General features: G+C 63.8%; 48 protein-coding genes, 1 tRNA gene and 2 pseudogenes (1 of these 51 running past the window's edge). 22 read left to right on the forward strand and 29 right to left on the reverse strand.

Features of this window, described 5'->3' with window-relative positions; translation table 11 throughout:
• Positions 1–144 carry the 3' portion of a 4-hydroxy-tetrahydrodipicolinate reductase gene (dapB, locus tag USDA257_RS29225; RefSeq protein WP_014766595.1) on the forward strand. Its footprint begins 675 nt before the window's first position, so the window shows 144 of its 819 coding nt (coding positions 676–819); its start codon lies beyond the left edge, outside the window; the stop codon is at positions 142–144.
• A gap of 27 nt (positions 145–171) precedes the next feature.
• Positions 172–807 (forward strand): 2,3-bisphosphoglycerate-dependent phosphoglycerate mutase, encoded by a 636-nt coding sequence (locus tag USDA257_RS29230; protein ID WP_014766596.1) that lies wholly within the window; start codon positions 172–174, stop codon positions 805–807.
• Between the two features lie 54 nt (positions 808–861).
• Here USDA257_RS29230 and USDA257_RS29235 read toward each other — a convergent pair whose 3' ends face one another.
• On the reverse strand, positions 862–1734 hold the full coding sequence (locus USDA257_RS29235; protein ID WP_014766597.1) for a methylated-DNA--[protein]-cysteine S-methyltransferase: 873 nt from the start codon (positions 1732–1734) through the stop codon (positions 862–864).
• 64 nt (positions 1735–1798) lie between these two features.
• Positions 1799–2296, reverse strand: a complete 498-nt coding sequence (locus tag USDA257_RS29240) for a DUF2244 domain-containing protein (protein WP_014766598.1) — start codon at positions 2294–2296, stop codon at positions 1799–1801.
• A gap of 22 nt (positions 2297–2318) precedes the next feature.
• Here USDA257_RS29240 and nth point away from each other — a divergent pair, with 22 nt between their 5' ends.
• Positions 2319–3095 (forward strand): endonuclease III, encoded by a 777-nt coding sequence (gene nth / locus USDA257_RS29245; protein WP_041414821.1) that lies wholly within the window; start codon positions 2319–2321, stop codon positions 3093–3095.
• A gap of 21 nt (positions 3096–3116) precedes the next feature.
• Here the strand turns inward: nth and USDA257_RS29250 are convergent, their stop codons facing one another.
• Positions 3117–3710: a TetR/AcrR family transcriptional regulator gene (locus tag USDA257_RS29250; protein ID WP_014766600.1), complete on the reverse strand. Its 594-nt coding sequence runs from the start codon at positions 3708–3710 to the stop codon at positions 3117–3119.
• 67 nt (positions 3711–3777) lie between these two features.
• Here USDA257_RS29250 and USDA257_RS29255 point away from each other — a divergent pair, with 67 nt between their 5' ends.
• The 3 genes from USDA257_RS29255 (at position 3778) to USDA257_RS29265 (ending at position 5846) form a co-directional block, all read left to right on the forward strand.
• Positions 3778–4203 (forward strand): VOC family protein, encoded by a 426-nt coding sequence (locus tag USDA257_RS29255; protein WP_014766601.1) that lies wholly within the window; start codon positions 3778–3780, stop codon positions 4201–4203.
• Positions 4204–4284: 81 nt separating this feature from the next.
• Positions 4285–5277: an adenosine kinase gene (locus USDA257_RS29260; protein WP_041414823.1), complete on the forward strand. Its 993-nt coding sequence runs from the start codon at positions 4285–4287 to the stop codon at positions 5275–5277.
• A 47-nt stretch (positions 5278–5324) separates the two neighbouring features.
• Complete coding sequence (locus USDA257_RS29265; RefSeq protein WP_014766603.1) at positions 5325–5846, forward strand: AAA family ATPase; 522 nt, start codon at positions 5325–5327, stop codon at positions 5844–5846.
• A 72-nt stretch (positions 5847–5918) separates the two neighbouring features.
• On the opposite strand, the gene USDA257_RS29270 is transcribed toward USDA257_RS29265, so the two are convergent.
• Complete coding sequence (locus USDA257_RS29270; RefSeq protein ID WP_370057336.1) at positions 5919–6458, reverse strand: SH3 domain-containing protein; 540 nt, start codon at positions 6456–6458, stop codon at positions 5919–5921.
• Between the two features lie 298 nt (positions 6459–6756).
• On the opposite strand from USDA257_RS29270, the gene USDA257_RS29275 reads away from it, so the two are divergent.
• Positions 6757–7761 (forward strand): 2-hydroxyacid dehydrogenase, encoded by a 1005-nt coding sequence (locus USDA257_RS29275; RefSeq protein WP_014766605.1) that lies wholly within the window; start codon positions 6757–6759, stop codon positions 7759–7761.
• Positions 7762–7869: 108 nt separating this feature from the next.
• Here USDA257_RS29275 and USDA257_RS29280 read toward each other — a convergent pair whose 3' ends face one another.
• Genes USDA257_RS29280 through recF form a run of 3 tightly spaced genes read right to left on the reverse strand, consistent with a single transcriptional unit; the run spans position 7870 to position 10297 of the window.
• On the reverse strand, positions 7870–8343 hold the full coding sequence (locus USDA257_RS29280; protein WP_014766606.1) for a GNAT family N-acetyltransferase: 474 nt from the start codon (positions 8341–8343) through the stop codon (positions 7870–7872).
• Between the two features lie 7 nt (positions 8344–8350).
• Positions 8351–9112 (reverse strand): molybdopterin-synthase adenylyltransferase MoeB, encoded by a 762-nt coding sequence (moeB, locus tag USDA257_RS29285; RefSeq protein ID WP_014766607.1) that lies wholly within the window; start codon positions 9110–9112, stop codon positions 8351–8353.
• Between the two features lie 60 nt (positions 9113–9172).
• Complete coding sequence (recF, locus tag USDA257_RS29290) at positions 9173–10297, reverse strand: DNA replication/repair protein RecF (RefSeq protein ID WP_014766608.1); 1125 nt, start codon at positions 10295–10297, stop codon at positions 9173–9175.
• A gap of 309 nt (positions 10298–10606) precedes the next feature.
• Between recF and USDA257_RS29295 the strand changes: the two genes are divergently transcribed.
• From USDA257_RS29295 to USDA257_RS29310, 4 genes are all read left to right on the forward strand, one after another.
• Positions 10607–11251, forward strand: coding sequence for a DUF47 domain-containing protein (locus tag USDA257_RS29295; protein WP_041414826.1), 645 nt, complete (start codon positions 10607–10609; stop codon positions 11249–11251).
• Positions 11251–12255 carry an inorganic phosphate transporter gene (locus USDA257_RS29300; protein ID WP_014766610.1) on the forward strand — a complete coding sequence of 335 codons (1005 nt, stop codon included), beginning with the start codon at positions 11251–11253 and terminating at the stop codon, positions 12253–12255. Before USDA257_RS29295 ends, USDA257_RS29300 begins: the two co-directional genes overlap by 1 nt.
• 140 nt (positions 12256–12395) lie before the next feature.
• Positions 12396–13031, forward strand: coding sequence for a DUF1326 domain-containing protein (locus USDA257_RS29305; RefSeq protein WP_014766611.1), 636 nt, complete (start codon positions 12396–12398; stop codon positions 13029–13031).
• A 4-nt stretch (positions 13032–13035) separates the two neighbouring features.
• A complete protein-coding gene (locus USDA257_RS29310) occupies positions 13036–13923 on the forward strand; it encodes a DUF2182 domain-containing protein (protein ID WP_014766612.1) in 888 nt (295 codons plus the stop codon).
• 184 nt (positions 13924–14107) lie between these two features.
• Here USDA257_RS29310 and dnaJ read toward each other — a convergent pair whose 3' ends face one another.
• From dnaJ to USDA257_RS29325, 3 genes are all read right to left on the reverse strand, one after another.
• Positions 14108–15250: a molecular chaperone DnaJ gene (gene dnaJ / locus USDA257_RS29315; protein WP_014766613.1), complete on the reverse strand. Its 1143-nt coding sequence runs from the start codon at positions 15248–15250 to the stop codon at positions 14108–14110.
• Between the two features lie 311 nt (positions 15251–15561).
• Entirely contained in the window at positions 15562–17487 is a 1926-nt protein-coding gene (gene dnaK, locus USDA257_RS29320) for a molecular chaperone DnaK (RefSeq protein WP_014766615.1), read from the reverse strand.
• 253 nt (positions 17488–17740) lie between these two features.
• Complete coding sequence (locus USDA257_RS29325) at positions 17741–19963, reverse strand: transglycosylase domain-containing protein (protein WP_014766616.1); 2223 nt, start codon at positions 19961–19963, stop codon at positions 17741–17743.
• Positions 19964–20532: 569 nt separating this feature from the next.
• On the opposite strand from USDA257_RS29325, the gene USDA257_RS29330 reads away from it, so the two are divergent.
• Together USDA257_RS29330 and USDA257_RS29335 are read left to right on the forward strand one after the other, a co-directional pair.
• The gene (locus tag USDA257_RS29330) at positions 20533–21420 is read left to right on the forward strand and encodes a DMT family transporter (RefSeq protein WP_048657440.1); all 888 of its coding nucleotides are present in this window, start codon (positions 20533–20535) and stop codon (positions 21418–21420) included.
• A 106-nt stretch (positions 21421–21526) separates the two neighbouring features.
• Positions 21527–22018 (forward strand): hypothetical protein, encoded by a 492-nt coding sequence (locus USDA257_RS29335; protein ID WP_014766618.1) that lies wholly within the window; start codon positions 21527–21529, stop codon positions 22016–22018.
• A gap of 16 nt (positions 22019–22034) precedes the next feature.
• Here the strand turns inward: USDA257_RS29335 and USDA257_RS29340 are convergent, their stop codons facing one another.
• The 3 genes from USDA257_RS29340 to USDA257_RS29350 all read right to left on the reverse strand — a co-directional run bounded on the left by USDA257_RS29340 (position 22035) and on the right by USDA257_RS29350 (position 25288).
• Entirely contained in the window at positions 22035–22982 is a 948-nt protein-coding gene (locus USDA257_RS29340; protein WP_041414829.1) for a lysylphosphatidylglycerol synthase transmembrane domain-containing protein, read from the reverse strand.
• 373 nt (positions 22983–23355) lie between these two features.
• A complete protein-coding gene (locus tag USDA257_RS29345) occupies positions 23356–24747 on the reverse strand; it encodes a M20/M25/M40 family metallo-hydrolase (protein WP_014766620.1) in 1392 nt (463 codons plus the stop codon).
• Positions 24748–24844: 97 nt separating this feature from the next.
• Positions 24845–25288 (reverse strand): MarR family winged helix-turn-helix transcriptional regulator, encoded by a 444-nt coding sequence (locus USDA257_RS29350; RefSeq protein ID WP_014766621.1) that lies wholly within the window; start codon positions 25286–25288, stop codon positions 24845–24847.
• A gap of 445 nt (positions 25289–25733) precedes the next feature.
• Here USDA257_RS29350 and polA point away from each other — a divergent pair, with 445 nt between their 5' ends.
• Positions 25734–28748, forward strand: coding sequence for a DNA polymerase I (gene polA / locus USDA257_RS29355; RefSeq protein WP_014766622.1), 3015 nt, complete (start codon positions 25734–25736; stop codon positions 28746–28748).
• A gap of 121 nt (positions 28749–28869) precedes the next feature.
• On the opposite strand, the pseudogene USDA257_RS29360 reads toward polA, so the two are convergent.
• Positions 28870–29921 (reverse strand): annotated as a pseudogene (locus tag USDA257_RS29360) (chemotaxis protein CheB).
• 247 nt (positions 29922–30168) lie between these two features.
• Between USDA257_RS29360 and USDA257_RS35705 the strand changes: the two are divergent.
• Positions 30169–33156, forward strand: a pseudogene (locus USDA257_RS35705) (chemotaxis protein CheB); the annotation flags it as partial.
• 65 nt (positions 33157–33221) lie between these two features.
• On the opposite strand, the gene USDA257_RS29370 reads toward USDA257_RS35705, so the two are convergent.
• The 9 genes from USDA257_RS29370 to USDA257_RS29410 all read right to left on the reverse strand — a co-directional run bounded on the left by USDA257_RS29370 (position 33222) and on the right by USDA257_RS29410 (position 45059).
• Positions 33222–33884, reverse strand: coding sequence for a TetR family transcriptional regulator (locus USDA257_RS29370; protein ID WP_014766624.1), 663 nt, complete (start codon positions 33882–33884; stop codon positions 33222–33224).
• Positions 33885–33936: 52 nt separating this feature from the next.
• Positions 33937–37083: an efflux RND transporter permease subunit gene (locus tag USDA257_RS29375; RefSeq protein ID WP_014766625.1), complete on the reverse strand. Its 3147-nt coding sequence runs from the start codon at positions 37081–37083 to the stop codon at positions 33937–33939.
• A 10-nt stretch (positions 37084–37093) separates the two neighbouring features.
• Positions 37094–38299, reverse strand: coding sequence for an efflux RND transporter periplasmic adaptor subunit (locus USDA257_RS29380; RefSeq protein ID WP_041415698.1), 1206 nt, complete (start codon positions 38297–38299; stop codon positions 37094–37096).
• Between the two features lie 421 nt (positions 38300–38720).
• Positions 38721–39731, reverse strand: a complete 1011-nt coding sequence (locus USDA257_RS29385; protein WP_014766627.1) for an ABC transporter ATP-binding protein — start codon at positions 39729–39731, stop codon at positions 38721–38723.
• A 17-nt stretch (positions 39732–39748) separates the two neighbouring features.
• Positions 39749–40813 (reverse strand): Gfo/Idh/MocA family protein, encoded by a 1065-nt coding sequence (locus tag USDA257_RS29390; RefSeq protein ID WP_014766628.1) that lies wholly within the window; start codon positions 40811–40813, stop codon positions 39749–39751.
• Positions 40810–41649, reverse strand: a complete 840-nt coding sequence (locus tag USDA257_RS29395; protein WP_014766629.1) for a carbohydrate ABC transporter permease — start codon at positions 41647–41649, stop codon at positions 40810–40812. The genes USDA257_RS29390 and USDA257_RS29395 overlap by 4 nt, the downstream gene beginning before the upstream one ends.
• Before the next feature lie 14 nt (positions 41650–41663).
• Positions 41664–42611, reverse strand: coding sequence for a carbohydrate ABC transporter permease (locus tag USDA257_RS29400; protein WP_041415700.1), 948 nt, complete (start codon positions 42609–42611; stop codon positions 41664–41666).
• A 234-nt stretch (positions 42612–42845) separates the two neighbouring features.
• A complete protein-coding gene (locus USDA257_RS29405; RefSeq protein ID WP_014766631.1) occupies positions 42846–44105 on the reverse strand; it encodes an ABC transporter substrate-binding protein in 1260 nt (419 codons plus the stop codon).
• 57 nt (positions 44106–44162) lie between these two features.
• On the reverse strand, positions 44163–45059 hold the full coding sequence (locus USDA257_RS29410; protein WP_014766632.1) for an N-acetylmuramic acid 6-phosphate etherase: 897 nt from the start codon (positions 45057–45059) through the stop codon (positions 44163–44165).
• Between the two features lie 198 nt (positions 45060–45257).
• Here USDA257_RS29410 and USDA257_RS29415 point away from each other — a divergent pair, with 198 nt between their 5' ends.
• Genes USDA257_RS29415 through nagA form a run of 4 tightly spaced genes read left to right on the forward strand, consistent with a single transcriptional unit; the run spans position 45258 to position 49111 of the window.
• On the forward strand, positions 45258–46142 hold the full coding sequence (locus USDA257_RS29415) for an N-acetylglucosamine kinase (RefSeq protein ID WP_014766633.1): 885 nt from the start codon (positions 45258–45260) through the stop codon (positions 46140–46142).
• The gene (locus tag USDA257_RS29420; RefSeq protein WP_014766634.1) at positions 46139–46903 is read left to right on the forward strand and encodes a GntR family transcriptional regulator; all 765 of its coding nucleotides are present in this window, start codon (positions 46139–46141) and stop codon (positions 46901–46903) included. The genes USDA257_RS29415 and USDA257_RS29420 overlap by 4 nt, the downstream gene beginning before the upstream one ends.
• Positions 46904–46931: 28 nt before the next feature.
• Positions 46932–47954, forward strand: coding sequence for an SIS domain-containing protein (locus tag USDA257_RS29425; RefSeq protein ID WP_014766635.1), 1023 nt, complete (start codon positions 46932–46934; stop codon positions 47952–47954).
• Complete coding sequence (gene nagA, locus USDA257_RS29430) at positions 47951–49111, forward strand: N-acetylglucosamine-6-phosphate deacetylase (protein WP_014766636.1); 1161 nt, start codon at positions 47951–47953, stop codon at positions 49109–49111. The genes USDA257_RS29425 and nagA overlap by 4 nt, the downstream gene beginning before the upstream one ends.
• A 226-nt stretch (positions 49112–49337) precedes the next feature.
• Here the strand turns inward: nagA and USDA257_RS29435 are convergent, their stop codons facing one another.
• The 3 genes from USDA257_RS29435 to USDA257_RS29445 are packed head-to-tail and all read right to left on the reverse strand — an operon-like array spanning position 49338 to position 52341.
• Positions 49338–50075, reverse strand: a complete 738-nt coding sequence (locus tag USDA257_RS29435) for a copper homeostasis protein CutC (protein WP_041414831.1) — start codon at positions 50073–50075, stop codon at positions 49338–49340.
• Entirely contained in the window at positions 50075–50983 is a 909-nt protein-coding gene (locus tag USDA257_RS29440) for an ROK family protein (protein WP_014766638.1), read from the reverse strand. Before USDA257_RS29440 ends, USDA257_RS29435 begins: the two co-directional genes overlap by 1 nt.
• Entirely contained in the window at positions 50980–52341 is a 1362-nt protein-coding gene (locus USDA257_RS29445; RefSeq protein ID WP_014766639.1) for an amidase, read from the reverse strand. Before USDA257_RS29445 ends, USDA257_RS29440 begins: the two co-directional genes overlap by 4 nt.
• A gap of 193 nt (positions 52342–52534) precedes the next feature.
• Here USDA257_RS29445 and USDA257_RS29450 point away from each other — a divergent pair, with 193 nt between their 5' ends.
• Both USDA257_RS29450 and USDA257_RS29455 read left to right on the forward strand, forming a co-directional pair.
• On the forward strand, positions 52535–53278 hold the full coding sequence (locus USDA257_RS29450; protein ID WP_014766640.1) for a sulfate transporter family protein: 744 nt from the start codon (positions 52535–52537) through the stop codon (positions 53276–53278).
• Between the two features lie 83 nt (positions 53279–53361).
• Entirely contained in the window at positions 53362–53571 is a 210-nt protein-coding gene (locus USDA257_RS29455; RefSeq protein ID WP_014766641.1) for a SlyX family protein, read from the forward strand.
• 75 nt (positions 53572–53646) lie between these two features.
• Here USDA257_RS29455 and USDA257_RS29460 read toward each other — a convergent pair whose 3' ends face one another.
• The 3 genes from USDA257_RS29460 to USDA257_RS29470 form a co-directional block, all read right to left on the reverse strand.
• On the reverse strand, positions 53647–54639 hold the full coding sequence (locus tag USDA257_RS29460) for a BMP family lipoprotein (RefSeq protein WP_014766642.1): 993 nt from the start codon (positions 54637–54639) through the stop codon (positions 53647–53649).
• A 214-nt stretch (positions 54640–54853) separates the two neighbouring features.
• Positions 54854–55504, reverse strand: a complete 651-nt coding sequence (gene msrA / locus USDA257_RS29465; RefSeq protein WP_041414832.1) for a peptide-methionine (S)-S-oxide reductase MsrA — start codon at positions 55502–55504, stop codon at positions 54854–54856.
• A gap of 50 nt (positions 55505–55554) precedes the next feature.
• On the reverse strand, positions 55555–55872 hold the full coding sequence (locus USDA257_RS29470; protein WP_014766645.1) for a hypothetical protein: 318 nt from the start codon (positions 55870–55872) through the stop codon (positions 55555–55557).
• A gap of 316 nt (positions 55873–56188) precedes the next feature.
• Here USDA257_RS29470 and USDA257_RS29475 point away from each other — a divergent pair.
• Positions 56189–56278 (forward strand) — tRNA-Ser (locus USDA257_RS29475).
• Positions 56279–56403: the final 125 nt, after the last annotated feature.

Consider the following 56403-nt stretch of genomic DNA (forward strand, 5'->3'; position numbering starts at 1 on the left):
GCGGGCGAGGGCGAGATGGTGACGCTCTCGCACAGCGCCACCGACCGCTCGATCTTCGCGCGCGGCGCCGTCGCGGCGGCCCTCTGGGGCCGCGGCCAGAAGCCGGGTTTCTATTCGATGCTCGATGTTCTCGGGCTTAACTGACACGTAAAACCTCAAGAGGAAATCGAAATGAGCGGCACTCTCGTCCTCGTCCGGCACGGCCAGAGCGAATGGAACCTGAAGAACCTTTTCACCGGCTGGCGCGATCCGGACCTGACCGAACTCGGCGTCGAGGAGGCAAAGGCCGGCGGCAAGGCGCTTGCCGAATACGGCATAAAATTCGATGTCGCCTTCACCTCCGTGCTGGTCCGTGCCCAGCGCACCTGCCAGATGGTGCTCGACGCCGTCGGCCAGTCCTCGCTCGAAACGATCTGCGACCAGGCACTCAACGAGCGCGACTATGGCGACCTCTCCGGTCTCAACAAGGACGATGCCCGCGCCAAATGGGGCGAGGAGCAGGTCCATGTCTGGCGCCGCTCCTATGACGTGCCGCCGCCCGGCGGCGAGAGCCTGCGCGATACCGGCGCCCGCGTCTGGCCCTACTACCTGACCGAAATCCTGCCGCGTGTGCTGTCCGGCGAGAAGGTGCTGGTCGCAGCCCACGGCAATTCGCTGCGATCTCTGGTGATGGTGCTCGACCGCTTGACCAAGGAGCAGGTCCTGAACCTCAACCTCGCCACCGGCGTACCGATGGTCTACAAGCTCAAGGCGGATTCCACCGTTGTTTCCAAGGAAGTGCTCGGCGACATGTCGGGCGCGCACTGAGCCCCCGACACCTGCATGCAAGCAAAAGGGGCGCGGCGGCGCCCCTTTTTTGTTTCATGCTTTCCCGGCTTCCCACCCCAGGATCGCCCGCTTTCGCGTCAGCCCCCAATGGTAGCCGGTAAGCTCGCCGCCCTTGCCGAGCGCCCGGTGGCAGGGCACGACGAAGGAGATCGGATTGCGTCCGACCGCAGCGCCGACGGCGCGCGATGCCGTGGGCTGGCCGATTTCACCGGCGATCTTCGAATAGGTCGTGGCCTTGCCGAGCGGGATGTTCAACAGCGCCTGCCAGACCCGGATCTGGAAATCCGAGCCGATCAGCACGATGTTGAGCGGCTCGTCGGCGCACCAGCGCTCCGGGTTGAAGATGCGTGCCGCATAGCGTGCGGTCGCCGCGCTGTCCTCCCGATAGGTGGCGTTCGGCCAGCGGCGGGACATGTCCTCGAAGCTCGCACGCTCCTCGCCGGCATCGGCGAAGGCAAGGCCTGCGAGGCCGCGGTCGGTGACCATCACCAGCGCCGTGCCGAAGGGGGAGGGGTGGAAGCCGTAGCGGATCGTCAGGCCGGTGCCGCGGGCCTTCCACTCGCCGGGCGACATCGCCTCATGGGTGACGAACAGGTCGTGCAGCCGCCCGGGTCCGGAGAGCCCGACCTCGATGCTGGTCTCGAGCAGCGGCATGTCCTCCTGCCGCAGCAGCCGCTTGGCATGGTCGAGGGTCACCGCCTGCAGGAAGGCCTTTGGCGAAAGCCCGGCCCAGCGGGTGAAGACCTTCTGAAGCTGCGTCGGCGATTGGCGTAACCGCCGGGCGATCGTTTCGAGCGACGGCTGGTCGCGGTAATCCTCCGTCAGCATCTCGATGACGTGCCGCACCGTATCGTAGTCGGTGCCGTCCGGGGTGATGTCGGTGGGAATGGTTGTCACGACGTTCATGGATCATCTCCTGTCATGCCGCAGGAAACCATGCGGGCGGAGGGATAACCACCCGTTTCTTGATTCATCTCGACCGGGCCGTGGCCAGGGCGCGGGAGAAGGCGAGCGCGAAGGTTTCGCGATCGTCGCGGTTGAGAAAGGAACCGACATCCGTCTGCCGGCCGCCGCCGCTGATCTTCATCGAGACGATACCAATCTCCTGGTGGCGCTTGATGCTGAAACGCGCCCAGAAGGGATTGAAGCGCAGCTCGGTCATCCGCCCCGACGGCGTGTACTTCTTCACCGACACGTCGGTACGCGAGACGCTGACCTCCTCGCGGGCGCGCGCCGAATGATAATTGAGCCAGAAGGCACCGAGGAGCAGCACGAAATCGAGGCCGAAGAAAAATACGATCGGCCAGGCGCCGATGACCAGGAACACGAAGACATGCATCGCGCTCATCGCACCGGCGATCATCAGCAGGATCTTAAAGCCCCTGAAGCCGAGCGAGCGGTAGGGGGTGAGCTCTGCCGCAAAGATCGGCTCGTCGTTGATGCTTGTCTCGGCGTTGCCTTCGGTCATACCCAATGACTATAGATGCAGCATGAAAAACGTGAAGCTCAAATTGTCGCCGGGATCCGCGAAACCGAAAGCGACGACGGCCGCCCGCGGAAACAAGCGGCAACGCAGTGTCTACAGCAAGGCGGAAATCGACGAGATCTTTCGGCGCTTCTCGGTTCAGCGGCCGGAGCCGAAGGGCGAACTCGAACACGTCAACGCCTTTACGCTGCTGGTGGCCGTCGCGCTTTCGGCGCAGGCGACCGATGCCGGTGTCAACAAGGCGACGCGGCCACTCTTTGCCGTTGCCGACACGCCTGAAAAGATGCTGGCGCTCGGCGAAGAAAAGCTGCGCGACGCCATCAAGACGATCGGCCTTTACCGCAACAAGGCGACGAATGTCATCGCGCTTAGCGAGAAGCTGCTCGCCGACTTCGGCAGCGAGGTGCCGAAGACGCGCGAGGAACTGATGACGCTGCCGGGGGTCGGGCGCAAGACCGCCAATGTGGTGCTGCAAATGGCCTTCGGCCAGTCGACAATCGCCGTCGACACGCATCTCTTCCGTATCGCCAATCGAATTCGGCTGGCGCCCGGCAAGACGCCGGACGAGGTCGAGGCCAATCTGATGCGGGTCATTCCGGAGAAATACCTCTACCACGCCCATCATTGGCTGATCCTGCACGGCCGCTACGTTTGCAAGGCCCGGCGGCCGGAATGCGAGCGCTGTATCATCGCCGATATCTGCAAGTCTCCGGAAAAGAGTTGCGACATCCCGGCGCCGCTCGTCGAGTTGCCGCCGCAGGCCGTTCCTGTCGCCGGCTGACTGTTGCACGCCTCTCGGGCGTCATCCGCCGATCAGCCCATCAATCAGCCTGCCCATGGCGTCGAGATAGGGGTCTCGCGCGGCGCCGGCGTCGATTTCGAGCGCTGCCCGGTCGAATGCGGCCGATAGCAGCACCGCCGTCGCCTTGAGGCTCGCTTCCTCGATCCGCCCTGGCGGCATCGCCGCCGCAAGGCCTTCCTGCAACGTCCGCCCTCCATGCGCCGCGTCGACGGCTGCGATCTCCGCAACGCCAAGGACGGCGGGGCCGTCAAGCAGCAACAGACGCACTCTCCCCGGTATCGACATGGCGTCGAAATAAGCGGACGCGCCCGCAAGCAACGCGTCTCGCGGCGAGTCTTGACCTCTGTCGGAACGTTCGATCGCTGCGGCGACCTCGCCCGCCTCCCGTTCGACGACGGCTCGAAACAGCGCCTTCTTGTCCTCGAAATGATGATAGAGCGCTCCGCGCGTCAGCCCCGCCGCAGCCACGATGTCAGGCGTTGCCGTGTCCGCATAACCTTTCGCGATGAAGAGGTCGCGCGCTCCCTCGAGGATGGCGGCGCGGGTCGTGTCTGAGCGTTGGCGATTCGAACGCCGGGGCTTTTCCTGTTGCATACATACAGCCTGTATGTTAATTATAGATGCATACAGATTGTATGATAATGATCAATGGAGGAAAAGCATGAAATCGACGAGCTACTATCCGGTGATCATGACGGCGGATGTGCGGGCGACCGCCGAGTTTTACGTGAAGCATTTTCGCTTCGAGCCGCTTTTCGTCAGCGACTGGTACATGCATTTGCAGTCGACCGAGGACGAGCATGTGACGCTTGCCGTTCTCGATTACCGTCATGAGACCGTGCCGGAGCAGCGCCGGGCACCCGTTCAGGGCCTGTTGCTGAATTTCGAAGTCGAAGATCCCGACCGGCTCTACACCGAGATTCGAGGTGCCGGGCTTCCCATTCTCAAGGCACTCTGCGATGAGGCGTTCGGCCAGCGCCATTTCATTACCGCCGATCCCAATGGCGTGATGATCGATGTCATCAAGCCGATCCCGCCAAGCGCCGACTTCGCCGACGCCTACGACGCGGCCGCTCTGCCAAGGTGATCGCGGCATATTTACGTCTTCCAAATGGCCGGAAAACCGCTATTAACGAACACCGGCCATTCAGGAAACCGGACGGAGCTCATGACGAAATTCGATGTACTGACGATCGGCAATGCGATCGTCGATATCATCGCGCGCTGCGATGACAGTTTTCTCGTGCACAACGGTATCATCAAGGGCGCGATGAACCTCATCGATGCGGAGCGGGCCGAGCTCCTCTATTCGCGCATGGGCCCGGCGGTCGAAGCTTCGGGCGGCAGCGCCGGCAACACCGCCGCCGGCGTTGCGAACCTCGGTGGGCGGGCGGCCTATTTCGGCAAGATTGCCAATGACCAGCTCGGCCAGATCTTCACCCACGACATCCGCGCCCAGGGCGTTCATTTTGAGACCCAGCCGCTCGAGAGCCTGCCGCCGACCGCGCGCTCGATGATCTTCGTCACCGAGGACGGCGAGCGCTCGATGAACACCTATCTCGGCGCCTGTGTCGAGCTCGGCCCGGAAGACGTCGAGGCCGACGTCGTCGCCCAATCGAGCGTCACCTATTTCGAGGGCTATCTCTGGGATCCGCCGCGCGCCAAGGACGCGATCCGCGAGGCAGCGAGAATTGCCCATGCCCATGGTCGCGAGACGGCGATGACGCTATCGGACAGTTTCTGCGTGCATCGCTACCGCGACGAGTTTCTCGACCTGATGCGCTCCGGCACCGTCGACATCGTCTTCGCCAACAAGCAGGAGGCACTGGCGCTTTACGAGACGGAGGATTTCGATCAGGCGCTTCGAATGCTTGCCAAGGATTGCAAGCTCGCCGCCGTGACCCTCAGCGAGGAAGGCTCGATCGTCGTGCGCGGCGAGGAACGGGTGCGCGTCGGCGCGACTGCGGTCGAGCAAGTGGTCGACACGACCGGCGCCGGCGACCTTTATGCGGCCGGCTTCCTCTACGGCTACACGGCCGGCCGTTCGCTCGAAGATTGCAGCAAGCTCGGCAACTTGGCGGCCGGTATCGTCATCGGCCAGATCGGCCCGCGCCCGATGATATCGCTCGCCAGCGCTGCCCGGGAGGCCGCCCTCGTCTGACGCATCTCGACTGAAAGTCGGTGTGAGAACAATCGAAAGCTCTGCTCATGCTCATCATTTTGGGCGGCTTACCGGGGACGGGGAAAACGACAATTGCTCGCGCCCTTGCGAGGCAACTGCATGCCGTGCATGTGCGAGTCGACACGATCGAGCAAAGCATTCGCGCTTCGGGCGGTCTAAACTCCGACATCGGGCCAGCAGGGTACGTAGCGGCTTATGGAGTGGCTAAAGACAATCTCACTCTCGACAATACCGTCATCGCTGATTCGGTAAACTGCCTCCGAGTAACCAGAGACGCGTGGCTGTCAGTCGCAGAGCGGTCGGGCAAATCGGCCATCGAGGTTGAGATCATATGCTCAGACAAAGTGGAGCATCGTCGGCGGGTAGAAACCCGGAAGACCGATGTACGGGGGCTGGCAAAACCAACGTGGGAAGAGATCACCAATCGAGTTTATGAAGATTGGATGCCGCGGCCACTCGTCATCGACACCGCGAAGAGGGGCGTGGATGAACTCGTCACCGATCTCATTTCGAAGTTAGGACTGATCAAAAAGTCGACCAAGTCATGACGTTCGACACGCCCGTTAGTTCTTAGGCGAACGCATAACTGGGGGCGAGCGTCCGTCGCTGGTCGGAGCGGCCTACTTGAAGGCTTCCCCCGGATAGGCGCCCCAGATTTCGCTTTGGGCGATCCAGCCTTCCACCCCTTGCGTCTCCGCATGGCACCAGTCGCCGTTGCACTCGCCGATATGTAGCAGCACGCCCGGCTGCATGCGGGCGATGATCGGCGCCGTGCTCTGTGGGTCGCGCCGGAGATTGACGAAGATCTCTTCACCCTTGCCGCGCATCCACGGTGCAGCAACGGCGGTGCGATCGCCGGAAAGCAGCGCCTGGTTGACCCAGCCCTCCGTGCCGTCGGCGTCTCGGATGCGGCGCCAGTTGTCGTATTCCTGAATGATCTCGACGGGAACGCCGGATCTCAGATAGCGGAAGGCGACCGCGTAATCGAGGCTCGGCCCGATTCTGAGATTGACGCTCCTGGACTTGAGGCTGACGAAGCGGGGGAGCGGCAGTCCGCTCGGGCCCTTTGCCGCCTGGGCAAAGGCGGCGGAATTCATGATGGCCGTTCCGAGGAACGCGGCCAGCAACAACTGAGAGGCTTTGGAAATGATGTGACGCATGACGAAGCCCATGTTCCGATCGTAAGCGAGGCCTTGCGGCGTCTCCACAGCGGTGGCCTTCTCAGACGCACAAAGCTCGCTGTAGCACTTTGAATTGCCGCATGTTCTAATCCTCGGGTCGTTTCCGATCCGGGGACGCACCCTGGAACGCGCCCGACCGGACGCGTGCCGCAAATCCTGGACCCGGACAGCGACTTTCAATTGTCTTCCCCACCGGGTCTGGTAGAAATTGCGGCTATAGGGAGAAAACTATCACCCAACTTGGTTAAGGACCCGTCAACGAGGGCCGCTCGCAGGAATGACAAGCAAGAAGAAGCCGACCGTCTATATCACCCGGAAACTGCCGGATGTCGTCGAAACCCGGATGCGCGAGCTTTTCGACGCAGAGCTCAACATCGACGATACGCCGCGCAGCCAGCCGGAGCTGGTTGCCGCGGTGAAAAGGATCGATGTGCTGGTGCCGACGGTGACGGACCGAATCGACGCCGCGCTGATCGAGCAGGCAGGCCCGCAATTGAAGCTCATCGCGGCCTTCTCGAACGGCGTCGACAACATCGACGTCGATACCGCCGCCCGCAAGGGAATCACCGTCACCAACACGCCGAACGTGCTGACCGAAGATACCGCCGACATGACCATGGCGCTCATCCTGGCGGTGCCCCGCCGGCTCGCCGAGGGTGCGCAGGTGCTGACCGACCGCAAGGGCGAATGGGCCGGGTGGTCGCCGACCTGGATGCTCGGCCGCCGCATCGCCGGCAAGCGGATCGGCATCGTCGGCATGGGGCGGATTGGGACAGCCGTCGCCCGCCGGGCCAAGGCCTTCGGCCTTTCGATCCACTATCACAACCGCCATCGCGTCAAGCGGGAGACCGAGGAGATGCTCGAGGCGACCTATTGGGACAGCCTCGACCAGATGCTCGCCCGCGTCGACATCGTTTCCGTCAATTGCCCGTCGACGCCGGCCACCTATCATCTGCTTTCGGCCCGCCGGCTGGCGCTGATGCGCCCCGACAGCTACATCGTCAACACCGCGCGCGGCGACGTGATCGACGAGACGGCAATGATCAAATGCCTGCGGGAGGGCAAGATTGCCGGCGCCGGTCTCGACGTCTTCGAGAATGAGCCGGCCGTCAACCCCAAGCTCATCAGGCTCGCCGGCGAAGGCAAGGTGGTGCTGCTGCCGCATATGAGCTCGGCGACACTCGAAGGCCGCATCGACATGGGCGACAAGGTGGTGATCAACATCCGCACCTTCTACGACGGTCATCGCCCGCCGGACCGGGTGCTGCCGGGGAGGGATTGAAGCTGAAATGAAAAAAGGTGGCTTTTGCCCCTCACCCTTCTCCTCTCCCCGCCTGCGGGGTGCCTGCGGGGAGAGGGGGCGACTATAGCCGCGGTTGCATGCGGCGCTTCAGGTCCAAAGCAGCTTCCGCATTTCGATCGAGGTCGGCCGCGTGAAACCGGGATGGGCGGATCGGCTCGTCTCGACGAAGCCCCAGGCTGCGAAGGTGGCGTGATTTTCCGTGAGCTCGATACGCGTCTGCAATCTCAGCACGGGCAGGCCGAAGTGACCGGCCGTCTCCTCCGCGGCGGCAAGCAGCCGGAGGCCGAGGCCCTTGCCCTGATGGGCCGGATCGATGGCCAGCTTGCCGATGTAAAGGCAGTCCGGCTCGGGCTTCACGAACACGCAACCGAGAAGCTCGCGACCAACGGCGATCACGAAGCCGATCTCGTCGTTGGATTTCCGACGCAAGGACTCGACCGTGAGTGCATGAGCGGAGGAGGGCGGATCGATCCGCCCATCCATATAGGCAAAGGATGTCAGGATCAGCGCCAGGAGCTCCTCGTAGCGATCGAAGCTCTGGTCGAGGCGACGCGTTTCCATCCTGTCTTCAAATCCGGCCGCGCCGATAGCGGATCGTGCTGAACGCGGCCGCGAGGCCGTCATAGAGCAGCAGGCGGCCGACGAGCGGTTCGCCGATACCGGTGATGAGCTTGATCGCTTCCATCGCCTGCAATGTGCCGATGACACCGGTTAGCGCCCCGACCACGCCGGCTTCGGCGCAGGCCGGCACCGCACCCGGCGGAGGCGGCGCCGGGAAGAGATCGCGGTAGGATGGGTTGGGGTGACCGTCGGCATCCGCCTCGTAGGGTTTCAACACCGTGACGGAGCCGTCGAAGCGTCCGACGGCGCCTGTGACGAGCGGGATCCGTGCCGCCTCCGCCGCATCCGCCGCCAGATAGCGCGTATCGAAATTGTCCGAACCGTCGACGATGAGGTCGTATTGCCGGAAGATCGCTTCGGCGTTCTCAGCTGAAATACGCTGCGGGTGCGGCGCGACCACCACAAGCGGGTTGAGGTCGGCGATCGCGGCGGCGGCGCTCTCGACCTTCGACCGGCCGATGTCGCTGGTGGCGTGGATGATTTGGCGCTGCAGGTTCGACAGCGAGACGGCGTCGTCATCGGCGATGCCGAGTTTTCCGACGCCCGCGGCGGCGAGATATTGCAGCACCGGCGCGCCGAGACCGCCCGCGCCAATGACGAGCACGCGCGCGGCCTTCAGCTTCTGCTGTCCGGCGCCGCCGATCTCAGGCAGCACGATATGGCGCGCATAGCGCGCGATTTCCGATGGATCGAGGGCTGCTGCGGTCATGTCCGTCTCCGTGGGGTTCCTGCCCGCGCCTCTTTTCGACGCGTTATGGAGGAGGGGATGTCACTCCGAAACGTGACCATTTGCAACGGTCAGATAGCGTGCCCGTTCACCGAGCGCCTCGAACATTGCCTGATCCGTTCCGGTCATGAAGGCTTGGCCGCCGAGTTCGTCGACGCGGTCGAAGAGCGCCGCCCGCCGTCCCTGATCGAGATGCGCGGCGATCTCATCGAGCAGGAGTATCGGCGCGTGGCCGGTCATGTCGCCGACGAGACGCGCATGGGCGAGCACCAGCCCGACGAGAAGGGCCTTCTGCTCGCCGGTCGAGCAGCGTTCCGCCTCCATGTCCTTTTCCCGATGGCGGATCATCAGGTCGCTGCGGTGCGGTCCATCGAGCGTTCGGCCCGCTGCCGCATCGCGGGCGCGGCCGTCCTTGAGCATCGAGAGATACTGCTCTTCGAGATCGTAGGCCGGCAGCCCTTGGCGATCGTCGAGAAATCCGGCGAGCGAGAGGCTGGCGGACGGGAAGGTGCCGCCGCCCTGGCTCCGCTCTACGAGTGCCGTCAACAGGCCGAGCATCTCCAATCGGGCAAGCGCCATCGACACGCCCAGGCCGGCCATTTCGCGCTCGATCGCGGTAAGCCAGGCGGGATCCGGCCGGAATTCGGAGAGCAGCCGGTTGCGGCTGCGCATCGCACGGTCGAATTCGCTGGCACGCCTGCCGTGCTCGGGATCGAGGGAGAGCACCAGCCGGTCGAGGAACCGCCGCCGGTCGGAGGATGGGCCGGTGAACAGGCCGTCCATCGCCGGCGTCAGCCAGAGCACGCGCAGATGATCGGTGAGTTCGTCGACGGTGCGGGCCGGCGTGCCGTTGAGTCTGAGGCGGCGGGCTTGCCCTTCCTCCGCGCCTGCCGTACCCGTGCCGATCTCCACCGGGCCTTCCATTCCCTCGACTGCGGCAAAAACCGAGAAGCCGTCACTTGCGCCGACCCGGGCGACATCCGCATAAGCGGCGCGTCGCAGGCCGCGGCCCGGCGAAAGAAACGAGATCGCCTCCATCAGGTTGGTCTTGCCCGCGCCGTTCTCGCCGGTCAGCACGACATGCCGCTGGTCGAGCTCGAGCGAGAGCGCCGCATAGTTGCGAAAGTCGTTGAGTTTCAGGCGGGTGAGAGAGACCTTGTGGGGCATTGCGGGTCCGAATTCGACGTGCCTGTGAGGTAGGACGAAAGCCGGGCCAAGGCAAGGCGAAAGGTTAATACGGTTTGGGTCGATTTCTGCCCCTCATTCCCCTGCCGCGACCTTCGCCCCGTAACGACGGCGAGAGGAGCCTTGCGGCGAGCGCCAAGCCCCGCGTGCTGGAGAGGGTTAGGTCCAATCGGGGGGCCTTTGTGGCAGAATCCGCTGTGGGAAAGCCTCTATTTTCGGACGCATCGGAACTTTCCCCCGCCGCGCAAGTGCAATATGACAGTTTTGTGACAATCGACAGTTGGATGAATGATGCTCGGCCTGTTTCGCAAGCTCCTCCCCCGTGAAGACCGGTTCTTCGATCTCTTCGAGCAGCATTCGCGCACTGTCATGGAGGCGGCGGAGGCGTTGAACGCGTTGCTTGCCGGCGGACCGGACATCGAGCGCCATTGCGATCGCATCGTCCAGCTCGAGGACGAGGCCGACGAGGTCACCCGAGAGGTCCTGCTTGCGGTGCGCCGCAGCTTCATCACGCCCTTCGATCGCGGCGATATCAAGGATCTCATCCAGTCGATGGACGATGCGATCGACATGATGCACAAGACGGTGAAGACCATCCGGCTCTACGAGCAGAAGAGCTTTGATCCCGGCATGCAGGCCATGGGCTTGGCGGTCGTCGAGGCCGCCCATCTCGTCGCCGAGGCTATTCCGCTCCTCAACCGGATCGGCGTCAATGCGCAACGCCTGAGCACGATCGCCGAAGAGGTCACCCGCGTCGAAGGCCGCTCCGACGAACTGCATGAGCAGGGCCTGAAGGACTTGTTCAAGCGCCATGGCAGCACCAATCCCATGGCCTATATCATCGGCAGCGAGATTTTTGGCGAGCTGGAAAAGGTCGTCGACCGCTTCGAGGATGTTGCCAACGAAATCAGCGGCATCGTGATCGAGAACGTCTGATGGACGCCACCCTCGCCTTCCCGCTGCTTGTGGGTCTCATCGGGGTTGCCCTATTTTTCGATTTCCTGAACGGATTGCACGACGCAGCCAATTCGATAGCGACGATCGTCTCGACGCGGGTGCTGCGACCGCAATATGCCGTCATGTGGGCGGCCTTCTTCAACTTCATCGCCTTCCTGTTCTTCGGCCTGCATGTGGCCGAGACGCTTGGGAAGGGGATCATCAATCCCGGCATCGTCACGCCCCAGGTCATCTTTGCGGCGCTGATCGGCGCGATCACCTGGAATATCCTGACATGGATATTCGGGATTCCGTCGAGCTCCTCGCACGCTCTCGTCGGCGGTCTCGTCGGCGCGGGCCTCGCCAAGGCCGGCTTCAGTTCCATCGTCTGGTCCGGTCTTCTGAAGACCGCCGGCGCCATCGTCATGTCGCCGGGGATAGGCTTCGTGCTGGCTCTCCTGCTGGTGCTGATCGTGTCCTGGCTGTTCGTGCGCCAGACGCCGTTTGCCGTCGACAACACCTTCCGAGGGCTGCAATTCGTGTCAGCCTCGCTCTATTCGCTCGGCCATGGCGGCAACGACGCGCAGAAAACCATGGGCATCATCGCCGTGCTCCTCTTTTCTCAGGGCTATCTCGGGCCGGAGTTCCACGTGCCCTTCTGGGTGGTCATCACCTGCCAGGCGGCGATCGCGCTCGGAACCCTTTTCGGGGGCTGGAGGATCGTCCACACCATGGGATCGAAGATCACCAAGCTCAATCCGATGCAAGGCTTCTGTGCCGAGACCGGCGGCGCCATCACGCTGTTTGCGGCAACCTGGCTCGGCATTCCGGTCTCGACGACCCACACGATCACCGGCGCCATCATCGGCGTCGGCTCGGCTCGGCGTGTCTCTGCCGTGCGCTGGGGCCTCGCCGGAAACATCGTCGTCGCCTGGGTGATCACGATGCCCGCCGCCGCGCTGATTTCTGCCCTCTCCTACTTCGCTGTCGACCTCGTCGGCTAAGGCGGCGGCATATCTTCACCCGAACTCGATCCGACTCGCCCTGAAATGGTGTGGCGCCGGGGCACCGCCGCGCCGTTGGCAGCCCTTCTGGCGGGGTGTATATTCCCATGGCCTAAGGGAATAGTCTCTGGGAGGGGACGATGGCGAACGTCAAATGGACGATCAAGGGCCGTGAATTCATTCATTGCAACTGTGCCTATGGTTGCCCCTGCCAGTTCAATGCCTTGCCGACGCACGGGCATTGCAGCGCCGTGGGGATGATCGAGATCGAGGAAGGCCATCACGGCGACACCCGCCTCGATGGCTTGAAGTGCGGAATGATCGTCGCCTGGCCCGGCGCCATCCATGAGGGCCGCGGCGAGGTCGTGCCGATCGTCGACGAGCGGGCGTCGGACATGCAGCGCGAAGCGCTGCTGCGCATCATGAGCGGGCAGGACACCGAACCCGGCGCCACCTTCTTCCAGGTGTTTTCGACGACCTTCGAAACGTTCCACGATCCGGTTTTCGCGCCGATCGACTTCGAGGTCGACATCGAAGGGCGGACGGCGCGCGTCAGCGTGCCGGGATGGATCGAGGCGCGCGGTGAGCCGATCCTCAATCCGGTAACGGGTGATAAGCACCGCGCCAGGCTCAACCTGCCGACCGGCTTCGAGTATGATACCTGCGAGGTGGGGCGCGGTTGGGCCGACACGGTCGGTACGCTGTCGCTGTCCCTGTCGGACTCGCACGCCCATTTCGCCAGGATCCACATGACCGAACGCGGAGTGGTGCACTGACACCATGACCGACACCACGCTCGAATCCCTCTTGCGCCGCGACCGGTCGATCGTCGCTGCGGCGATCGCCACGTTAGCGGCGGTCGCCTGGATCTATATTCTCTGGCTCGCGGCCAGCATGGACATGGGCGGCATGTCGATGCCCGAGACGGGAATGGATGCAACAATGCCCATGGACCCCGGCGTGGACATGGATATGGACATGCACATGGGAGGCGAGGCGAGGACCGGACCGCTCGACGCATTGCTGGGGATTTCGCCGCGTCCCTGGAGCCCGGTCGAGGCCACCTTCACCCTGACCATGTGGGTGGTGATGATGATCGGCATGATGCTTCCCTCAGCGTCGCCGATGATCCTTCTCTATGCCCGCGTCGGACGGCAAAGCCTCAGGGACGGCAAGCCCTTTGCCTCGGCCGGCTATTTCACCGCCGGCTACCTCATCGCCTGGACAGGTTTCGCACTGGTCGCCACGCTCGGACAATGGCTGATCGAAGGCACGCTGCTGACCCCGGCGCTGGCAAGCGCCAGTCGTGTCTTCAGCGGCATCGTGTTGATCGTGGCGGGACTTTACCAGTGGACGCCGCTCAAGGATGCCTGTTTGACGCAGTGCCAGGCGCCGATCGTCTTCCTGCAGAGACACGGCGGGTTCCGAAGCGATCCGGGTGGCGCCATGAGGCTCGGCTTCCGTCACGGTCTCTATTGCGTCGGCTGCTGCTGGGCGCTGATGGCACTCCTCTTCGTCGGCGGCATCATGAATGTGCTGTGGATCGCCGCGATCGCGCTCTTCGTGCTTGCCGAAAAGCTACTGCCGGTCGGTCGCCTCCTGTCGCGGCTCGCCGGTTCGGTGCTTATGGCCCTCGGCTTCTGGCAATTGGTGGCGGCGGTAACATAAGATGAGCACGGGCGGAGCACCGGCGATCCGGGCCCCTCGACTATGCCCCTCATCCGGCCCGCCGGCCACCTTCTCCCCGCAGGCGAGGCGAAGGGGACTCGCGGCTAGTGCCTGCCCAAAGTCCCCTCTCCCCGCCTGTGGGGAGAGGGTTAGGGTGAGGGGCAAAGTCGAAAGCCTGGTGTGGCTATTCGCTCAGTGTATCGAAGAAATCTTTCATGCGGGAGAAGAAGCCCGTCGATTGCGGATTGTTCTCCTTGGACGAGATCTGCTCGAACTCCTGCAGCAATTCGCGCTGGCGCTTGGTGAGCTTCTGCGGCGTCTCGATCTGGATCTGGATATAGAGGTCGCCCGTCTGGTTGGAGCGCAGCACCGGCATGCCCTTGCCCTTGAGGCGGAACTGCTTGCCGGCCTGGGTGCCCTCTGGCACGGTGACGCGCGATTTCGTGCCGTCGAGTGTGGTAACGTCGAACTTGCCGCCAAGTGTCGCGGTCGTCATCGAGATCGGCACGCTGCAGTAGAGGTCTGCTCCGTCGCGCTGGTAGAACTCATGCGGCCTGACCGACAGGAAAATATAGAGGTCGCCAGGGGGACCGCCGCGCAGGCCGGCTTCGCCCTCGCCGGAGAGGCGGATACGCGTGCCGTCCTCGATGCCGGTCGGAATATTGACCGACAGCGTGCGCTCCTCGGTGACCCGGCCCTGGCCATGGCATTTGCTGCAGGGATCGGTGATCGTCTGACCGCGACCGCCGCAGGTCGGGCAGGTGCGTTCGATCGAGAAGAAGCCCTGGGCGGCGCGGATACGGCCGGAGCCCTGGCAGGTGGCGCAGGTCTTCGGGCTGGTGCCCGGCTTCGCGCCCGAGCCCGTGCAGACGTCGCAGGTGACCGACGTCGGCACGCGGATCTGCGCCGTCTTGCCGGAAAAGGCCTCCTCGAGGGTGATCTCCATGTTGTAGCGAAGGTCCGCACCGCGTTCGCGACCGCCCGAGGAGCGGCGCTGACGACCGCCGCCCATCATCTCGCCGAAGATGTCTTCGAAAATGTCCGAGAAGCCGCCGGCACTGCCGCCCGCAAAGCCGTTGCCGAAGCCGGCTCCCATGCCGCCCTGCTCGAAGGCTGCGTGGCCGTAGCGGTCGTAGGCCGCACGCTTCTGCGGATCCTTCAGCGTCTCGTAGGCCTGGTTGATTTCCTTGAAGGACTTTTCCGCTTCCTGGTCCCCGGGATTGCGGTCCGGGTGATATTGCATTGCCAGTTTACGGAAGGCGCTTTTCAGTTCCTTCTCGTCCGCGTTTCTTGCAACGCCAAGCGTTTCGTAAAGATCTCGTTTCATGCTTCAAAGATTGTCCAGTTGACAAGGCTTGCCAGCGCGATCCGACCCTGCCTGATTATCTTGCCACAGGATTTAGTAAACCTTGAAGCGCGATACCATAGCCAAGTCGGGCCACCGAGTGCTTTTTTGTCGGAATAATGGCGTTCCGGCACCACTTCTCGCCACTTGCCCTTGCATCATCGTTCGGATTGATCGCTGCGCGCCGCGCCTGCAAGTACATTTCCCGCCGGCTGTCGGTAGTGTCGGGACTTCGGCGGCAACAGAAAAGCCCGGGAGCGATCCCGGGCTTCGCTGGTTTGACCGAGGAGAGCTTATGCCGACCGCTTGCGGTCGTCCTCGTCCTTGACTTCTTCATAGTCGGCATCGACGACATCGTCGCCGTCACGCTTGGCGTCAGCGGCGGCATCCGCATGCGCTGCTTCCGCCTGCTGGGCTTCATAGATCGCCTGGCCGAGCTTCATGGAAACCTCCATGAGCGTGTTGGTCTTGGCCTTGATGTCCTCGGCGTCCGGCTCGGACGCTTCGACGGAAGTCTTCAGCGCCGCGATCGCGTCGCTGATCGCCTTGCGATCCGTCTCGGAAACCTTGTCGCCATATTCCTTCAGCGACTTCTCGGAAGAATGGATCAGGCTCTCGGCCTGGTTCTTGGCTTCCACCGATTCGCGACGCTTCTTGTCCGCCTCGGCGTTGGCTTCGGCGTCCTTGACCATCTTCTCGATATCGGCGTCGGAAAGGCCGCCGGAGGCCTGGATGCGGATCTGGTGCTCCTTGCCGGTACCCTTGTCCTTCGCGGAGACCTGCACGATGCCGTTGGCGTCGATGTCGAAGGTCACTTCGATCTGCGGCATGCCGCGCGGTGCCGGCGGAATGCCGACGAGGTCGAACTGGCCGAGCAGCTTGTTGTCAGCGGCCATTTCGCGCTCGCCCTGGGAGACGCGGATCGTCACGGCGGACTGGTTGTCATCGGCCGTCGAGAAGACCTGGCTCTTCTTGGTCGGGATCGTCGTGTTGCGCTCGATGAGACGGGTGAAAACGCCACCGAGCGTCTCGATGCCGAGCGAAAGCGGCGTCACGTCGAGGAGCAGGACGTCCTTGACGTCGCCCTGCAGCACGCCGGCCTGGATGGCGGCACCCATGGCGACCACTTCATCCGGGTTGACGCCCTTGTGCGGTTCCTTGCCGAACAGCTGCTTCACCGTCTCCTGGACCTTCGGCATGCGCGTCATGCCGCCGACGAGAACGACTTCGTCGATCTCGGCAGCCGAGACGCCGGCGTCCTTGAGGGCCGCCTTGCACGGCGCGATGGTCTTCTGGATCAGGTCCTCGACGAGGCTTTCGAACTTGGAGCGCGACAGCTTCATCGTCAGATGCTTCGGACCGGAAGCATCGGCCGTGATGAACGGCAGGTTGATCTCGGTCTGCTGCGAGGACGACAGCTCGATCTTCGCCTTTTCGGCAGCTTCCTTGAGGCGCTGCAGCGCAAGCTTGTCGTTCTTGAGGTCGATGCCTTGCTCCTTCTTGAACTCGGCAGCCAGGTATTCGACGAGACGCATGTCGAAGTCTTCACCGCCGAGGAAGGTATCGCCGTTGGTGGACTTCACCTCGAAGACGCCATCGCCGATTTCCAGCACGGAAATGTCGAAGGTGCCGCCGCCGAGGTCGTAGACGGCGATCGTCTTGCCTTCCTTCTTGTCGAGGCCGTAGGCAAGGGCGGCCGCGGTCGGCTCGTTGATGATACGCAGCACGTCGAGGCCGGCGATCTTGCCGGCGTCCTTGGTGGCCTGGCGCTGGGCGTCGTTGAAGTAGGCCGGAACGGTGATGACGGCCTTCTCGATCTTCTCACCAAGATACGATTCGGCGGTTTCCTTCATCTTCTGAAGGATCATCGCGGAGATCTGCGACGGGGAATAGCTCTTGCCATGCGCCTCGACCCAGGCATCGCCATTGTCGGCCCTGACGATCTTGTAGGGGACCATCCCCTTGTCCTTCTGGGTGGTCGGGTCCTCGAAGGTGCGGCCGATCAGGCGCTTGATCGCAAAAAGGGTGTTTTCCGGATTGGTGACCGCCTGGCGCTTGGCCGGCTGGCCGACGAGACGTTCGCCATCGTCGGAGAAGGCCACCATCGACGGGGTCGTGCGCGCGCCTTCGGCGTTTTCAATCACCTTCGCGTCCTTGCCGTCCATCACGGCGACGCAGGAGTTGGTCGTTCCGAGGTCAATACCAATAACTTTTGCCATGTCGTTCTCTCCTTGCAGCGGACTGTCGGAACCCGGTCAGGCATTCATGGGACAGTCCCTAACGGGATGCTCTTTGGATTTGATCGCGGCCCGAGGGCTGCGTCGATGCGGCGTATATAAGGACCGGCGTTTCGCACTGCAAGGCATTCTGCGGGGCGAGCAGGGCCAAAAGCAAGCGGACTTTCCCGGTCGCTTGCGCGCGATGCGTCCGTCGATGATCGGGCGCGTCTGTCTGTCGCTGGCGACGCCCTGTTCAGCCGCCGGTCAAAAGCTCGAAAAGCGTTGTGCGACGGGTCGCGCCGGTGGTTTCGCCGACGCCTGCCGGCGGGATCGGGCCCCCCGTCGGCTCTGCTGCCGGACGGGTCTGGTCGACGGCGATCGCACCGTCCATCGCTGCCGGGCGTTCGGGGAAGGCTGCCGGATCACCGAAACCGTCGGGCAAAGCCTCGCCGCCGGCGACGGGACTGCCCTCGTCGAAGACCGGCTGGACGCCGGTCGTGCCGAAGAGCGGCGAGGGCGAAAGCCCCTCATGCGCTGCCGCCATGAAATCGTGCCAGGCCTTGGCCGGCAGCCCGCCGCCGGTGACCTTCTTCATCGACTTGCCGTCGTCGTTGCCGAACCAGACGCCCGTCGTCAGGTTGGACGTGTAGCCGACAAAGAGCGCGTCGCGGAAAGATTGCGTCGTGCCGGTCTTGCCGGCCGCTTCCCAGTCTGGCAGGCGCGCCTTCCTGCCGGTGCCGTCAGTCAGCACCCGCACCATCATCCGGTTCATCTCGCTGACGATCGCCGGATCGAGCACGCGCGGCGGGTTGTCATAGGTATTCTCGTAGAGCACCGTGCCGTCGGCGGTGGAGATGCGGCGGATGACATGCGGTGTCGCCTTGAAACCGCCGTTCATGAAGGGCGCATAAGACGAAGTGAGCTCGACGAGGCTGACTTCCGACGTGCCGAGCGCGATCGAGGCGTTCGCCTGCATCTCGGAATCGATCCCCAGCCGATGCGCCAGCTTGACGACATTCGGCGGCCCCACCTCCATGACGAGCTGGGCGGCGATGGTGTTCAGCGAGTTGGCCAGCGCATCGGCAAGCGTCACCTCGCCGCGATATTTCTGGTCGTAGTTCTCCGGCGTCCAGTTGCCGATCCGGACCGGCGCGTCATTGCGCACCGACATCGGCGTGCGGCCGATCTCGAGCGCCGCTGCATAGACGAAGGGCTTGAAGGCGGAGCCCGGCTGGCGCTTCGCCTTCGAGGCGCGGTCGAACTGGCTCTCCGCATAGTCCCTGCCGCCGACCAGCGCCCGTATCGCGCCGGTGCCGTCGATCGAGACGAGCGCCGCCTGCGAGGCGTTGAGCTTGCCGCCCTCCTCCTCGAGTGATGCGGCGAGCACCTCTTCGGCCTTCTTCTCGAGCGACAGATCGATGGTGGTGTCGACGATCAGGTCTTGGCTGACCTCGCCGATCATGCCGGGAAGCTGGTCCATCACCATGTCGGCGACATAGTGCTCGGCGCCCGACCAGAAGCTTTTCGCCCGCGTCGGCGTCTGCGACATCGCCGTCTTGATCTCGGCATCGGTGACGAAGCCTTCCTCGCGCATGGCGCCGAGCACCACCTGCGCGCGCGCCTCGGCCGCTTCAGGATCACGCGCCGGCGAAAGCCGCGAAGGTGCCTTCAACAGGCCGGCGAGTACCGCCGCTTCGCCGAGATTGACGTCGCGCGCCGACTTGTTGAAGTAGCGCCTGGACGCCGCCTCGACGCCATAGGCGTTCGAGCCGAAGAAGACGCGGTTGAGATACATCGCCAGGATCTGATCCTTGGTGTATTTCTGCTCCAGCCAGAAGGCGAGCAGCACTTCCTGCACCTTTCGTTCGAGCGTGCGCTCCGGCGACAGGAACAGATTCTTGGCAAGCTGCTGCGTCAGCGTCGAGCCGCCCTGGACCATGCGGCCGCTCGTCAGGTTGGTCAGCATGGCGCGCGCCAGCCCCAGCGGGTCGACACCGAAATGCGAGTAGAAGCGGCGGTCCTCAATGGCGATCACCGCCTGCGGGATGTATGGCGACATGTCTTCGAGCGCCAGCGCCTCGCCGCCGGTGGCGCCGCGATTGGCGACGATATCGCCGTTGACCGCGAGAATCTTGACGTTCGGCGGCCGTTCGGGGATAGACCAGCTCGTGGCGCTCGGCATGCGCGCGCCATAGTAGAGCACCAGCCCGCCGACGCCGATCGCGCCCCAGATGCCGAGCACGACGCACCAATAGGCAAGCCGCCGCACCGGAGCGAGGAAGCCGCCGCCGGACCCGCCTCTGCCGGTCAGCCTGCCGCGCGTCGCGCGCGCGCCTTTGGCGCTCGGCCGGGCCTGCTTGGCCTTGCGTCCGCCACCGATCACGCGATCGCTCGCCTCGACGCGTAGATCGTCGTCGTCATCGTAATCGCCGCCGAAGGAAGGTTCGATCCGCTGCCCTGATTTTCTGCTCGCCATGCCGGAAGGATCTGTCCCCTATGGCCGGACCGGTTCATCATCGCTGTCAGGCGACACCAGCGGCGCAATTGTCATGCGGCGCCGGTCTTCCCGTCCCGCTCATGCCGATCCCTCGACTCTAAATGCGGCTATTTAAGGGGGAGTTAAGAATGGGAATAGGGAAAAACCTAGCGCCTTCAATTCCTTGGCATCGCTGGGTGGCCGCCTTGGCCACGGGCGGTGCAGGCCTCGTATTCGAATTGCGACCCAGCCGCGGGTCCAGCGGGTCATGAGCAGTCCGCTTTGCATGCATTGCAATGCTGCGATGCAACATTGTCGCTATTAAATCAGCCGGAATGACATATGATCTCCTCATCGAAGCGCTGCACCTCCTCCCGCGGCGCCCGATGCGGATCGGTTTCACTCCTCCTCCCAGGAACCGGCCGAGTTTGAAGACCCCGACGCCACCTCCTCCCGGCCTCGGGGTCTTTTTCTGTCAACTCGCCCGATTGTCGGAGCCACTGTGGCGCGGCCGCAGGAACGCGCCACAAAATCGTGCTCTTGGCGCTGGACGCGTGTATCGACGAGCCATGAGATCCAAGGCAAACGGCTACGTCTTCGCGCTTCTGGCGATCGTCATCTTCTCGATCCAAGACGGGCTTTCCAAGCATCTCGGCGCCAATTACCCGCCGGTCTTCGTGGCGATGATCCGCTACTGGGCCTTTGCCGCCTTTGCCGTCACGCTGGCCTGGCGGTCGCCGGCCGGGCTGCGTGCCACCGCCGTGACGAAAAGGCCGCTCCTTCAGGTGTCGCGCGGCGTCTTGCTGCCGGCGCAGATCGTCGTCGTCATCACCGCCTTCACCATCGTGGGGCTTGCGCATTCGCAAGCCATCCTGGCGGCGACGCCGATCTTCGTAGCACTGCTTTCAATGCCGCTTCTCGGCGAGCGTGTCGGCTGGCGCCGCTGGTCGGCGATCACCGCCGGTCTCGTCGGCGTGCTGCTGATCCTGAAGCCGGGCGAGGGCACCTTCGAGGTCGATTTTCTCCTGCCGCTCGCCGGGGCGCTGATGTTCGCGGTCTATGCCATCACGACGCGGCTCGTCAGCCGCGATGATTCGGCGCTGACGAGCTTCTTCTATAGCGGCGTCGTCGGTGCGGCGGCGATCAGCCTCGTCGGCCCGTTCTTCTGGGCGACGCTGACGGGTCCGGACTGGGTGTGGATGCTGCTTCTCTGCGTCACCGGCAGCCTGAGCCACTATTTCCTCATTCGCGCCTATGACCTGCTCGATGCCGTCGCGGTGCAGCCGCTCACCTATCTGCAGCTCGTCCTCGCCTCGATCATGGGTGTCTCGATCTTCGGCGAGACCTTGACGGTCAACATGATCATCGGATCGCTGCTGGTGGTGGCGGCGGGGATCTTCACCGTCTGGCGCGAGCGCGTCGTCGCAAGGCGCAAGGCGGGCCTGCCGCCGGTATGACACGGTTCGATCGCCTCAACTCAAAATCGTCGTGATCATGACCGATCGTGCGGACGTCTGGCCACCGATTCGGGTCGGCCTTGATCGTCCGTCAGAGAGGGAGATGATGAGGCTTCGTTCGATAATCCTGCCGGCATTGGCGGCCCTGTCGGCGTTGAGCGTCGAGGGCAGGGCACAGGAGTCCGCGCCTTACGTCGATGATCGTTCCGACGGCGCCGCGCTTGTTCGCTCGCTCTATAACGCGATCAACCGCAAGGAATATGCCAGGGCCTATGCCTATTTCGGCGACAAGAAGCCGGTCGGCGAATTCAAGGCCTTTGCCGATGGCTACGCGAAAACCGAATCGGTGGAGATCCGGATCGGCAAGGTGACGACCGAGGGGGCCGCCGGCAGCATCTACTCGGCCGTGCCGGTGGCGATCAGGTCCGTCGAACGGGAAGGCAAGATCCGCTTCTTCTCCGGCTGCTATGTCACGAGAATCATCAACCCGTCGCTGCAGGTGCCACCGTTCGCCCCCTACCAGATCGAGACGGCGCGCCTCGATGATGCGGAGGGACCGATCGAAAAGGCGATACCCGGCGTCTGCAACGCGCCCTGATGGCCTCATCGGGTAGCTACGAGCCCTTCGCGTCGCGCTGCTCCAGGAAACGCGAATGCTCGAAGACGAAGATGACGACGAGTGCCATGACAAACGGAACCAGCAGATAGAGCAGGCGGAAGATCGCTAGTGCCGCCAGCACGTCGGCCTGGTCCATCTCGGGCAGTGCGGCGATGAAGACGAGTTCGAGTACGCCGAGGCCGCCCGGTGCGTGCGAGAGCAGCGCCGCCGAGAAGGAGGCGAGGAAAATGCCGAGAATGACGACATAGCCCGGATTGCCGGCGTCCGGCAGCGCGAAATAGATGATGCCGGCGGCGCCGAGGAGTTCGACAGGGGCGATGACCAACTGCCTGAGCACGATCGGAGGCCGCGGGTAGTGAAGCTGGAACCATCGGGTGCGCAGCGGCCGAAGACCGATCAGGCTGCCAAGGATATAGAGGCAGATGAGCACCAGGATGAGAACGCCCGTCGTCAGCGACATCTCGATCGGCAGAAACTCGGCAAACCGTTCGATGATGTCCGGCTTGGCGAGCAGCACGATTGCCGACAGCACCAGCGTGCCGAGCGTGAAGGTGAAGGAGCAGAAGGCGACAAGGATGCCGATTTCGCCGGGCGTCAGCCCCTTCGAGCGATAGGCGCGATAGCGCACCACGGCCCCGGAGAACACCGAGGCGCCGAGATTGTGCGACAGCGCATAGGTCGTGAACGAGCAGAGCGTGATGAACCAGATCGAGATGCGATGACCGAGATGGTCGAGCGCCAGCTTGTCGTAGGCGGCAAGGGCCGCATAGGCGACAAGTGTCGAGCCGATTGCGAGCGCCCAGCTCTCGATCGAGATCGCCTGGAAACTGGCGATGAACTCGTTCAGGGACAAACCGCGCAGTTCATGGATCAGCGCACGCACCGAAAAGACGATTGCCGCCAGTCCCACTGCCGGCCAGAAATATGCCTTCAGCCGTGTCATGCTGGCGCCAGGGCGACGGACCGAGCGCGGCTTGTCCAGGAATGGAGGGCGTTGCCAGAGCGGCCATTTCCGCCATTGCAGAAAGAATCGCGCCTCAGAAGCGATGCCTCGATACTCACCCTTGCCAACAGCCCATTCCCATTCTGTGCCTTTGCAAAAAGGGAAGCATCCCGAGGCGGTGAGGTCAAGCAGCACGGGCCGGATATCTGCTCGGATGTCCTCTATTGAGGGTGAGCGGCTGCGAAGGCCTTTCGCAGCGGCTGACGACTGCATGTTTCCTCAAATCGTCGCCGATTTAAGGTCAAATACATGCAGCAATTCAAAGTGCTACAGCGTGCTTTGTGCGTCTGAAAAGACGCACGGCGCTGTAGGCTCAGGCGGCCAGCGCGTCGAGGATCCGGATCCATGAGCGGATGCCCTTGTGGAAGGATGTCAGCTCGTACTTCTCGTTGGGCGAGTGAATGCGGTCGTCGGCAAGGCCGAAACCGACAAGCAGCGATTCCATGCCGAGCATCTTCTGGAAGTCGCCGACGATCGGGATCGATCCGCCCATGCCGATGACGATCGCCGGCTTCGGCCATTCGGCGGAGAGCGCCGCCTTGGCGGTGGTGAGGAGCGCCGAGTCGTAGGGCAGATGGATAGCCGGCGAAGCACCATGGGCGTGGAACTCGACCGAGCAGTCCGCCGGGATCTTCGATCGCACATAGGCGCGGAAGCTCTCGCGAATCTTCGCCGGATCCTGGTTGCCGACGAGGCGGAAGGAGACCTTGGCGGAGGCTTGCGCGGCAATCACCGTCTTGAAACCTTCGCCGGTATAGCCGCCGGTGATGCCGTTGACCTCCGCCGTCGGACGGGCCCAGGTCAGCTCCAATATCGACCGCCCCTTCTCGCCGGAGGGGATTGAAAGACCGACGTCGCCGAGGAATTTCTCGGCCGTCCGGCCGAGCGTCTGCCAGCTCGCCTTGATCTCGGCCGGCGTCTCCTCGACGCCGTCATAGAAATTGTCGAGCGTGATGTGGCCGGCCTCGTCGTGAAGCCCGGCCAGGATGTCGGTGAGGATATGGATCGGATTTGCCGCCGCGCCGCCGAAAAGGCCGGAATGCAGGTCGCGATCCGCTGCCTTGACGATGATCTCCTCGCCGACGAGGCCGCGCAGACCGGCCGAGATCGCCGGGGTTTCCCGATCCCACATGCCGGTGTCGCAGATCAGCGCGTAGTCGGCGTTGAGTTCGGCGGCATTGGCCTCGAGGAAGGGTTTCAGCGACGGGGAGCCGGATTCCTCTTCCCCTTCGAAGAGAACGGTGATGCGGCAGGGCAGCGCCCCATGCGCCTCCTTGTAGGCGCGCACCGCCTCGACGAAGGTCAGCAGCTGCCCCTTGTCGTCGGACGTGCCGCGGCCGGTGATCACTTTCCGGCCGGGTTCGAGTTCCTTGATCGCCGGTTGGAAGGGGGGTGCGTCCCAGAGATTCAGCGGATCGACCGGCTGGACGTCGTAATGGCCGTAGAAGAGCAGGTGCGGGGCGCTTGCCTTCTCGGCGGCATGATGGGCGACGACCATCGGATGGCCGGGCGTGTCGCGCACCGAGGCCTCGAAGCCGAGGGCTTCGAGTTCCGCCACCAGCCATTCGGCCGCCTTGCGGCACTCGGCCTTGAAGGCCGGATCGGTGGAGATCGACTGGATGCGGACGAGGTCGAAAAGTCGCTCGAGGCTTTGGGGAAGGTTTGCGTCGGCGCGCTCGAGCACGCGGGTGATATCTGCCATCATGCGAATCCTTTGTGGGTTTCGCGGGCGAAACTAGAATCGAATAGGGGCGGCTTTAAGCGAAATCTTTTGATGCAACGACAAATTGTCGAGATGACGGTCAGGAAGGGTCGTTGCCGCGTGTCGCATTGGCGAGCGCCATCCGCATATATTCGAGCATGAGCTCCTTCTCGAAGCGCCGAAAGCCGGCGAGCAGCGATTGCTCGGCCGCAAGCGCTGCCTCCTTCGCCGCCGCCTCCATCTCGCGGGCCCGTTCCGTCAGGTAGATCTGCTGCGAGCGCCTGTCGTTCGGATGCTTGCGGCGGACGACGAGGCCGTCGCGCTCCATGCGGGCGAGCGTATTGGCCATGGTCGCCTGTTCGATATCGAGACGGTCGAGCAGCTGTTTCTGCGTCAGTCCGTCCTCCGCCCACAATTCCAGCAGAACGGGAAATTGCCCCGGGGCGAAGCCGAGCTTTTGCGCCCGCTCCTGCAGGGCGCGCGAGAAGCTTCTTGCCAGCAGGCTGGCCAGATAGGTCGCCGAATCCATACGGTTGAAGGCCATGTCCCATGGGTAGGCGCGAATCGGCAGGAAGACAAGTTACAAAGCAGGCGATGGAGTTGCCTGTTCTTGCTCCAAACAAAAACCGCCACGGCGCGGAGGCGGCGCCGTGGCGGCTCTGTGAAAGCGGGACAAAGGCCCGGAGAGGGGGATGAGGCCTTTGTCCACATCTGGTGCGGGCGGGGGACAGGCCAATCACCAGACGACGGCATCGTTTAAGTGCCGCTCACCCTGATTTGAGGATTCAAATGTGGCTTTTCAAGGATTGTCCGACTGAGTCGCACATTACAAATGCGTAACGTTTCCGTGAGGCTCTTCATCATCGAATTTTCCGACCAACGGCGCGGAATGGCGTATCGCCCTGGCTTCGGAAATTGAACCTCGCGGTCGGTGTTTGCAAGCAAAACCGCAATGGACCTTTGCCTTCCCCCGCGCTATCCATGGCCGCATGAAAAACGGTGATCATCTCTTCCTCGTCGACGGCTCGGGCTTCATCTTCCGGGCGTTCCACGCCATCCCGCCGCTCAACCGCAAGTCGGACGGGCTTCCGGTCAATGCGGTCGCTGGCTTCTGCAACATGCTCTGGAAGCTTTTGACCGACGCGCGCGACACCTCGGTCGGCGTGACGCCGACGCATTTCGCGGTGATCTTCGACTATTCCTCAAAAACCTTCCGCAATACGCTTTACGACCAGTACAAGGCGAACCGCACGGCGCCGCCGGAAGATTTGATCCCCCAATTTGGGCTGATTCGCCACGCCACCCGCGCCTTCAACCTGCCCTGCATCGAGAAGGAAGGCTTTGAGGCCGACGACCTGATCGCCACTTATGCGCGGCTTGCCGAAGAGGCCGGCGCCGGCGTCACGATCGTCTCCTCCGACAAGGACCTCATGCAATTGGTCACGCCCAATGTGTCGATGTACGACAGCATGAAGGACAAGCAAATCGCCATTCCCGACGTGATCGAGAAATGGGGCGTGCCGCCCGAAAAGATGATCGATCTCCAGGCAATGACCGGCGATTCGACGGACAACGTCCCCGGCATTCCGGGGATCGGCCCGAAGACCGCGGCACAGCTCCTCGAGGAGTATGGCGACCTCGACACGCTGCTGGCGCGGGCGGGCGAGATCAAACAGCAGAAGCGGCGCGAGGCGATCATCGCCAATGCGGAGATGGCGCGCCTGTCGCGCGAGCTCGTCACCTTGAAGAAGGACACGCCGCTCGACGTGCCGCTCGAGGATTTCAAACTCGATTCGCAGGATGGCCCCAAGCTCATCGCCTTCCTGAAGACGATGGAATTCACCACCCTGACGCGCCGCGTCGCGGCGGCGACCGATACGGATGCGGAGGCGGTCGAGCCGGCGTATGTGCCGGTCGAATGGGGCGCTCAAGCGCACGGACCGGACCTCGACGTGGGCGAGGCCGCCGGGCCACCGCCGACACCGGCATCGTCGAGCGCTGCGCCGCCGCGCGGCAATGCCGCCAAGGCGGCGGTTTCCTTCCTCACCGGCAAGGGCGATGCGGATGCCACTGGCGCGACGCCGCAGGGGCTGGCACAAGCGCGCGCCGAATTCTTTGCCAAGGCTCCGTTCGACCATTCGGCCTATGTGGCGATCCGCGACATCGAGACCCTCGATCGCTGGATCGCCGATGCGCGCGAGGCGGGGGTGCTCGGTTTCGACACGGAGACGAACTCCCTCGACCCGATGCGCGCCGCCCTGGTCGGCGTTTCGATGGCGATCGCCGACTACGGCGACAATCCCCTGGGCGGCACGATCCGCGCCGCCTATGTGCCGCTGATCCACAAAAACGGCGTCGGCGATCTGCTGGGCGGCGGTCTCGTGGGAAACCAGGTGCCGGTGCGCGAGGCGTTGAGCCGGCTAAAGGTTCTGCTGGAGGACCCGTCCATCCTCAAGGTCGCCCAGAACCTGAAATACGCCTATCTCGTCATGAAGCGGCACGGCATCACCCTGCAGAGCTTCGACGACACGATGCTGATGTCCTATGTGGTCGATGCGGGCAATGGCACGCACGGCATGGATTCGCTTTCCGAACGCTGGCTCGGCCACGTGCCGATCCCCTACAAGGACATTGCCGGCACCGGCAGGGCGTCGGTGAGCTTCGATTTCGTCGATATCGACAGGGCGACCGCCTATGCGGCCGAGGACGCGGATGTCACGCTTCGCCTCTGGCACGTGTTGAAGCCGCGGCTTGCCGCCAAGGGGCTGACGCGCGTCTATGAACGGCTCGAAAGGCCGCTGATCGCCGTTCTGGCGCATATGGAGGAGCGCGGCATCACCGTCGACCGGCAGATCCTCTCGCGCCTCTCCGGCGAGCTGGCGCAGGGGGCCGCCGCACTCGAGGACGAGATCTATCGGCTGGCCGGCGAGACCTTCACCATCGGCTCGCCGAAGCAGCTCGGCGATATCCTGTTCGGCAAAATGGGCCTTCCGGGCGGCTCGAAGACGAAGACCGGGCAATGGTCGACCTCCGCTTCGGTGCTCGAGGATCTTGCCGCCGTTGGCCACGAGTTGCCGCGCAAGATCGTCGATTGGCGCCAGCTCACCAAGCTCAAATCCACCTATACAGACGCGCTGCCGGGCTTCGTCCATCCGGAAACGAAACGCGTCCACACCTGCTATGCGCTTGCGGCGACGACGACAGGGCGGCTTTCCTCGTCGGAGCCGAACCTGCAGAACATTCCGGTCAGGACCGCCGAGGGGCGCAAGATCCGCACCGCCTTCGTCGCGACGCCGGGCCGCAAACTGGTCTCGGCTGACTATAGCCAGATCGAGCTCCGGGTGCTGGCCCATGTGGCCGATATTCCGCAGCTTCGCCAAGCCTTTGCCGACGGCGTCGACATCCACGCGATGACCGCGTCCGAAATGTTCGGCGTGCCCGTCGACGGCATGCCGAGCGAGATCCGCCGGCGCGCCAAGGCGATCAATTTCGGCATCATCTACGGCATCTCCGCCTTCGGCCTTGCCAACCAGCTTTCGATCGAACGCTCGGAGGCCGGCGATTACATCAAGCGTTACTTCGAGCGCTTCCCGGGCATCCGCGACTATATGGAGAACACTAAGGCCTTTGCCCGCGAGCATGGCTATGTCGAGACGATCTTCGGCCGCCGCGCCCATTATCCGGACATTCGTTCCTCAAACCCGTCGATGCGAGCCTTCAACGAGCGCGCTTCGATCAACGCCCCGATCCAAGGCTCGGCCGCCGACATCATCCGCCGCGCCATGGTGAAGATGGAGCCGGCGCTGGAGGAAGCGAAGCTTTCCGCCCGCATGCTGCTGCAGGTGCATGACGAGTTGATTTTCGAGGTCGAGGAGGGGGAAATCGAAAGCACCGTCCCGGTTATCGTTTCGGTCATGGAAAATGCCGCGATGCCGGCGCTCGACATGCGAGTGCCGCTGAAGGTGGATGCCCGTGCGGCGCAGAATTGGGACGAGGCGCATTAATGCAGTCGCCCAAAAGTGTGCAGCGGTTTTGGGATGACGACATGCATAATAACAAAGACCTAAAGCGCGCCGCATGAATACGTTTAATGCGACGAGCTTTAGTTCCGGCGTTAAGCGGGCGCTAAAGCCCCTCACCCTCGTCGGGAGCGGCTGGGGAGAGGTTTTGCGGATGGATCTCGCCGGCGGGCACCTTCAATGATTTGCCGACAATGGCGCGACGCAATGTTTCGGCATGCTCTCGCATCTCTTCGGCCCGCCGTCGGTTTGCGGCGGCGGCGGCTTGAAGCCGTTGCGCCCCGCATCGTCTGCCATCTTTTCGCTGAGCGTCACCCGTTCCTCGATGATCCGGAGCGCCACCCGCACGGCCTCGTCCACGGAGCACTCGTTCTCCGCCGACAAGATATCGGACGTATAAGCGTGGCCGACCTGGCAACGGAATCGCAAGGGCGGACAGTTCTTGATTTGAGAGAGAACACCGCCACATGCCGGGCATGATAAGGGCACGGGGTCGGCAATTCCTGTCATCAATGCTGCATCGACCTGGCGGCCAAGTGCAATGTCGACTTCGAACCTGATGTCGTCGGGAACCGGAACCGGCGGACCGGCCTCTTCGGTCGTGAGCTCGACGAGCAGCGAAGCGAGATCGGCAAGTGGAGCGCGATAGTCGACGTTGGTCGCAGCCAAGGCGCCCAGCGGCATATCCGGCGCCGCGGCATCGGCCGGGTTCTGCACGACAGTCACGCCGCCGCATCGTTTCAGGTCGGCGAGCCCCGCCGCTCCGTCGTTCAGCATACCCGTGAGGACGACGCCGATGGCCCTCGGGCCGTAGGTCATTGCGACCGATCGAAACAGCGGGTCGACGGCCGGGCGGGCCAGATTCTCGCGCGGCCCGCGGCCGAGACGGGTGACGCCGTCGATAACGAGGAGGTGGTGGTCTGCCGGCGCTACGTAGACATTGCCGGGAAGGACGCGCTCACCGTCCACCGCCGTCTTGACGGAGATCGTCGCGTGATGCGCAAAAATCTCGGCGAGCAGGTTCTTTCCAAGCGCGCCGACATGGACGACAACGAAGAGAGTAGCGGCGAAGTCGGGAGGAAGTTCGCGGAGCAACTGTTTCAATGCGCCGACCGCTCCTGCTGACCCTCCGATGGCGATGACGTCGCGACGGTCCATGGCGTGCTCCGTTTCGTCCACAACGTACAAGGACCGCATAAGTTCGAAGTCGTAGCGCGGAAGATTTTCCCATTTTCGCTGTTGGTGAAGGTTTGTAGCCTGCTATAAGTAGGCTGTTCCGGAAGGTTTCGATCGGTGTAGACTACCCGGCTATTCGGCGGTTGAGGGTTGCTACGGCCCCACCGGACGAGCCATGGCTCGCTCGGAGAATTACGGCTCCGAGAATAGGCGCCTAGGGAGGTGAAGCATGGATCAGGAATCCGATCCGCCGATTGTGGGAATCGGAGCTTCGGCCGGAGGTGTCCAGGCTCTCCAGACATTCTTCGATCTGATGCCGGCCGATACCGATGCCGCCCTTGTTGTCATCGTCCACCTCGATCCCCACTCCAGAAGCGAGCTGGCGAGCATCCTGGCGTCCCGCACGCGAATGCCGGTGACCCAGGTCGAGGACCACGCCCGCCTCGAAAGCAACCATGTCTACGTGATTGCGCCGAACCGTCGGCTGAAGATCGCCGACGGCACGATCGCCGCGTTGCCCTTCCAGGAGCCTCGCACCGCCCGCGCGCCAATCGATCTGTTTTTCCGATCCCTTGCCGAGGAGCACGGGGTCGGCTTCGCCATTGTTTTGACGGGGGCAGGCGCGGACGGTGCGATCGGCGTCAAGGCCATCAAGGAAGCCGGCGGCATCGTGCTCGTCCAGGACCCGAACGAGGCGGAATATGCCTCGATGTCGCGCAACGCCATCGCCACCGAGGTCGCCGATTTCGTCCTGCCGGTTCGCGAGCTTCCGGATCGGCTGGTCGAACTGCTCGCCAGCCGCGACCGACTGCCCTCCCATCCCGTTCGCTCCGGCGATGAAGATATGACCGGACGAATTCTGGCGCATGTGCGCGGCCGGACCGGGCATGATTTCTCACAATACAAGCGTGCGACCATTCTGCGTCGCATCGGCCGGCGGGCCCAGGTCACTCGCCAGGAGTCGCTCTCGGACTACTACGCCTACCTGCGTGAGAATCCCGAGGAAGTGCAGGCCCTTTTCAACGATTTCCTGATTTAGGTCACGACGTTCTTTCGCGATCCGGCGGCGTTCAAGGCGCTCGCCGAAAAGATCATTTCGCAATTGTTCGATGGGAAGGGAGCTGCCGACACCATCCGGGTCTGGGTCCCAGGTTGCGCCAGCGGAGAGGAGGCCTACACCATCGGCATCCTCTTGCTCGAGGAAGCAGCGCGCCGCGATCTCGCGCCGGAAATCCAGGTCTTCGGCTCCGACCTCGACCCCAAGGCACTTGGCATGGCGCGCGATGGACGGTTCCCGTCGACGATCGAAGGCGATCTCTCAGAGGAAAGGTTGCGCCGGTTCTTCCAGCGCGAGGGCGATCATTATCGGGTCCGCCGCGAACTGCGCGACGTCGTTCTGTTTGCCAGCCACAGCCTGCTCCGGGACCCGCCCTTCTCCCATCTCGACATGATTTCCTGTCGCAACCTGATGATCTATCTCGATCGCCAGCTTCAACAACAGGTCTGTAACACGTTTCACTACGCGCTCAACCCGGGCGGCTTCCTCTTCCTCGGATTGTCGGAAAATGCCGACCAGGCCCCAGGACTTTTCCGAACGGTGGATCGCGAGGCGCGCATCTACAAGGCCGTACCCGGTGGCAGTGATCGACGCCAGGTGCTGCCAGTGCTGCCTGGCCCCCACCAGGGCAGGATACCGACCATCATTCGCCCGCCGCCGGTGGCGGGCCACATCAGCGACGCAGCCGTGCATCGCCAGCTGCTTGAGAAGATCGCCCCGCCAAGCATGCTCGTGGATGAAAGCCATCACGCGATTCACCTTTCCGAAAATGCCGGGCGCTTTCTTCAGCCATCGGGAGGTCCGGTCACAACTGATGCGACGGATCTCGTGCGCGAGGAGTTTCGCTTCGATACGAGGGCGGCACTGCATCGCGCCTTCGAGAGAAATGAACCCACCCTGAGCATGCCGATCCTTGCCGACGTCGACGGCCAGCCGCATCGCGTCTACCTGCAGGTCAAGCCGGTTGTCCAGACAGCGGAGCGCACCCGGCATGCTCTGGTGCTGTTCATCGAAGGCGAGACGATCGACAAGACCGAGGAAATCGTCCTCGAAACGGCCGACGAGCGCCCGTCCATCAACCAGACGATCCGCCAGTTGCAGGAGGAACTGCAACGCGCCCAGAACCGGCTTCGGTCGACGCGCGAAGAGTCCGAATCGGCCACCGAGGACCTGCGCGCCGCCAACGAAGAGCTGCAGTCGATGAACGAGGAATATCGTTCGACGGCAGAGGAACTGGAGACGAGCAAGGAAGAGCTGCAGTCGATCAACGAAGAGCTGCAGACGGTGAACAACGAGCTCAAGCTTAAGTTGGAGAGCGTTTCACGCGCCCACAGCGACCTGCTGAACCTGATGGCCGCGACCGACATAGCGACGCTTTTCCTCGACCAGTCTCTGCGCATAAAGCGGTTCACGCCGCGCCTGATGGATATCTTCAACGTGACGCTGAACGACGAAGGGCGGCCGATCACGGATTTCACGCATCACCTGGCCTACGAGAGACTAGCGGACGACGCGCGCGCGGTGCTGAAGAACCTTAGCCCCATCGAATACGAGGTAAAGGGCAACAATGACGGCTGGTACCTGGTGCGGATGCGGCCGTATCGCACCATCGAGGACAAGATAGACGGCGTCGTGGCGACCTTCGTCGACATCAGCGCGCGGCGCCACGCCGAGGAAGCGGCGAAGGACAGCGAACAGCGCCTCGGCCACGAAATGCGCCTTGTCGAGCTTTCTCGCTCGCCGATCTTCGTCTGGGATTTCGACGACGGCATCAAGCAGTGGAACCGTGGCAGCGAGGAACTCTATGGCTATTCGCGCGAGGAGGCTCTCGGGCAGCAAAAGGAAAAATTGCTGAAGACGACCATTCCGGGCTCCTCGTTCGACAAGCTTCGGGAAACCCTTCTCAAAAACGGTCGCTGGAGCGGCGAATTGAAGCATACGACGAAGGATGGTCGGGTGCTGACGGTGGAGAGCCAGATTGAGCTCGTGCCGCTCGGCGATCGACGGCTCATTCTGGAAAGCACCCGCGACATTACCGATCGCAAGCGCTGGGAGCGGCGTCGGCAACTGCTGCTGAACGAACTCAGCCACCGCGTAAAGAACACGCTCGCCGTCGTCCAATCGCTGGCGCGGCAGACGCTGCGCACCACGGAAACGAGCCTGGTAATCGACAAGCCGGCCACGCAGCGGGATCTCGTCGGCGCTGCTGCAAAAGCGCTTGCCGCTTAGAATCTAGGTCCTGAGCCTAAGGAAGCGGTGGCGAATGGCTCCGCTTGATGCACCCGACGAAAACTGGCGAAGAGGCGCCTGACCGTCTCTCGCCCCTCGGCGGCGAGATCAAAGCGGCGGCCGAAAAGTAGCCAGTCGGTACAGAGTCCCATCATCGTCCAGTTCAGTGTGCGCACCGCGGAGGCGGGCGTCCAGGTCTCCTTCAATTGCCCCCGCTCCAGCGCGCGGGCGAAGGCACGTTCGAGGATTGCGTTGTGGCGCTCGTCGACGAGCTTCTGCTTGATGAGCACGGTCGACATTTCGTCGTCATAGTCGCACCGCAGCATGATCGCCAGGATGCGCTGCCGCTGATCGTCCTTCGCCAGTATGTCGAGCCAGTCGCCGGTCGCTTCCTCGACGATGGCAAGCGTGTCGAAGGCTTCCGTTTCGATCTCGCGGGCGATCATGTCTTCGTGCGGCAGCGGCACCGCCTCATAAAGGGCGAGGAAGAGATCGGTCTTGTTGGCGAAGTGCCAATAGATGGCCCCGCGCGTCACGCCGGCTTGACCGGCAACCTCATCGAGGGTCGTGCCTGAGACACCCTTCTTGTAGAAGACGCGCTCGGCGGCGCTCAGGATCTTCCTTCGGGTTTCCTCGGCATCGGCCTTGGTTCGGCGCATCTTTTTCTCCTTACTCGACGGCCCGCCGGCGAGGGCGGGCCGTTATCGCGCGTTACTCGGCGGGCGTGGCGCTCTCGGATGTGGCCTGTGGTGCCGCGCCAGTGGCTTTCCATCGTCCGAAGAGCTTCATCACGAACACGAAGAAGACCGGCACGAAGAAGATCGCCAGCACCGTGGCCGAGATCATGCCGCCCATGACGCCGGTGCCGATGGCGCGCTGGCTGCCGGAGCTTGCGCCGGTCGCGATCGCCAGCGGCAAGACGCCAAGCGTGAAGGCGAGCGACGTCATCAGGATCGGTCGGAAGCGCAGGTGCACGGCTTCGAGCGTCGCGTCGATCAGCGACTTGCCCTGTTCGCGGAGTTCCTTGGCGAACTCGATGATCAGGATGGCGTTCTTCGCCGAGAGACCGATGATCGCGATCAGGCCGACCTTGAAGTAAACGTCGTTCGGCATGTCGCGCATCATCACCGCCAGCACCGCACCGATGACGCCGAGCGGCACGACCATGATGACGGCGACCGGGATGGACCAGCTCTCGTAGAGCGCCGCCAGGCATAGGAAGACGAGCAGGCACGAAAGCGCAATCAGGAGCGGCGCCTGCGAGCCCGACTGGATCTCCTGCAGCGACTGGCCCGTCCATTCGTAGCCGAAGCCCGCCGGGAGCTCAGCCGCCAGCCGCTCCATTTCCGTGATCGCATCGCCGGAGGAATAGCCGGGAGCCGCTTCGCCACTGATGCGGACCGCCGGATAGCCATTGTAGCCGACGGTCTGAGTCGGGGCCTTGATCCATTCGATGCTGGCGAAAGCCGAGAGCGGAACCATGCCGTCGTTCGAATTGCGGACATTGAGGTTCAGGAGATCGGCCGTCTGCATACGCTGACCCTCGTCCGCCTGCACCGTCACGCGCTGCATGCGGCCGGCATTCGGGAAGTCGTTGACATAGGACGAGCCGAGATTGGTCGAGATCGTCGAGTTGATGTCGGCAAAGGTGACGCCGAAGGTATTCGCCTTCTCCCGGTCGATAAGCACATTGACTTGTGCCGCATCGGGCATCCCCTCGAAGCGGACGCCTGTCACCACCTTGCTCTGAGAGGCAAGGCCGAGGAGCTGGTCGCGCGCTTCAGCCAGCGCCGCTTCGCCGAGACCGGCACGGTCCTGCAGGCGGAAGGAGAAGCCGCCGGTGGTGCCGAGACCCTGGATTGCCGGCGGCGACAGCGCGAAGCTGATCGCATCCTTGATCTGGCTCATCGCCATCGTCGCGCGGCCGGCGATCGACTGGGCGGCGTTGTTCGCGTCCCGCTCGCTCCAGTCCTTCAGCGTCACGAAGGCAAGCCCCGCATTCTGGCCGGTGCCGAAGAAGGAGAAGCCGTTGATCGCGACGATCGTGTCGACCGCCGGCTCCTGCCCGAAGATCGTCTCCGCCTGTTCAATGACCTCGGTCGTTCGGTTCGCTGTGGCTTCGGACGGCAGCTGCATCATGACGATGACAAAGCCCTGGTCCTCGTCCGGCAGGAAGGATGAGGGAAGTTGCAGGAAGGCCCAGGCGAGGCCACCGAGCAGCGCCAGGTAGATGATCATGAACCGGCCGGTGCGCGTCACCATGCGTCCGACAAGGCCGGTATAGCCGCGCGAGGTCCGGTCGAAGCCGCGGTTGAACCAGCCGAAAAAGCCGCGCTTGGCGTGGTGATGGCCCTTCGGTACCTGCTTCAGGAAGCTCGCGCAGAGCGCCGGCGTCAGCGACAGTGCAAGAAACGCCGAGAACAGGATCGAAACGACCATGGTCAGGCTGAACTGGCGATAGATCACCCCGACCGCACCCGGGAAGAAGGCCATCGGGATGAACACCGAGGCGAGCACGAGGGTGATGCCGATGACCGCGCCGGTGATCTGCTTCATCGCCTTGCGGGTCGCCTCCTTCGGCGTCAGGCCCTCCTCCGACATGATGCGCTCGACGTTTTCGACGACGATGATCGCGTCGTCGACGAGGATGCCGATCGCCAGCACCATGCCGAACATCGTCAAGACGTTGATGGAAAAGCCCATCGCCAGCATGACCGCGCAGGTGCCGAGAAGGGCGACCGGCACGACCAGCGTCGGGATGATCGTATAGCGGATGTTCTGCAGGAACAGGAACATCACCAGGAAGACGAGCGCCACGGCTTCGACGAGCGTTTCGACGACCTTCTGGATCGAGACGGCGACGAAGGGCGAGGTGTCGTAGGGAACGGAATATTCAAGCCCCGGCGGGAAGAACTCGGCGAGTTCGTCCATGCGAGCCTTGATCGCCTCCGAGGTCGAGATCGCGTTGCCGCTCGGCGAGAGCTGCACGGCGATGGCCGCCGAGGGCTTGCCGTTGAGGCGTGTCGAGAAGGAATAGCTCTCGCCGCCGATCTCGATGCGGGCGACGTCGCGCAGCCGCACGGCGGAGCCGTCGGCGTTCGCCCGAAGCACGATGGCACCGAATTCCGCCGGCGAGGAAAGCTGGCCCTTGATCACCACCGGGGCACTGATCTGCTGGGTGATCGGGTTCGGCTGGGCGCCGATCGAGCCGGAGGCGATCTGGGCGTTCTGCGCCTGGATCGCTGCGGTCACGTCCGCGGCGGTGAGGTTGAGGCCGAGCATCTTGTCCGGATCGAGCCAGACGCGCATCGACCGCTCGGTCGCGAACATCTGGGCGCGGCCGACGCCGGGCACGCGCTGGATTTCGCTCAAGACGTTGCGGCTCAAGTAATCGCCGAGGGCGATCGCGTCCATCGACCCATCCGTCGAAGTCAGCGAGATGATCAGCAGAAAGCCGGAGCCGGCCTCGTCCACCTGGACGCCCTGCTGCTTGACCGAATCGGGCAGGCGCGGCTCGACCCGCTGCACCCGGTTCTGGATATCGACCGAGGCCTGGCTGGGGTCGGTGCCCGGGGCGAAGGTGGCGTTGATCTCGACCGAGCCCGAGGAACTCGACGTCGATTCGAAGTAAAGCAGGCCCTCGACGCCGTTCAGCTCATCCTCGATCAGCCGCGTGACGCTCTGATAGGTGTCCTGCGACGAGGCGCCCGGATAGTTGGCGTTGATCGAGATCTGCGGCGGGGCGACGTCCGGATACTGCGAAACGGGCAGCAGCGGAACGGCGATGATGCCGGCGACCATGATGAAGATCGCCACCACCCAGGCAAAGATCGGCCTGTCTATGAAAAAACTGGGCATGAATAGGCTCTCACTTCACTGCGGTGGCGGACTTGTCGCCGGCGGCAGCCGCGCTCTGCTGCCCGGTACCGGGCTTGGAGTTCGGGTTCCAGTCGGAGGGTTCAACCGCCGCGCCGGGGCCAATTTTCTGGAAGCCCTCGACGATGACCTTCTCACCGGCCTTGAGACCGGCGGTCACCTGCCAACGCTCGCCGACCGTCCGCCCAAGCGTGACGTTGCGGAACTCGACCTTCTTGTCGGCGGTGACCACATAGACCTGGGATTGGCCGGCATTGTTGCGCTGCACCGCCTGCTGGGGAACAGTAATCGCGTCCTTTTCCAGCCCCTGCTGGATCTGCACGCGCACATACATCCCCGGTAGCAGATCGTTGTTGGGATTGGGGAATTCGCCGCGTAGCGTCACCTGGCCGGTCGTCGCGTCGACGGCCGCCTCGGAAAAGAGCAGCCGGCCCTTCAAGCCGTAGGGCGTGCCGTCGTCGAGGATGAGCTGCACCTCCGCTTCGTTCTTGCCGCTGATGAGCTGGCCGTCCTTGAGGGCCTTGCGCAGGCGGATGAGGTCGGTCGCCGACTGCGTGAAGTCGGCATAGATCGGGTCGAGCTGCTGGATCGTTGCCAGGTTCTGTGTGTCGCTCGCGCTGACGAGGGCGCCCTCGGTGATCAGCGCCCGGCCGATCCGGCCGCTGATCGGCGCGGTGACATTGGCGTATTGCAGGTTGAGCTTCGCCTCGGCGAGGCCCGCCTCGGCAATGCCGACATCGGCCTCGGCCTGGGCAAGCGCGGCAATCGCGTCGTCGAACTGCTGCACGGCCGCGAACTGCGCGTCCTTCAGCCGCGACTGCCGGTCGGCGGTCCGCTTGGCCTGGTCGGCTACTGCCTGTGCCCGCCTCAGCGTGGCCTCGGCGCTGTCGACCTTGACCTGAAATGGCGCGGGATCGATCTGGTAGAGCACGTCGCCTTCCTTGACCATCGTGCCCTGCTCGAACACCCGTTCGACGACGATGCCGGAAATGCGCGGCCGAACCTCGGCTATTCGCGTCGGCGTAATGCGCCCGGGAAGCTCATTGGTGATCGGCAAGGGCTCCGCCGCCGTCGTGAAGACGGCGACCGCCGCCGGAGGAAAGGGCGGGGCGGCAGCCTGTTCTTCATTCTTCTGGCAACCGGCGAGAAACAGCACGGTTGCCAGAGAGACGGCCAGTATCGGTCGGTTCATATGCATCGCAATGTCCAATATGCAAAGGACCACCCGCGGCGCCTACCGCGCGGTCTATAAGGAAGAGGAAGCGGAGCCGGCATCGCGGGAAGATACCGGAAAGCTAATATACAAACAGGAATGTATGTTAATGTCTGCCGCAACGCAACAGGGGACAGTCGCTGTATGGTAATCTTCAAAAATGCCGCAGCCGCGGCATCTTCGGCGCTGCCGTCGTCGCAGTTCACGTAGGTGTGATCGCTGATCGAAGACAAGCAGCGGGCGCCTCCCGCCTCTCATCCCGCTGCAGGCGCGTGTCCGCGCGCGAACGTCGCCGCAGACGCCAGCCATATTCACACGCCGGTGTCCCCCCTCACCCCATTGCGGGGAGAGGGCTAGGGTGAGGGCGATCCGGCGTGCGAGCGGTTTTTCCGCCCGCGCCCGCACCTCAATGGCCGGAACCGATCGCCCGGCCATCGGCGTCGAAGCGGTGCATGCCGCCAATCACCGGAGTGGCATGGACGACGTCGTCCGCCGCATAGCGGTGCTCGCCGAAGAGCCGCACCGTCAGCAGCCCAACCGCGTCGGACTCGAGATAGACGATGGTGTCGGCGCCGAGATGCTCGACGTGGATAACTTTCGCCTTCCAGTCGCCTCCGTCCCGCGAGAGGCCGATATGTTCGGGGCGAATGCCGACAGTCTTCGCCGTACCGTCGCCGAACCGGTCGCCGTCGATGAGGTTCATCTGCGGCGAGCCGATGAAGCCCGCGACGAAGAGATTGGCGGGACGGTTGTAGAGTTCCATCGGCGAGCCGACCTGCTCGATGCGGCCTCCGTTCAAGACGACGATCTTGTCCGCCAGCGTCATCGCCTCGACCTGGTCGTGGGTGACATAGATCATCGTTGCGCTGAGACTGCGATGTAGCCGGGCGATTTCCAGGCGCGTGTTGACGCGCAGCGCCGCGTCAAGGTTCGATAGCGGCTCGTCGAAAAGGAAGAGTTTCGGCTCGCGCACGATGGCGCGGCCGATCGCCACGCGCTGGCGCTGCCCGCCGGAAAGCTCGGCCGGGCGGCGGGCGAGGTAGGGCTGCAGCGACAGCATGCCGGCCGCCTTGCCGACCTTCTCGTCGATCTCGGCCTTCGGCACACCGGCCTGCTTCAGCCCGAGACCCATATTGTCCTTCACCGTCAGGTGCGGGTAGAGCGCATAGGACTGGAAGACCATGGCGATGCCGCGCTTGGCGGGTGCGACATGGCCGACTTCGACACCGTCGATCTGCACACTTCCGGACGTCGCGTCCTCGAGGCCGGCGATGGTCCTAAGCAGGGTCGATTTTCCGCAGCCCGACGGACCGACGAAGATGACGAATTCGCCGTCCTGCACCTCGAGGTCGATGCCCTTCAGCACTTCATGGCCGCCATAGGCCTTGCGGATGGATTTAAGTTGCAGAGATCCCACGTGTCGACCCTCTTGGGTTAGAGCTTGACCGGCCTGCCGGTGCGAACGCTTTCGTCCGCCGCCAGGCAGATCTTGAGCGACTGCACCGCATCGTCCATATGCCGGTCGAGATTGATGTCTTCGCGAATGGCCTTGAACACGAAAGCCTGTTCGCGGTCGCAAAGGTCCTGGTGGCCCGGTTCGCCTTCCATCTGGAGGTCCTCGTCGGGCTTGAGGAAGCGGCCGTCCGGACCGGTCGCCGCGCTGTGCAGGCGGATGACCGCGGTCTTGGTGTGCACGTCGATGTCGTCGGACCTGGCGGCCTGGTCCATGACGATCGATACCGCGCCGTTCGGCGAAATCACGTCCTTCACGAAGAAGGCGGTCTCGGAGATCATCGGTCCCCAGCCGGCCTCGTACCAGCCGGCCGAACCGTCCTCGAAAATGACCTGCAGGTGGCCATAATTGTACATGTCGGCGGCGATCTCGTTCGAGAGCCTCAGGCCCATGCCGCGCACCTCGACGGGCCTCGCATCGGTGATCTGGCACATCACGTCGACATAGTGGACACCGCAGTCGACGATCGGCGCCGTCGTCTGCATCAGCGACTTGTGCGTTGCCCAGGTCGGCCCGCTCGACTGCTGGTTCAGGTTCATGCGGAACACATAGGGCGGCCCGAGCTTCCGCGCCTCGGCGATCAACCGCATCCAGGACGGATGGTGGCGCAGGATATAGCCGACGATGAGCTTGCGGCCGTTGGCCCGGGCGCAGGCGACGACGCGTTCCGCATCGGCGACCGTCGTTGCCAGCGGCTTTTCGACGAAGACATGGCAGCCTGCTTCCATCGCTGTCACCGCATAGGCCGCGTGGCTGTCCGAATAGGTGTTGATCGAGCAGAGCTCCGGCCTGAGTTCGAGAAGCGCCTCACTGAAAGAGGGCACGATCTCGTAGCCGGAAAGTGCGCCCGGCAGCTCGACCTTGGAGCGGTTGACGAGGCCGGCTATCTCGAAGCCGGGATTTTCGTGATAGGCAAGGGCATGGCTGCGTCCCATGTTGCCGAGCCCGGCGACGAGGACGCGGATCGGATTTGCGGAAGAATTCATTTGACCGCTCCTGCCGTGATGCCGCGGATCAGCTGCCGCGAGAAGATGACGTAGAGGACGAGCACCGGGAAGATCGCCAGCGAAAGAGCCGAAAGAACCGCGTTCCAGTTGGTGACGAACTGCCCGATGAAGATCTGAGAGCCGAGCGTCACGGTCTTCGTCGCTTCCGCCGGAGCCAGGATCAGCGGGAACCACAGGTCGTTCCAGATCGGGATCATGGTAAAGACGGCCACCGTCGCCATGGCGGGCCGCACCAGCGGCAGCACCAGCCGGAAGAAGATCGCATACTCCGACAGCCCGTCGATGCGGCCGGCGTTCTTCAGGTCGTCCGAGACGGTGCGCATGAATTCCGACAGGATGAAGACGGCGAGCGGCAGGCCCTGCGCCGTGTAGACGAGGATCAGCGCCGTCAGCGTGTTGACGAGGTTCGTCGCCGCCATGCCCTGCAGGATCGCCACCGTGCCGAGCCGGATCGGGATCATGATGCCGAGCGCCAGATAGAGCCCCATCAGCGTGTTGCCGCGGAACCGGTACTCGGACAGCGCGAAGGCGGCCATGGCGCCGAACAGCAGCACGAGCGCAATCGACACGACGGTGACGACGACGCTGTTGTGGAAATAGCCGAGGAAGTCGCCCTGCTTCAGCACCGTCTCGTAGCCGATCAGGCTGAAGCTCTCGGGCGTCGGGAACGCCAGCGGCTCGCGGAAGATCGCATTGCGGCTCTTGAATGAGTTGGCGATCGTCAGGAATACCGGGAACAGCGCCACGAGCGTGTAGGCGATCAACGCGAAATGGACGGCGCCGGTCCGGGCGATGGAGGTTCTTGCTTTCGACATCCTGGTCTCTCCCCTCAGAACTGGTAGCGGCGCATGCGGCGCTGGATGGCGAAGAGATAGAGCGACACGCCGGCCAAGATGATCAGGAACATGATCGCCGCGATCGTCGCGCCCATCGACCGGTCGCCGAGTTGGAGCTGGAACCCGAAGAAGGTGCGGTAGAGCAAGGTGCCGAGAATGTCCGTCGACTTGTCCGGGCCGGCCAGCGCCCCCTGCACCGTGTAGATCAGGTCGAAGGCGTTGAAGTTGCCGACGAAGGTCAGGATCGAGATGATGCCGATCGCCGGCAGGATCAGCGGCAGCTTGATCTTCCAGAACTGGCTCCAGCCGGTGACGCCGTCGAGTTCCGCCGCCTCGATCACCTCGTCGGGGATGTTGAGGAGCGCCGCATAGATCAGCATCATCGGGATGCCGATATATTGCCAGACCGAGATCAGCGACACGGCGATCAGCGCCGAATCGGGCCTGCCGAGCCAGGGCGCGAACAGCCATTTGAGGCCGACGAGATCCATCAGATAGGGGGCGACGCCCCAGATCGGCGAGAGTATGAGCTTCCAGATGAAGCCGACGATGACGAAGGACAGGAGCGTCGGCAGGAAGATCGCCGTCCGGTAGAAGGCACTGAAGCGCAGCTTCGGGATCGACAGCATGGCGGCGAGCGCAATGCCGATCGGATTCTGCACCACCATGTGGATCAGGAAGAAAACGAAGTTGTTCCGAAGGGCGTTCCAGAAATCCGCCGCCCAGCGCGGATCGCCGAACAGGACCTTGAAATTGCCAAGCCCCACGAAGCCATATTGGCCGTCGACGGTGTTGTAGAAGGATTGCCGCAGCGTCTCGATCAACGGCAGGATCATCACCGCCGTGTAGACGACCAGAGCCGGCAGCAGAAAGACGAGGATATGCCAGCGGCGGGGGCGCTTCAGCTCGCTGACGTCCGTTGTGGTTTCACTTGGTTTCATCGGCCTCTGGCCCGCTTCTTCAAGGACTGCCGCTATCGGCACAGCCCGATTTTCGCTCGAATTGCCGCGTCCTTCGCGCATCAAGCGGCGCGGTCAGGGACATGGTCGGCACAGCCGCTTTCCGATCCGCCCGGCCGGGCGCCGGTACTAACTGCGGCATCGTTCTCGGCGCGAGAAATGCTTCGCGCAGCGAACAGGGCGCGGAGCCAGCCTGGCGCCGCGCCCCACTCGATCTTATTTTGCCGGCTTGTACCAGCTGTCGAGGCCGTCCTGCAGCTTCTTGGCGGCGACTTCCGGCGTGTCGGTGCCGTTGATCACGTTGGCCGATTCCACCCAGGTCTCGTTTTCGAGGTTCGGCGTGCCGCGCGACAGAATCTGGTAGGTCGAGCGGATCGTCGGCTTGCACTTTTCACGCCAGGAAACGAATTCCTGGGCGAGCGGGTCGGTCATCTTCACGGCGGTCGAGTTCAGGCTGAAGAAGCCGGGCAGGGCGTTTGCGTAGATCTCCGCGAATTCCGGCGACGCGACCCAGGTCAGGAAGGTCTTGGCGGCCTCCGCATTGGGGCTCTTGGCGTTGAGGCCGATGCCGATATCGTTGTGGTCGGAGATGTAGCAGGTGTCGCCAGCCTTCTTCACCGGCGGCGGGAATGCGCCCATCTTGAACTGCGCCTGGGTATTGAAGCCGGAGATTTCCCAGGAGCCGGCCGGGTAGATCGCGGCGCGGCCGAGCGTGAAGAGGTTCTGGCTGTCCGGATAGGTCTGGGCCTCGAAGCCGTCACCCAGATAATCCTTCCACTTGGCGAGTACGCGGTACGGTTCGACCCATGGCTCATCGGTAAGCTTCTGCTCGCCCTTGATGAGCGCCAGGCGGCCTTCCTCGCCCTTCCAGTAGTTCGGGCCGATATTCTGGTAGCCCATGGTCGCGGCCTCCCAGAGATCCTTGGTGCCCATGGCCATGGGGATGTAGTTGCCGTCGGCCTTGATCTTGTCGAGCACGGCGAAGAACTCCTCCTCGGTCGTCGGCACGGAAAGCTTGAGCTGGTCGAAGGCGTCCTTGTTGTAGATGAAGCCGTGGATGACCGAGGCCATCGGCACGCAGAAGCTCGCCTTGCCGTCATCGGTCGTCCAGGCGGACTTGGCGACGTCGGAGAAGTTCTCCATGCCCGGCAATCCGGTCAGGTCGGCGAGGTGCTTCTTGTTATAGAGTTCGAGCGAGGCGTCGAACGGGCGGCAGGTGATGAGGTCGCCGGCCGAGCCTGCGTCGAGCTTGGCGTTCAGCGCCGCGTTGTACTCGGTCGGCGCGGACGGCGAGAAGACGATCTTGATGCCGGGGTTCTTGGCTTCAAAAGCGGGGATGAGCTTTTCCTGCCAGATCGCCAGGTCGTCATTGCGCCAGCTCTCGATGGTCAGCGTCACGTCCTGCGCCTGCGCAAGTCCGGCCGAGCCGAGAATGCTCGATGCAAGCAGCAAGCCTTTGATTGTCGTACGGGTCATTCAGGTTCTCCCTCTTATAGGCGCCGCCACGGCGCGTTTTGGATCCCAGTTTATCGTTCAGGCCGAGACGATGGCGATCGCCCGGCGCAAATTCTGATTGGCCTTATCGAGTGCCGTCTCGGCCGCCACCACATCCTTGGCGCCGGAGGCGAGCAGGATCGCCAGCTTGACCGATCCGGAAGTTTCATCGATCAGCCTTTCGGCTTCGTCGGCGCCGACGCCGGTGATGTCCGAGACGATCCGCACGGCACGGCCGCGAAGCTTGATATTGTCGGCCCGCAGATTGACCATGTGGCCGTCGAGCACGTGGCCGAGATGGATTCCGACGAGCGTCGAGAACATGTTGAAGGCGATCTTCTGTGCCGTGCCGGCGCCCATCCGCGTCGAGCCGGAAATCACCTCCGGCGGCGTCTGCAGCAGGATTGCGACATCTGCTTTCTCGAAGAGCGGCGCGCCCCCGTTGTTGGCCACGCCGATGACCTTGGCGCCGCGCTGCCTCGCCTCGTCGGCGGCGGCAAGCGCGTAGGGGGTCGAGCCACTGGCGGAGACCGAGATCAGGCAGTCGCCGGTCTGAATGCCGGCCTTGCGGATGTCGTCGCGTGCAAGCTCGGTATCGTCCTCGTAGCCGCCGGCGAGATCGCTCAGGCTTGCGGCGCCGCCGGCGAGAAGAATGATGATCTGTTCCTGGGAAATGCCATAGGTGCCCGGCAGTTCGAGGGCGTCCGCCATGGCCATCAGGCCGGAGCTGCCGGCGCCCGCATAGGCGAGCCGGCCGCCGGCGGAAAGCACGCTTGCGGCAACTGCAGCCGCGGCCGCAATCGACTCGACCGCCGCATCGACCGCCTTGGCTGCCGCCTGCTGGCCGGAAGCGAGAACGCGAAGCGCCAGCGCCGGATCCATCGTGTCCAGGCCTTTGGCGTTATCGTGGCGCTGTTCGGTCTTGGCTGCCGGCATCGCGTCGTTCTCCTCTCTCCCAAATTAATGCCAAAAAAATACCAATTGTCTAGGAGAAATTTAACGTTTGGCTAAATAAAAACTGATGTCTTAAAATTATTCGCATAAAATCAGCGATATAACTGAAATGCCCTCGGCTCGACGGAATCGTACTTGGTTAATGGTATTTTTTTGGTATGTTAGACGGCGGAGGTGGCTATGACATCCTATCTGATCGGAATCGATGGCGGCGGAACGAGTTGCCGGGCGGCGGTTGCGGGCCCGGATGGGCGTATTCTCGGCCGCGGCAAATCCGGTGCCGCCAATATTCTCACCGATCCCGAAACGGCGCTGCAGAATATTGTCGACGCGGCGCGCGCCGCCTTAGAGGATGCGGGCCTTGACCCGGCTGGCATCGTTGCTTCCCGCGCCATCCTCGGCGTTGCGGGCCACAATGTTGGCGATGCCGTCCATTATGTGAAGCGGCGGTTGCCCTTTGCCGCGGCCGATATCGAATCCGACGGGCTGATCGCCCTGCAGGGGGCGCTTGGCGACAAGGACGGTGCGGTTGCCATACTTGGAACCGGCACGATCTACATCGCCCGCCAGGGCGAAACGGTGAGCTATCTCGGCGGCTGGGGTTTTACGATCGGCGACCATGGCAGTGGTGCCCGCATCGGCCATGCCCTGCTGCAGGAAAGCCTGCTCGCCTACGACGGCATCCATGAAGCATCGCCGGTGACCGATTCCGTGCTGGCGGAGTTCAACAATGATCCGCGCGACGTCGTCGATTTCGCCCGGCTGGCGAAGCCCGGCGAGTTCGGCCGCTACGCTCCGCGCGTCTTCGACCATGCCGGGCGCGGCGATCCGGTGGCGGCGTGTTTGCTCAAGGCGGCCGCGACGACCGTGGACGAGGCGCTCGATGTGGTGGTTGCCGGCGGCAGCCGGACGATCTGCCTGCTCGGCGGGCTGGCGCCGCTTTACCGCCCCTGGCTCGCCGAACGCCACCAGCCGCTCTTCGTCGAAGCGCAGGCCGACGCGCTGGCCGGCGCCGTGGCGCTCGCCGCCGCCCGCTTCGGGGCGCGGCCGGAGGCCGTCGCATGAACCAGCAGCTTGCCGCCATCCTGCCTCTCGAAAGCCTGCAGTCAGGCGGTGCGGGCCCGCTTTATCTCAAGCTCCGGCAATCGCTCGAAGAGGCGATCATGTCCGGCAAGCTCAATCATGGCGATGCGCTGCCCGCCGAGCGGGACCTCGCCGACTACGCCAATGTAAGCCGCGTCACCGTCCGCAAGGCCGTCGACGACCTGGTGCGCGACGGTCTGCTGGTCCGCCGTCACGGCTCCGGCACCTTCGTGGTGCGGCCGGTCTCGCGCGTCGAGCAGTCGCTGTCGCGGCTTACCTCCTTCACCGAAGACATGGCGCGGCGCGGTCTCAATACCCGCGCCGAATGGCTGGAGCGCGGACTTTTCCATCCGTCGCCGGACGAGATGATGACGCTCGGCCTTCCCGCCGACGCGCTGGTCGCCCGTCTCGGGCGCCTGCGCATCGCCGACGACATGCCGCTTGCGATCGAACGCGCCTGCGTTTCGGCGGAATTCGTCCCCGATCCGCTTGCCGTCACCTCATCGCTCTATTCCGCGCTCGAAAAGTCGCATGCCCGACCGGTCCGCGCCGTGCAGCGGATTTCCGCCTGCAACATCAAGAACCCCGATGCGACGATGCTGGGCGTCGCCGTCGGTGCGGCTGGCCTTTCGATCGAGCGCGTCTCCTACCTCGCTTCGGGGCGCGTGGTGGAATTCACCCGCTCACTCTATCGGGGCGACACCTATGACTTTGTCGCGGAGCTGACGATCCCGGAAAGCTGAGCCGCGCCGTGAAAGAAAGGACCTGACGATGCAGACCAATATGCGGCGAGAGATCGACGAGATTCCCGAGGCCGCCGCAAGATTGCTCGACCGCTCGGCTGCGACACTCGCCGCCGCCGGTTCGGCGCTGCGCGCCCAGGATCCGGCCTTTCTGGTGACGATCGCCCGCGGCTCCTCCGACCATGCGGCGCTGTTTCTGAAATACGCGATCGAACTGCAGGCCGGCCGGCCGGTCGCCTCGCTTGGACCGTCGCTTGCCTCGATCTACGGCGCCGAACTGAAGCTCGGCGGCGCCGCGGCGATCGCCATCTCGCAGTCGGGCAAGAGCCCCGACATCGTCGCGATGGCCGAGGCGGCAACGCGGGCCGGCGCCGTCTCGATTGCATTGACAAACACGCTGCCCTCGCCGATCGCCGAGGCCTGTAGCCACCCGCTCGATATTCTCGCCGGTCCCGAACTCGCCGTTGCGGCCACCAAATCCTATGTTAACTCGATCGTCGCGGGACTTGCCGTTCTCGGCGAATGGACGGGTGATGCGGCACTGAAGCGCGCCGTTGCCGATCTGCCGAATCAGTTCGCCAAGGCGGTGAAGCTCGACTGGCAGGATTTCGCCGCCGATCTCGGCGAGGCCGAATCGCTCTACGTCCTGGGTCGCGGCCCGGCGCTGGCGATCGCCAGCGAGGCGGCGCTGAAATTCAAGGAGACGTCCGGCATGCATGCCGAGGCCTATTCCGCGGCGGAAGTGTTGCACGGACCGGTGGCGCTCGTTGAAGCCCGCTTCCCCGTGCTGGTGCTGGCGGCCCGCGATGCGGCGGAAGCCTCGGTCACGGAAATCGCCGACGGCATGAGCGCCAAGGGTGCGGTGGTGCATGTCACTTCCTCGCGCGCAACAAAGGCGAAGCGCCTGCCCTTCGTCGAGACCGGCCACCCGATCACCGACGCGCTAGCGCTGATCCTGCCGTTCTACGGTTTCGTTGAAGCCTGGTCGCGTTCGCGCGGTCTCAACCCGGATGCACCGGCGAGCCTGAAGAAGGTAACGGAGACACGATGACTGCGAGAAAGAAGATCACCGGTGGACGGATTTTCGACGGCATCGATTGGCACGACGGCGCCGCGCTCATCATCGAGGCGGGGCACGTCAAAGGGATCGTTCCGGCCGGTGTCGCTGCCGGCGAGGCGGAGACGATGGACGCGCGCGGCCTCCTTGTCGTACCCGGCTTCATCGACCTGCAGGTCAACGGCGGCGGCGGCGCGCTGCTCAACGAGCAGCCGACCCTCGACGGTATCCGGCAAATTTGTACGGCGCATGCGAAATTCGGCACGACGGCGCTGCTGCCAACGCTGATCACCGACACGCGCGAAGTCCGCGCCGCCGCAATCGAGGCCGGGCTCGCGGCCAGGGGCGCGGCGGTGCCCGGTTTCCTCGGCCTGCATCTCGAAGGCCCGCATCTTTCCGTCGCCCGCAACGGAGCTCACGATGCCGCGCTGATCCGCCCGATGGAGGACACCGATCTGGCCGAGATGCTCGCCTGCGTGAAGGCGCTCGGCGCTCTGATGGTCACCGTCGCTCCGGAAAATGCGACGAAAGAGCAGGTACGGGCCCTTGCCGCCGCTGGCGCCGTAGTCAGCCTCGGGCATACGGATGTCGGCTTCGAGACGGCTTGCGCCTATGCGAAGGCCGGCGCCCGGACTGTCACGCATCTCTTCAACGCCATGAGCGGGCTCGGCCACCGCGAACCGGGGGTCGTCGGCGCAGCGCTTGCGACCGGCACGCTGCATGCCGGGCTGATTGCCGATGGCTTCCACGTCGATCCGGCTTCGATGGGGATTGCGCTGCGCGGCAAGCGGGGACCGGGGCAGATCTTCCTGGTCACCGATGCGATGTCGCCGATCGGCACTGATATGACGAGCTTCTTCCTGAATGGCCGCGAGATCCTACGCAAGGACGGACGCCTGACGCTTGCCGACGGCACGCTCGCCGGCGCCGACATAGACATGCTCTCCTCCGTCCGCTTCGCGCACGAGAAGCTCGGCCTGCCGATCGAGGAAGCGATCCGCATGGCCTCCGCCTATCCGGCCGACGTGATGGGCATCGCCTCGCACAAGGGGCGGCTCTTGCCCGGCACCGATGCCGATTTCGTGCTGCTGACGGCGGAGCTCGGCATGAAATCGACCTGGATCGGCGGAGAGGTGGTCTTTGCCGCTTGAGGCATGTCGTCGAAAAGGCGCAGAGTCTTTCGAGGACGACAAGCCGTGAAGTGGCGCCAAACCCATCGCCACCATTGACCTCGCCCGCAAATAGCCGCTACCACCCTGTCACCCATGTCTCCGAACAAGTGTCACCCATGTCTCCGGACTGAATAGCGGGGATAAGGAATTTTGGGCGGAGCGTTGTCGCCGGCAGGCCGGATGAGCGGCGGCGACTCTCAGACTCTCATTGCCCAAAACGTACTTTGTCGAGCCGCGCCTTCATCGCCCTGACAGTCGCCGCATCCGTGCGGCGACGCTCCGGCGGTGCGAATCCCATCTCTACCATCCGCCTGTCCTTGGTCGGCTCACGAATTGAGCAGGAGGAATGGACTTCCATCACGGCGAGCCTCGGCAGGAAAAGACCAAGCGTGTCGATGGTGACGCCGGAGCCGGGCATGACTGACAGCCGGCCGGCGGCCAGTTCGACGAGGCGCGCCAATGTATCGACGGCTTCCGGTGCAGTCCTTGCGCCACCCGAGGTCAGGATGCGCTCGAAGCCGAGCTCCATTGCGATCGATATCGCTTCTGCGAAATCCGGCACCAGGTCGAAGGTCCGGTGCAGCGTCAGGCCAAGCCCGGCGGCATGGCCGGTCAGTTCGGCGAGCGCCCGTGCGTCGAGCCGGCCGTCGGGAAGCGATGCGCCGAGCACGACGCCGCCAAGCCCCGCGGTGCGCGCCGCGTCGATGTCGCGGCGCATCAGGTCGAGCTCGATGCGGCCGAAGATGAAGTCGCCGGGGCGCGGGCGGATCATCGCATAGGCTGGTACAGGTGTCAGGCCGGCAAGGGCCATCAGGCCGGCGCTCGGTGTCAGGCCGCCGACCGCAAGCGCCGAGCAGAGTTCGATGCGATCGGCGCCACCCTCGACTGCGGCCGCCAGACCTTCAGCATCGTCAACGCAGACCTCGAGCAGAACACCGCTCATCAGCCTTTCCCTCCGAAGCCCAGCAGGGCGGCGCCGATCAGCCCCGGTTCCACTCGGCATTCGCCGCGCACCACCAGAGGTCTTTCGAAGCGGCGGAGGATGCGTTGACGCACCGCCATGTCCAGTTCGGCAAGGAGCGCCTCGGAATTGGATAGGCCGCCTCCGACGGGTACGATGGTCGCGCCGGTAATATTGATGACGAGTGCCAGCGGAGAACTGACGAGGTCGACGAAGATGTCGATCGTTCGCGCCGCCTCGGTCTCTCCCTTCTGCCAGGCCTCGACAATCTCATGGCTGGCAAGCGTCCTACCATGGATCATCTCGTGCAGACGCTCGAGCCCGCGGGCGCCGCCGACGGTATCGAGGCAGCCGCGCTGGCCGCAGCCGCAGTCGAAGGTCGGGATGGCAATCGGTGGGTGCCCCGCTTGGGACGCAGCCACCGGCCCGTGCCCCCATTCGCCGGCAAAGCCGCCATCGGCATTGATCAGCCTGCCATCGACAACCAGGCCGCCGCCGACGCCGGTGCCGAGGATCGCGCCGAAAACGATGCGGTGGCCACGACCGGCGCCGATCCCGGCTTCCGCCAGGGCGAAGCAATCGGCATCGTTGGCGATCACCACGGGCAGGTGCAGCGCCGCCTCGAGTTCGGCGGTCAGTTCACGCCCGTCGATGCAGGGGATGTTGGCGCATTTGATGCGTCGCGTCTCAGGGTCGATGACGCCGGTGATCGAGATGGCGATCCGGTCGGGCAGTCCGCCCGCCTCGTCGAGCACCGATTCCATGGCTTCGACGAAGCGGCGGAAATCGTTGAGCGGCGTCGTCCGGCGGGGCAGGGGGAAGATCCGCTCCGGCGAGTGGGTGATCGCGCCTTTGATCGCCGATCCGCCGATATCGAAGCAGACGATCATGCGCCGCCCCGAATCGGCGCCTCAAGGGCAAGCGCAGCCGAAAGTAGCCGGTCATCCTGGTGGTGCGGTGCGGAGACGAGGAAGCCGACCGGCATGCCGGCGGCGCCTGTGCCGCAAGGAATGGAAACGCCGCAGAAGTCGAGAAAATTGCCGATCGACGTATTGCGAAGCGTCTTGGCATTGACCTTGATGAAGAGATCGTCGTTGGCAAGCAGCGGATCGACCACCGGCGCCACGTGTGGCACTGTCGGATGCGCGATCAGTTCGCCGGGCTTGAGGCTGTCGACCGTCTGGTGGATCAGCCGGTCGCGGACATCAAGAAGGGCGATATAGTCGCTGACGGTAGTCTTCTCGCCGAGGCGGGTCCGGACGACGACGCGCGGGTCTATGCGGGCCGCCTCCGGTCCGGCAAGCCGCTCGCGATGCAGCGCATAAGCCTCCGCCGTTATCAGTGCGCCGTGCCGCGCCGTCAGATCGAAGATTTCGGCGAAGCTCGGGAAGGCTTGTCGCCGCACCCGGACTCCGGCTGTCTCGAGCCTCTTGATCGCTGCCTCGAAGACGGAGACGACCTCGGCCTCCGCCTCGTCGAAGACGATCGTCTCGGGGATGACGAGCGAAAGATCGGCAAGCTCGGCGCGGCGGATCACCGGCGCCGTCAGGCTGTGCATGGCCGCGTCTGCCCAGACGGCGTCCTGCACGGTGTGGCAGAGGGGTCCGAGCGAATCGAGGCTCTGGGCGAGTGGAAAGACGCCTTTCATCGCATAGCGGCCGCGCGTGGCCTTGTAGCCGACGATGCCAGTCATGGCCGCCGGAATGCGCACCGATCCGCCGGTGTCGGTGCCGATTGCCAACGGCACGAGCCCGGCGGCGACCGCCGCCGCCGAGCCGGAGGAGGAGCCGCCGGGAATGCGCTGGACGTCCGCCGATCTCGGATTGCGAGGCGTGCCGTAATGCGGGTTGACGCCGAGGCCGGAAAAGGCGAACTCGCTCATATTGGTGCGGCCGACGCTCACCATGCCGGCACCGCCGAGCGCCGCGACGACCGCCGCGTCGGCGGCGGCCGGAGGATTGTCCTTCAGCACGACTGAGCCCGCCGTCGTGACGCTGCCGGCGAGATCGAAGAGATCCTTCCAGGCGACCGGCAGGCCGTCGAGCAGGCCGAGCGAGCGGCCGGCACTGATCCGTTCGGAGGCCGCCTTCGCCTCTCGCTCCGCGCGATCGCGCGTTAGCCCGATGAAGATCGACTTGTCGGCATGGTTTTCGATCCGGGTAAGGGTATCCTCGGTGAGCGCGACCGGATCCAATTGTCCCGATTGCACGAGAACAGCAAGGCTGGCGAGCGTCTTTTGATTGGTCATGGCGTTTCCCCTTGGCTTCTCGGCGGCCCGGCGTAGCGGACCCAAGCCGGATTCAGCCTTAGCATATCGCCCTGCATTGCGTTTGCCAGCGCCAGATTCTTAGGTGCATCGCAAGAGAGCGCGGCGCAAGTGCCTTGCCGCCGGCGATGCGGCTGCCTACATCGATCGCACTTGTCCTGAATGGAGACCACCCATGATTCTCGAATCGGCGCGGCTCGCCTTCGCCAATCTCTTTGCTGCGGAGACGCGTTCGGTGTTCTGGAAGGTCATCGGGCTGACGCTGCTGGCGCTCGTCGCCCTCTGGTTTGCGCTGCGCGAGCTGTTCGTCTGGCTTGCCCTGCCATGGATCGACGTGCTGATGCCCGGCACGCCCGAATGGACCGGCTGGATCACCTTCGTCGTCGGGATTTTCGCGAGCCTCGGCCTCGCTCTTGCCTTGGCGCTGTTGCTCGCCCCGGTGACGGCGCTGATCGCCGGCTTCTTTCTCGACGATGTGGCCGAAGTGGTCGAGAAACGAGATTATCCGGCCGAGCCGCCGGGCACCCCGCTGCCGCTCGCCGAAGCTATGGTAAGCTCGGTGAAATTCCTCGGCGTCGTCATACTCGGCAACATCGTCGCGCTTTTTTTGTTGCTCGTGCCGGGCGTCAACCTGATCGCCTTCTTCCTCGTCAACGGCTATCTGCTCGGGCGCGAGTTCTTCGAGTTCGCCGCCATGCGCCACCGCTCGCCGGCCGAGGCGCGGCTCTTCCGCGTCAAGCATCGTGCGACGGTGTTTCTGGCGGGCCTCGTGGTCGCGGCCTTCCTGGCCGTGCCGCTCCTCAACCTGCTGACGCCGCTCTTTGCCGCCGGCATGATGGTGCACCTGCACAAGAGGCTCTCAGCACGCGATCCCGGCTTCTCCGCTGTGAACGCCGTCACAGCCGGGGCACGCGGCTAATCGCTTGACGGCGCCGCCGGGCTGGACCATCTGCATGGCATGAACCATCTGCGTGCAGAACTGAGAAAGAAATGGAGAAGCGCATGAGCGACATGGAGAACCGGATCCTCCGTTTGGAAGAAACGATGGCGCATCAGGCGAAGACCATCGAGGAGCTTTCAGATCAGCTTGCCGAACAATGGAAAGTGGTCGAGCAGACGCGAGCTAAGCTCGACCGACTGGCCGAGCGTTTCTTGAACCTTGAGGAACAAGCCCGAGAGGCGATTCCCGTGACGCGACCGCCGCACTATTGATTTGAGGCAGCAAAAAGCCGCCGGCCCATGCGAACCGGCGGCCTCCGATCGTCTTTTCCGATCAGTACGGGCCAATCAGTACGGGCAGGTCTCGTCCGTCATGTAGTCGTGCACCTGCACCTTGCCGGCGATAATGTCGGCCTTCACCTTCTCGACCGCATCGAGCATTTCCGGCGTGATCAGCGGCTTGTTGTGCTCGTCGAGCGCATAGCCGACGCCGTCTTCCTTGAGGCCGAGGTTGGAGATGCCGAATTCGAACTTGTCGTCCTTTGCCGCCGTGAAGGCGTCGTAGACGGCGACGTCGACGCGCTTCAGCATCGAGGTCAGCACCTTGCCCGGCTGCAGCATGTTCTGGTTGGAGTCGACGCCGATGCCGAGCTTGCCCGCATCCGCTGCCGCCTGCAATACGCCCACACCGGTGCCGCCGGCGGCGTGGTAGACGACGTCCGCGCCCTGATCGATCTGCGACTTGGCGATTTCACCGCCCTTCACCGGATCGTTCCAGGCGTCCGGCGTGGTGCCCGTATAGGCCTCGAGCACCTTGACGTCCCCGCCCACCGACTTGGCGCCGCCGACATAGCCGCAGGCGAATTTGTGGATCAGCGGAATGTCCATGCCGCCGACGAAGCTGACGGTCTTCGACTTGGAGGCGAGCCCGGCGAGCACGCCGACGAGGTAGGAGCCTTCCTGCTCCTTGAAGACGATCGATTTGACGTTCGGCTTTTCGACCACCATGTCGATGATGGCGAATTTCGTATCCGGATATTCCGCTGCGATCTTCTCGAGCGATGCGGCCCAGTTGAAGCCGGCCATGACGATCGGACTGTTGCCGTCGCTGGCGAAGCGGCGCAGCGCCTGTTCGCGCTGGGCGTCATTGGCGATTTCGAATTCGCGGTATTCGATGCCCGACTCGGCCTTGAACTTTTCGGCGCCGTTGAAGGCCGCTTCGTTGAAGGATTTGTCGAACTTGCCGCCGAGGTCGTAGATGAGCGCCGGCTTGACGTCGGCGGCCAGCGCCGTCGCCGACATCATCGAGAACGCAAAGAGACCGAGAATGGTTTTTTTCATCTTGCAGCCCTGTTGTCGCAATTGGATCTTTTCGGGTTTTCCGGCGGCGGGCAGAGCCTGTCCGCGGAACCCGCCCCTCTTCTGTTTAAGGCTTGGGTGGCGGCATCCTTGCACGGCTTATGCAAAAAAACATCCAAAATTTTTCAGATGGTAAAGATGCCGCCGGCTCCCTGCTGAGACCCGGCGACGGGTGCAAGATGACCGCGGATTTCGCTCAGCCGATCGGGCAGCTGACGCCGGTGCCGCGCAGGCCGCAATAGCCGCCGGGGTTCTTGGCGAGATATTGCTGGTGATACTCCTCGGCGAAGTAGAAGGGTCCGGCGATCGCGATTTCCGTTGTGATCTCGCGGCCGTGGTTGAAGGCGTTGAGCGCCCTCCTGAAGGCGTTGCGGGCGGCATTCGCCTCGGCTAGCTGCTCCTCGTCGAAGACATAGATGGCCGAGCGATAGGTCGTGCCGATATCGTTGCCCTGCCGCATGCCCTGGGTCGGATCGTGCTCCTCGAAGAAGGTCTTGAGCAGGCGGGCAAGCGACACTTTTTCCGGGTCGTAGACGACCAGCACCACCTCCGCATGGCCCGTCAGCCCCGTCGTCGTCTCCTGGTAAGTCGGATTCGGGGTCAGTCCGCCGGAATAGCCGACTGCGGTCACATGGACGCCGGGGATCTGCCAGAAGAGCCGCTCGGCGCCCCAGAAGCAGCCCATGCCGAACAGCACCTTCTTCATGCCGTCCGGATAGGGGCCTTTCAGCGGCCGGCGGGAGATGAAGTGCGCCGCAGCCGTCGGGATTTCCTCGGCGCGGCCGGAAAGCGCGGTTTCGGCGTCGGGCAGGATGGACTTTTTGTTGAACATATCGATCAGAAACATCTGAGGCATCCTTTCGATGCACCGAAAGCGTTGAGCGACGCGGGGCGGCTTCAGGCCGCAAAACGTCCCGCGGCCGGCTTCTTCTTGTAGCCCGCCATCCACAGGAGGAGGGCGATGACAAGCAGAACGGCGAAGGCGGGCTGCATGAGGACCCAATGCAGGGGGGTCAGCCAGATGGCGGGTCCGGCATCGGTTCGCTGCAGCGATTGCACCCAGTTGAGCGCGTCGGACCCGAGCAGCGCGACCCCCTCCGCAAGCGGCGTCAGCACCGGCTCGGAAGCCGCCACAGACTGGATCGAATCGACAGTGCCGGCAAGCACGGCGGCCGCCAGCGCGACAAAGCTTGCAAACCGCAGCAAGAGCCGCATTCACCCTCCTCCGGCCAGGTATCTCCCCCTGCGCCTGTCGATCGCTTCAAGCCATTGCGCAATCACGCCGTGCGTCCTGGCGCGAGGCCGATTCACGCTTTTGCGAGTCGCGTCCAAAGAGATAGGCGCGCCGCTCGGCAAGCGCAATGGCGGACCGCGCCCACGACTTCTCGCGCGATGTCAACAATCTGTCAGAAAGCAGTTGATCCGGCGCCAATCATCGGTATATATCGCGCCCGTCTACCGGGTTATGCCGGCAGCGCGGTGGAGTCTCACTCCCCCATCCAGCCGGACTGACCAACGGCTGCAGACGGATGGACAGGTGGCCGAGTGGTTGAAGGCGCACGCCTGGAACGCGTGTATACGTGAAAGCGTATCGAGGGTTCGAATCCCTCTCTGTCCGCCATTCTGCTTCGCTCTTCGAGCTTCGCAGGGTTGTTAGAATCTCTTCAACGAAGCAGGACGCGCCTCGAAGCGTTGCTCGCCGAGCCTCGGCGCCGGCAAGATGCGCGGATCGCGTGACAGCGGCAC

Origin of the sequence: Sinorhizobium fredii USDA 257, from assembly GCF_000265205.3 — a bacterium.
Taxonomy (GTDB): Bacteria; Pseudomonadota; Alphaproteobacteria; order Rhizobiales; family Rhizobiaceae; genus Sinorhizobium; species Sinorhizobium fredii_B.

What these genes read in the sequence shown, in the direction of transcription:
- USDA257_RS29335 (WP_014766618.1), top strand. Translation starts at nt 21,527, where the DNA reads ATGAGGCTTCGTTCGATAATCCTGCCGGCATTGGCGGCCCTGTCGGCG.
- USDA257_RS29405 (WP_014766631.1), bottom strand. Translation starts at nt 44,105, where the DNA reads ATGACCCGTACGACAATCAAAGGCTTGCTGCTTGCATCGAGCATTCTC.
- USDA257_RS29305 (WP_014766611.1), top strand. Translation starts at nt 12,396, where the DNA reads ATGGCGAACGTCAAATGGACGATCAAGGGCCGTGAATTCATTCATTGC.
- USDA257_RS29260 (WP_041414823.1), top strand. Translation starts at nt 4,285, where the DNA reads ATGACGAAATTCGATGTACTGACGATCGGCAATGCGATCGTCGATATC.
- USDA257_RS29250 (WP_014766600.1), bottom strand. Translation starts at nt 3,710, where the DNA reads ATGCAACAGGAAAAGCCCCGGCGTTCGAATCGCCAACGCTCAGACACG.
- USDA257_RS29230 (WP_014766596.1), top strand. Translation starts at nt 172, where the DNA reads ATGAGCGGCACTCTCGTCCTCGTCCGGCACGGCCAGAGCGAATGGAAC.
- nth (WP_041414821.1), top strand. Translation starts at nt 2,319, where the DNA reads ATGAAAAACGTGAAGCTCAAATTGTCGCCGGGATCCGCGAAACCGAAA.
- USDA257_RS29395 (WP_014766629.1), bottom strand. Translation starts at nt 41,649, where the DNA reads ATGTCGAAAGCAAGAACCTCCATCGCCCGGACCGGCGCCGTCCATTTC.
- USDA257_RS29295 (WP_041414826.1), top strand. Translation starts at nt 10,607, where the DNA reads ATGCTCGGCCTGTTTCGCAAGCTCCTCCCCCGTGAAGACCGGTTCTTC.
- USDA257_RS29415 (WP_014766633.1), top strand. Translation starts at nt 45,258, where the DNA reads ATGACATCCTATCTGATCGGAATCGATGGCGGCGGAACGAGTTGCCGG.
- USDA257_RS29375 (WP_014766625.1), bottom strand. Translation starts at nt 37,083, where the DNA reads ATGCCCAGTTTTTTCATAGACAGGCCGATCTTTGCCTGGGTGGTGGCG.
- USDA257_RS29390 (WP_014766628.1), bottom strand. Translation starts at nt 40,813, where the DNA reads ATGAATTCTTCCGCAAATCCGATCCGCGTCCTCGTCGCCGGGCTCGGC.
- USDA257_RS29400 (WP_041415700.1), bottom strand. Translation starts at nt 42,611, where the DNA reads ATGAAACCAAGTGAAACCACAACGGACGTCAGCGAGCTGAAGCGCCCC.
- USDA257_RS29350 (WP_014766621.1), bottom strand. Translation starts at nt 25,288, where the DNA reads ATGGCCTTCAACCGTATGGATTCGGCGACCTATCTGGCCAGCCTGCTG.
- USDA257_RS29420 (WP_014766634.1), top strand. Translation starts at nt 46,139, where the DNA reads ATGAACCAGCAGCTTGCCGCCATCCTGCCTCTCGAAAGCCTGCAGTCA.
- USDA257_RS29275 (WP_014766605.1), top strand. Translation starts at nt 6,757, where the DNA reads ATGACAAGCAAGAAGAAGCCGACCGTCTATATCACCCGGAAACTGCCG.
- USDA257_RS29310 (WP_014766612.1), top strand. Translation starts at nt 13,036, where the DNA reads ATGACCGACACCACGCTCGAATCCCTCTTGCGCCGCGACCGGTCGATC.
- dnaJ (WP_014766613.1), bottom strand. Translation starts at nt 15,250, where the DNA reads ATGAAACGAGATCTTTACGAAACGCTTGGCGTTGCAAGAAACGCGGAC.
- recF (WP_014766608.1), bottom strand. Translation starts at nt 10,297, where the DNA reads ATGCCCCACAAGGTCTCTCTCACCCGCCTGAAACTCAACGACTTTCGC.
- USDA257_RS29435 (WP_041414831.1), bottom strand. Translation starts at nt 50,075, where the DNA reads ATGAGCGGTGTTCTGCTCGAGGTCTGCGTTGACGATGCTGAAGGTCTG.
- USDA257_RS29470 (WP_014766645.1), bottom strand. Translation starts at nt 55,872, where the DNA reads ATGCGGCTCTTGCTGCGGTTTGCAAGCTTTGTCGCGCTGGCGGCCGCC.
- USDA257_RS29425 (WP_014766635.1), top strand. Translation starts at nt 46,932, where the DNA reads ATGCAGACCAATATGCGGCGAGAGATCGACGAGATTCCCGAGGCCGCC.
- USDA257_RS29325 (WP_014766616.1), bottom strand. Translation starts at nt 19,963, where the DNA reads ATGGCGAGCAGAAAATCAGGGCAGCGGATCGAACCTTCCTTCGGCGGC.
- USDA257_RS29240 (WP_014766598.1), bottom strand. Translation starts at nt 2,296, where the DNA reads ATGACCGAAGGCAACGCCGAGACAAGCATCAACGACGAGCCGATCTTT.
- USDA257_RS29265 (WP_014766603.1), top strand. Translation starts at nt 5,325, where the DNA reads ATGCTCATCATTTTGGGCGGCTTACCGGGGACGGGGAAAACGACAATT.
- USDA257_RS29300 (WP_014766610.1), top strand. Translation starts at nt 11,251, where the DNA reads ATGGACGCCACCCTCGCCTTCCCGCTGCTTGTGGGTCTCATCGGGGTT.
- USDA257_RS29440 (WP_014766638.1), bottom strand. Translation starts at nt 50,983, where the DNA reads ATGATCGTCTGCTTCGATATCGGCGGATCGGCGATCAAAGGCGCGATC.
- USDA257_RS29455 (WP_014766641.1), top strand. Translation starts at nt 53,362, where the DNA reads ATGAGCGACATGGAGAACCGGATCCTCCGTTTGGAAGAAACGATGGCG.
- USDA257_RS29270 (WP_370057336.1), bottom strand. Translation starts at nt 6,458, where the DNA reads ATGCGTCACATCATTTCCAAAGCCTCTCAGTTGTTGCTGGCCGCGTTC.
- moeB (WP_014766607.1), bottom strand. Translation starts at nt 9,112, where the DNA reads ATGACCGCAGCAGCCCTCGATCCATCGGAAATCGCGCGCTATGCGCGC.
- USDA257_RS29410 (WP_014766632.1), bottom strand. Translation starts at nt 45,059, where the DNA reads ATGCCGGCAGCCAAGACCGAACAGCGCCACGATAACGCCAAAGGCCTG.
- nagA (WP_014766636.1), top strand. Translation starts at nt 47,951, where the DNA reads ATGACTGCGAGAAAGAAGATCACCGGTGGACGGATTTTCGACGGCATC.
- USDA257_RS29255 (WP_014766601.1), top strand. Translation starts at nt 3,778, where the DNA reads ATGAAATCGACGAGCTACTATCCGGTGATCATGACGGCGGATGTGCGG.
- USDA257_RS29330 (WP_048657440.1), top strand. Translation starts at nt 20,533, where the DNA reads ATGAGATCCAAGGCAAACGGCTACGTCTTCGCGCTTCTGGCGATCGTC.
- USDA257_RS29445 (WP_014766639.1), bottom strand. Translation starts at nt 52,341, where the DNA reads ATGACCAATCAAAAGACGCTCGCCAGCCTTGCTGTTCTCGTGCAATCG.
- USDA257_RS29280 (WP_014766606.1), bottom strand. Translation starts at nt 8,343, where the DNA reads ATGGAAACGCGTCGCCTCGACCAGAGCTTCGATCGCTACGAGGAGCTC.
- USDA257_RS29370 (WP_014766624.1), bottom strand. Translation starts at nt 33,884, where the DNA reads ATGCGCCGAACCAAGGCCGATGCCGAGGAAACCCGAAGGAAGATCCTG.
- USDA257_RS29450 (WP_014766640.1), top strand. Translation starts at nt 52,535, where the DNA reads ATGATTCTCGAATCGGCGCGGCTCGCCTTCGCCAATCTCTTTGCTGCG.
- USDA257_RS29345 (WP_014766620.1), bottom strand. Translation starts at nt 24,747, where the DNA reads ATGATGGCAGATATCACCCGCGTGCTCGAGCGCGCCGACGCAAACCTT.
- USDA257_RS29460 (WP_014766642.1), bottom strand. Translation starts at nt 54,639, where the DNA reads ATGAAAAAAACCATTCTCGGTCTCTTTGCGTTCTCGATGATGTCGGCG.
- polA (WP_014766622.1), top strand. Translation starts at nt 25,734, where the DNA reads ATGAAAAACGGTGATCATCTCTTCCTCGTCGACGGCTCGGGCTTCATC.
- USDA257_RS29340 (WP_041414829.1), bottom strand. Translation starts at nt 22,982, where the DNA reads ATGACACGGCTGAAGGCATATTTCTGGCCGGCAGTGGGACTGGCGGCA.
- msrA (WP_041414832.1), bottom strand. Translation starts at nt 55,504, where the DNA reads ATGTTTCTGATCGATATGTTCAACAAAAAGTCCATCCTGCCCGACGCC.
- dnaK (WP_014766615.1), bottom strand. Translation starts at nt 17,487, where the DNA reads ATGGCAAAAGTTATTGGTATTGACCTCGGAACGACCAACTCCTGCGTC.
- USDA257_RS29380 (WP_041415698.1), bottom strand. Translation starts at nt 38,299, where the DNA reads ATGCATATGAACCGACCGATACTGGCCGTCTCTCTGGCAACCGTGCTG.
- USDA257_RS29235 (WP_014766597.1), bottom strand. Translation starts at nt 1,734, where the DNA reads ATGAACGTCGTGACAACCATTCCCACCGACATCACCCCGGACGGCACC.